Here is a 57,671-nt window from a genome sequence, read left to right on the forward strand (position 1 = left end):
AGTAGCCTCCGAAACCCATCGAGCTACTGTTGTCGCAGGTAATTTAGAAGATGGTAATACTGAACCATTACTGTTGTTTACTATTGTCTGAAAATCTTCATCGGAAACATAGAAATCAAAGTCATAACCATCATCTATAAAATACGTTTGAGAAGGATCATCCTTGTTTATGACAGTTGTGGCCTGTCCTGTTGATTGATAAACGGGAATTGTACCTGTTGGATCTGAAAAAGTTATAGGGCTATTGTATGAATAGTGGTATGGCGTAAAATCTTCTTGAACTTCAGCGAGAAGATCGATGTTCATCCACCGTCCCAGTGCAGGATCATAGTTCCTTGCAGTCACATCGTACCAGTCCAGACCCAGTTCCTGGTTGTACTCCTTGTCCCCGAACATATATCTTTTTGCAACGGAATTTCCGAGGGCGCTCACGCTGCCGTTATAACCTTTATGTTCCAACCCAAATGGATAATAGTTCGATTCCTTTACGATTTCGGTATTCGGGTCGATAGCCCCGTCGCTGTCGGCATCGGTGTAGGACAACCGCACGTTGCCCAAATGGTCACTGTACTGGTAAATATAATTATACCCTTGGCTTAGATCTTCCGTATTCCTAGGTTCTACATAACCCTCAGCGGTATTAAAAAATTGAAGGGAAGTAGCCGTATCATTACCCTCATAAACATACCCGGAAGCATATTCGGTAACCGTCTTTGGATTTTGCCCGGTTTCGGTCTTTATCTTTTTCAATTTAGACCCTGTTGCATCGTACACATAGCTTATGGTACCCCCATCTATAGCAACGGCCACGGGCAGGTTCAGATGGTTGTATTGTATATCGGTTATCCCTTTGTTGGCATCCGATGTCATGTTGCCATTGGTATCATATCCGTATTCCACGCCGTTACCGTTGGCGTCCCTGAACCCGCCTTGCCCAGCGGTCCCGTTGATGCCATCGGTTACCTTCAACAGCCTGTTCCCGCTATCGTACACATAATCCAGGTCGTCCATATCGCCAAAGGTCGTCGCGCCTGCATTGGTGTGTCCTTTTCTGTCAAGGCCGAGGATGTTCCCGTTCAGGTCATAACCGACATTGGATAGGTTATAATGTCCCGTATCGTCCGTAGCCGCTGTAATTCTGTTGAGCGCGTCGTAGGAATAGTTATAATATTTCAAAGAACTGTCATCCGTATTGGCCTTGCGCCACAGTACCGCGGAGATGTTTCCGTTGTAAAGGGACGGGGCCAGTTTTTCAGAGCTTGCCAAAAGTAACCATTCTAGTGTTGGACCGTATTCCTAACCGACATAGAACCAGTTTATGCCGATGCAGAAAATCGATGAAAAAGGAACGCTCCATGATATTCAAGATGATCGATTCTTTCCTGACCAAAAAGAAGTTCAAGGACTTTTTCAACAAGAACGTAGCTTCGCTCTAAAGCATAAAAACAACAACATCCCCCAAGTGGGCCTTGGTCGTAACGCTATAGCGCTTACCCGGAACGCCACTGGTCACAGACTAGCGGGAGCGGGGGGAAACTATAAAATTAAATGAATACTTACTTTCTCTCAACGATACCATTTTCTTTTGGTTTATGTTTGGAAAAGTCCAGGGTCCCTACAGTAAAGCAATTAGGCTGCCAATAATATTCAGGGTTGGCAATTCCCCTTTTATCCTTGAACCATTCGTCTCTGAACACATATTGGGTAGTATCTAATTTATTGTTGATTACCCTTGAGCCATTGTTGACCATCTCCCAACGATGGCCGTTCTTGTCCCAACAAATCCCAATTTCATCGCCTCCCTCCCTAATTCCGGATATATCGAGTAAAACATAGCCTTTCTCCGGCATTTCCGAGTGTTTTCCAATTGCTATGGCCCGTCCTCTCGCCGTATAATTACTGATAATGGTCACTACCTGTGATCTGTCAGCTGGGTACAAGTATATGATTTCGCTTTGTTTTTCAGAACATCCATAGGCTAGAACCAGTATAAGAACGGTTACCGCTTTTTTTAAAGTCATAACTTCCTTTCTTTTTATTCTCCGAATCTTTTGATACTACTGGGGGTTTTTCCTTTGGTACGCAGTGATTGTCGATATAGACTCTTTCCTACGGTATGACCGAGCTTCTGTGCTTTCTGTGTCGGAATCCCTTCTATCGAGGGATTAATACCCAGAAGATAGGAAGGATTGTCTAAATCTGACTTTTGGATAGTTTCCAAAGCGTCAAAAGCCAATCGTGCTGTGATCCATGGAATCCCCTTGCGTCCTGCAACGATTCCCGCGGCTCCGTTCCCATAGTCTCTGGCAGAACCGATTTTACCATTGCTCGCCTTACTTCCTCTATACTTATACTGCTCCTCTGTTCCACTAGTTCTATCTGCCATTCCGTCAGTCTTATGGTCATATTTTTCTCCACCAAGGGCATTGGGCATGTATTCGGCAAGACTGGGGTCCTCTTCGACTATAGTGTCGAGAAATTCCTGACCTTCGGTAGAATTAACATCGATGACCGCCCCCTCGACAGCGGTACCGTCATCGAAATAAAACGAATGGGATGTCAATGATTCCCCTATGACCTCTCCGGTCCTTTTTCCTTCTTCGTCCACTACATAGATATTATCGTCCCCGTCATCGGCATCGCCACCTTCAACAACTGTATATGTGCCATCTTCATTTTTTGAAACATTCGTAGAAAATGGTCCCACATCTCCCCCTATTATCACTCCGGTTCCATCTTCGTTCTGCTGCCCCCAAAAGACCATTGGGAACATCCCATCGGGATCGATGAAGTATACTGGATTATCGAATGCATAATTATAGGGCGAGTGCCTTGTCATCAATTCCGCCAAGGGATCGATATTCATCCAACGCCCAAGGGACGGGTCATAGTTCCTTGCCCCGAAGTCGTAGGTCTGTATTCCCAACGATTCGTCATATTCCATTCCGTTGTACTTCCACTTTTGGGCCACACTGTTCCCCAATGATGAAGTAACGTTGTTGTACCCCTTATGTTCCAGTCCGAAGGGATAGTAGTTCGATTCCTTTACGATTTCGGTATTCGGGTCGATAGACCCGTCATTATCTGCATCGGTATAGGATAGTCTGACGTTCCCCAAATGGTCACTGTACCGGTAAACGTAATCATATCCATCTGAACCGTTAGGGGATACATAACCTTCCGAATGGGGAAAGAACTGTAAGGTGTTGTTTTCATAAACGAACCCATTCGCATAATCCGTGATCGTACCCGTACTAACGGTCTTTTTCAATTTAGACCCTGTTGCATCGTACACATATCCAATAGTACCCCCATCTATAGCAACGGCCACGGGCAGGTTCAGATGGTTGTATTGTATATCGGTTATCCCTTTGTTGGCATCCGATGTCATGTTGCCATTGGTATCATATACGTATTCCACACCGCTACCATTGACGTCCTTGAACCCGAAGGTATCGCTGGCATCGTCGTCCGCTACATTGATGAGCTTGTTTCCGTTATCATAAGTATAGGTCAAATCGTCCATCGTGCCGAATCCGGTATTGTTGGACAATGATGGGCTTGCAATTGTCCAGCCTTCACGTTTGAGTCTCTCGATATTCCCGTTCTTGTCATAGCCGACATTGGATAGGTTATAATGTCCCGTATCGTCCGTAGCGTCAGTTATCCGGTTGAGCGCGTCATAGGTATAGCCATAAGATTTCAAAGAACTGTCGTCCGTATTGGCCGTGCGCCACCGTACCCCGGAGATGTTTCCGTTGTAAAGGGGCGTATTACCATTTTCGGACGTATTGTAATCCATACTAAAGTTAAACAATTTATCGGTACTTCCCACATCGTTGATGTCGGTAAGCCACCCCCTGACGTTATAGGCATAACCGATCTCCTGTAGGCCTGCGGAGGCCGAAAGGTCGCCCACATCTACAGCGCCGCCCACTTTTTTGCTGGCCAACTGCCCCAGATCGTCGTAAAGGGAGTAGGCGATCAACTGCGTTTCCCCACCGTTGCCGCTTGCCCCCGTACCAATGTTCAGCACGGCATCGGGCACCAAAACCGAATTGGTGACCACGATCTCGTTGCCCGCCGTTCGGGTATCGTCCACCGTTTCCCCGTCGATGAGCAGGTTCTGTACCGGGGTCCCCCCCCCGCCCTGGCCGCAACTTTCCAGACCGACGCCGCCCACACACTGGGTCTCTGCGAGCAACCTGCCCGATCGGTCGTAGGTGAAATTCGATACGGTCACTATGGTAGTACCCTCCCGGGTATGGGTGGCCCTGGTGCGCAACGGCCTTCCCGTAAAATCAAGTTCGGACTCCAGGATATCCACGGTACCCAGATATTCGTTGGTGGCATGGGTATAGATCGCCCTTCCCTTGGTATCGTAATAGTTTACGGAGGTGATCCACTCATCGTCCCCGGCCACGTCCAATACTTTTACACGGCTTACCGTTGGGAGGCCCCTGGCCGCGATGTCGGCCACTTGTACGGGGGAAGTCGTCCCCAAGGGGGTAAATGCCATCGGGGCACCGTTGCCATGGTCCACATAGTTATCGTAGTATGATACGGTAAGTACTTCACTTACCGAAACGCCGGCCGTCGAGCTCTGCGCGGGGTAGGCGCCATCGGTATAGAATACGGGGGCCTGCCCTATGGTATTCGCGGTTTCGCTCGCCGATACCCAGACCGCTCCCGACAGCCCGTCGGCCTCTTGCTGTATCACCGTCCGTCGGTCCCCTATCGGCGCAATGGCCTTGCCGGTATAGGCCACACGGCCGAATACGTCGTATTTGGTAAAGAGCCATTCCCCCTTTGCCCGCTGGTTGGCATCCTGGGTCATGATCGGCCGGTCGAGTTTGTCGTATACGATATGTTCCCATCCTTTGCCGGGCAATTTTTTCTCCACCAAACGGTTGCGCCGATCGTAACGGTATTGGTACCCCAAGGCGTCCAGATCGGTGGGGGCGCCCTCCATTTTGGGGGGCAGTACGTAACCGAGGTTCCCGTATATGTCATATACGTAATAAGTATCGTGCGCCACCTCCGATTCGCCGGCGTCCACGGTATCCCCGTCACCGTTCCGGTCCAGATCGGCATAGGTACGTTTGAGTACGGTACGCCCTTGGCGGTCGGTGAACTCCTCCATGCTATGGTTCTTGCCCGTGGTATGGTTTTCATCGTAGGTGACCCTGCGGTTCAGCTCCCCTGCACCATAGGTACCGTTATCGTCCAGATCGGGGGTGTATACGGAAAGGCCGTTCTCGACGGTCCTGGTAAGGGTCGCCTCAAAAAAGCGCACATTGTCCGCTTCGGTATTGGTACGGTACGCGTAGGCGATCTCGTGCCCCGAGCCTATGGCCCAATCCTTTCCGGGGGCCGCCTGTTGGGCCGGCCGGTTCAGGGGCGACGGTTCAAAAACGGTCTGCGAGAACGGATTGATATCCTCTACGGCACGGCCCTCAAAATCGGGACGGCCCCGGTAACGGTCTTCGTAATAGGCCTTGGTAGCGGTCTCCACATCCGTACGCAAACTGGCCAATGGATCTCCGGGGGCGAACAGGGGAAGCCATTCCTTGTGCTGTCGGCCATGGGTATCGTACCCGATATGGGACACCAGGTCCTTGGGATTTTCCCCTCCCGATCTTTCGATCGCCACCTGTTGTAGGGGGCGGCCCAGACCGTCGTAATAGGTAATGTCCTGGATCAGGGCCCCGTTACCGGTAAAAAAGGGGATTTCGGTATCCGCCGATATGCCCATTTCATCGGCACTCTGTTGATAGGTACGGCTATACACGTAGTTTTCCGGGGCGCCTCCGGTACCGGAAGCGCAGTCGTTGGTTTCCGAGCCCACATCGGGGCAAAGATCGGCATTGTTCAGTACGTAGCCGTCGGGACGGTCGCACTGGACGATATAAATGGCCGCATCGCCCAACCCGTCGCCATCGCTATCGTCATACCAGGTCAGATCACCGCTAATGGTGGCCCGTACCGCCCTACGGGGTACGGAAAAACAGCCGCCGGCGGCATTATAGCTTTCTATATACAGGGTAACGGTCGCGTCGATATCGGTGGTATAGCTCAACGTATTGGAGCTCACCCCTGCGCTCAAGGGGCTGCCCCCGGAAGCTTCGGTATACCAACGGATCTGGTCGGCCCCGCTGCCGGGAACGGCCGTTAGGGTCACCTGCCCCGCATCGCAGCGCGCGGTATTGCCCCCGGAAGGCTGCCCGGGCAGGGCGTTCACCGATGCGGTGATGGTACGCTTGGGGCCTTCGCAACCGTTCAGGCTTGCCGATACGCGATAATCGGTGGTCGCACCAAGTATCGGGGTAGTGAACTCGGGACCTTCTTCCAGGAACACCCCGTCCGCAGTATACCATAAAAACACCTGTCCGGGCCGTGGTACCGCCGTAAAGGTGACCTGGGCGTTTCCGCAAGATGCATTATCGGTCACCTCCGCCAAGGGCGGCGTCTCTTTTACCGTTACCGTAATCGCCTCGCGAGGGGTGATCGGAAAATCACAGCCCGAGCCGTTCTTCAATACGCCCCCCACATAATAGGTGGTCTGCCCCGGGCCGGTAACGGTAGGGGTATAGGTGGCACCGGTATGCACGGGGGAGCCCCCGCTGGCCGCGGTGTACCATTCGTAAATGCTGCCACTGCTACCGCCCCTTGCCAAAAGCCCGAACGTGGCAGGGGCGCAAAGCGGGCCATCGTTGTCGACAAGCTCCAGAACGGGCGCCGTGGTTCCCGAAAAAGTGGCCGCAACCCTTTTTCTTGCGCTTTCACAGCCATCTTGTACCACGCTTACCCAATATTCCGCAGGGCCGGATACCGTTATGGTGGTCCTAAGGACCGGACCGGACACGGTGGTGCCGGACACGTACGAACTCCCCCCCGCACTGGTATACCATCTGTGCGATACCCCGGGGGTACCGCTGGGAATACCGATGCTCTCGGCCGTCATGGTAGCGCTATTGGGCACGGAACAGCTATTTTGTCCATCGGTGACCGTAAGGGCCGGTGTATTGGCCTCTGCCGTTACGTTGACCGCGCTACTGAGGCAGTCCCCTATTTTGGCCCGTACCTGATAGGTGGTGCTGGTGCTGATCGTGGGCCGATAGGTGGTGGCAGTGGTTATAAAGGTACCCGAAGCGGTATACCAACGGTAACTGGCACCGGAGCCGCCGCCCGAAGCGGTCAGCGTGGCGCTCCCGCCGTTACAGGAGGGTACCATGGTCACCGTAGGGGCATTGGGATCGGTGGGCACGCTTACCGAGACCGAACCGAGTTCGTAGCTCCATTCCAGACTGTTATCGTCCCTGGCCCTGATGTAGTAGGTGCCGCTTCCCTCGTTTGCGACAAAACTGCTGCCGCTCCCCCTATCGGTGAGCTTTCCGCTACTGTTCTTTCCCTGCCAATACCACTTTACGCCGCTCGGGGGCGAACCGCTACGGCCCAGGGTAGATTCCCCACAGCCGTTGGAAGCTACCGTAGGGTCCGCGGGTCTGTTGGGGACCGTTTGGGCAACGCTTACCGGAAAGGTCAAAAAATAGTTGTTGAAAAAGGCATCGGTCATTTCTACGTACAATACGTCGTCGGTACCGCTTACGAAGGTAACACCGGTCTCGCTCAGGGTCCGCCGGGTAATCGGGTTGTTCCGGGCCGAGGTCCAGTATACATCGCTGATGTTGGAACTCGGGAATACGACATAGTTGTGGATATCGCCCTGATCAACGGACGCAGGGCCGTTGATACTGTATTGTGGCAGTACCGCCAAGGGAAACAATAGGACCAGTAAGGTCAGGGCCTTTCCTAGTTTGTTGTTCGGGAACATCATATTATCGTTTTTGGTGGTTTAGTTCTGTTTTACAAGGTGAAGTTCCGGATACAACAATTTTCCCTGATCGGGGACATCGATCTCAAGGCCCAATGTGGTCGTATCTACATATAGTAGTCGATATTGCTGTCGCTGCCCGTTGCCAAGGGTCAGCTCCAACATATTGCCATCGGCCAAAAATGTCCATTCGCCGTTTACCGTTTGCCCGCTCTGCAAGCTGATGGCAAAGGCGCCGTTCGCGGTAAAGTGGTATTGCCGTTGCGCATAGGAGGTTTCTTGTCGATCCCTTCTTTCTTGTGGCATTTCATCAAGATAGTTCCGTCCTTCGGAATGCATGTTCTGTTTGGTCCGTGCATAGTCCACCGACCAATTGCCCGGTAAAAGGGCGGCCGGAGAACCCTCTTGGGCCATGATCGCTCCCAGGGAGCATAATGCGAATAAAATTACCATACACCGGTATGGTGGTTTCAGGTGTTTCATGGACGTATGTTCAATCATTGCTGCGTTTGTAACCATATTCATAATCGGAAACGCGGTCGCCCGCGGCATCCCGCACTTCTTTTAACCGGTCGAAACCGTCATACCGGTAGGTATTGGTATACCCCCTGGGGTCGGTAATACTGGTGACCCCTACCAAAGGATCGTAGGTGTAGGTGGTGACCATCGCTTCCGGAAAAAGGGTCCTTAGGGTCTCGAGCCTTTGACGTAGGGTATTCTCACTGTTGGCGTCGGTATCGTTATCGGCCGCGTCGATCGCTTGTGCTATGGCATTTTCCTGTGCGGTACTCATTTGATCGTAACCCGCATTTTCAATTTTGGCGATCAAACGGTTGCTTTTGTATCCCCATACGTAGCTAACGGGACTGCCATCGGTACGTACGGCCTCCAGTAAATTTCCCTTGTCGTCGTACGCCACGAACTCCAAGCGTTCCTCCAGCGGGTCGATCCCTTTTTGGGTGCTGACGGTGGAGGTGACGATCGCGCCGTTGCCCCGTTGCTTAAATTGCTGTTGTCTTTTGCCCAATACCTCGAATCCGGTTGCGGCCGTTCCCTCGTATACGTTGGTCTGTACGGACTCGTACAGTCGGTTCCGGTCGGCCAGCTCCGCGATCAGGCCATCTTGCCCGGGATCGCGATCGGGATTGGAGAGGGCGTTGAAGGTGTAAAAATTTTCGGTCCGGCGATAGGCACCGTTGTCGACCTGCACCTCCGAATACAGCGGCATCATATAGGTAATGGCCCCATCGGCATCCTCGGGATAGGTATTGCGGCTTCGGGTCTCGATCACCGAACCTTCAAAATATTGTTTGGAAACCGTTTCGGCCAGTTGGATGTACCCGGAATGGATCTCGTTCTCTTTTATCGAACTCACCGTTTGCCCCAGGCTGGAGGGTACGATGTTGATCCCTTTTACCGTTAGGGACTTGTTGGCGGCAAACTGTTGGCCCGGTTCTTCGGGGTCATAGGACATCCATCGGTACACATTTTCGGTTTCCGAGACTTTTTCATAGGTATTTCCCGAAACCTCGTAATCGACCTGTTTCAATAATTTTCCCCTTAGATACTCCCTAGAGTTTTCGGTGACCACGGGATAGGTACGGATCCACCTTCCCTGAAACAGGAAGTCGTCCCGTTCGCCGTTATCCTGTATGTAGCCGATATATTTATCCGGAAAATCTGCCGGCGACGAAAAGTAATAATCGGTCTTTCCATTTCCGCCATCGCCGCTGGTCACCGATACCTTTCCATAGCCCACCGTATTGCCCGAGGTAAGTACCATGGGATAATGGGACGATACGCTCCTATTGGCCAAACTCAATGGAAATGGTGTTTGTGTACCTGCATAATAACTATAGTTCTGGAACCAATACCGGGGTGCGGAAACGATACTCCCCGAGGAAACGCCCTGATCGTTATCATAGTTATAGCTCCGGGAAACGGGGGTGCCCCGTACCGGCACATCGGTCACTTTTTTGATCCGTACCCCGCCCACATCCTTTTCGGGATCGTTCGATTCGTTCTGCCAGGTAAGGGATATCAGGTAATCAAAATTGGAAGGGTTACAGCTAGTGGCGTTCTCGGCCATATAAAACGATACATCGTAGTTTCCCGGGGCGATAATGTGCTCCATTGACCGACCGATATCCGAGGCATCGGCAAACTCAAAGGAAAATTCCCGTACGGCATCGGTAGCGGTATCCACCAACCGCACAATGGGGGTACATCCGTTAGGGTATTGGAGCGCCCGCATGGTCATCACCGTGGCCTCGGTAAAGCTCGAATACAGCTCCACGTCGATATTGGCCGTGTTATCGGGTACGGTAAGACTTTCGAAACCATTGCTGAGCGGTGCCTGTAGTTCCGTGCTGACCGCGGTGTTCCCTTCATATTCAAAATCGGTATGCCCGCCCGTTGGATACACCACCCGCTTCAAAATGCCCGCCTGCGCATGCTCGGCGCTGGGGTTGCGATCGGCACTGCCGATAAGGGTGGTCACCCATTCGCCGTCGATCCCGTTGTACCAAGTGGCCAGCTGCTCGGCCTGAAATTTGGTGTTATCGGTCCTACCGTTATAAAAGCCCCAATGGTCTTTGGCCTTGCTTGCCGTGGTCGGTAGAAAATGGTCGGTATCGTACTCGAACCTATAGGGCGGCTTCGTTTCCGTACCGGAACTTATTTCCTGCACCGATACCAAGGCCAGCCGATTCCCGTTCCCGAGCTGTAATGCCTCGGAATCGTTTTCCAGGGCGTTGGGGGTAAAGTATCGGTAACGGAACAAAAACTCTTTGACGATAACGCCCTGTCCGTTCTTGATCAAAATGCGCTCCAGGGCGCGGTTGTTCTCCAGGTCCTTGCGAAGGTTGGGCGCGGTAAGGAATTCTACGGACCCGTCCGAAAACGTAATCTTTTTGAGATTTTTCCCCAAAAAATAATCCTCTACATAGCCTTCTGTTTCGTTCGACCCGGAAACCGTTGCCGTAAGGCGGGTATTGGAATAAAAGAACGGTTCGTATTCAAGGCCGATCTCCCGGGTACCGTCGGCATTTTTCATCTTGGTCAAATGCCAACTGGTAGGGTAGCAGCTCTGATCGTAATAGCTACCGCCCAAATTTCGGGAATTACTGCGTTCCTTTTCTTCAAATTCATAAGCGGTGCCATATTCATCGGTAACAAAAAAGGCGTTCATGGTCCCGGCGGGGAAACAGTCCCTGAACCCGGCATCTTGATAGTTTCCACTGCCCGAACTGTAGCGAATGCCGACATCTTTGTAGGGTTTTTGAAAGATCGTAGCGTCATAATCGATAAAAAATGCCCCGGATCCGGTAGGGGTGCTGTACATGAACTTATCGGGTTCGCTGTCCTTTCTCCCCAAGGCAATGTCGTTCAAAAAATCGATGTTGGTAACGCTTCCCGAGGTGTTCCTTTTTTCTCGCGGTACTTCGGTATAGCTCAGAAAACCCCTTCCATCGGTTGCTTCATCGGCAACGCCACGTTTGGTGCGCGACACGGCGCCCCCGGCATTGAGCGTCCAACCGAGCCCTACCCAACTGGCCTGTTCTTCCAGTTTTATACCGTTCCCGCCGTTATAGGAAAGGCTGATCGGGAGTTCAAGATCGCCCTCCTTTATGGTAAAAATGGGGATGGATACATCTATTTTGCCCACATAAAAATTTACTGCACCATTGCCGTAGGTGTGCATGGCGATGGCATTGGGCGTAGGCGGTGCCAGGGTCGGAAATTCCGGTGCATCCGTCTGGGCAAAACTGCCCGCCCATAGCAACGAGGCACAAAAGGCGTATTTTAAACACGAACGATATTTCATATGATGATAGGGTATTGTTTTTAAAGCTATTCGTTGTAGGAAGTCCTTGATCGATAGTCCTATGATATGGGAACGGACGTGCTCCATATAGGTATCGATCTTTCTTCGGTAGGGGCGTACCGAAAAAATTCATGTACCGGTCACTTAAAATGCCGGAAAACTCGCGGCGGGTGCACGGGCGATACCTGAACGATATCCCGGTCTCCCGTTAACGGCGACCGCTTTCGTCGTCGGTACCGGTCGGTCCGTTAAGGCTTGCCAACCGCTCTTTTATGGAGGCGAGCTCCGCTTCCTGCTCGGTGCTCCTGCTTTCCAACTGGATCAGGTAAAGCGTAAGCTCCTCGATTTTTTCGAGCAGTTTTAGGTTCATCTGCTTGAGATAGACGCCGTTTTCCTCCATTTCGGCCGCGGAGGGGATGTTGGGCAAATGGCCGTGCTCGGCGATATGTTGTTCTACCTCGTCCAAGGAACGTAGGCGGTACCCTGCATCGAATACATAATCCGGCGCTACGGCACCGTTAAGGTTTACTCGTACCTCCTGGGCATGTATCTTTCCTTTTACCGTTAACTTTTCGTCGGGCGTTGTGGTGCCGATGCCCACGTTTCCCTTAAAGTAATTGGCATAACTGCCGCCGAACCATGCCGAGTTGTCCTTGGCACCGGTATACCCATCGTGTTCGGCAAAAAAGCGGATGGCCTGTCCCGAACTCCTTATCTGAAAAATGGGGTCGCCCTTGGCAGGGTTCTGCAGTACCCGATAGGCAAGTCCCGAGGCGCTCTGTGTTCCATTGCCGCGATGGTTGCCCGATGTGGGCGCTTCCATCTTTATGGGCCGGTCACCGGAATCAAGGGTGCTGGCGTTCAACGCTCCGGTAACCACCAGCCCTTCGAAGGTCGGCGTCAACCATTTCATGTTCTGGGTATCGAATATCACGGACCAGCCATCATCTTGATTATAAAGGCTGAGGCCGCCGCCGTTCGTACTGAGCTCGGGAAAATCGCCGTTGTAGTTCCGGTCGTAATAGAACAGGCCCTCCGTTTGGGAATGGTTGCCACGTTCGGTGTTCTTCAAGGTAAAGGAGTCTTGTACCTGTGCCAGAAGGCACAGCGGACAGAACAGCGACAGGGCAGTACTTAGGAATTGGTTCGTTTTGGTCATTTTATGGTCTGGTTTTGATGGTGGCACTGCCCATTTCGATAAATATAGCGCCGGAAAGGGCATGCTTTTGGTAATACTGAGGACAAAATTAACTTAATTTAACAATATTCCTACATCTTTTTCTTTCTTTTTAACAATAAAAACTATCGATAAGCAATAGAATTTTGACAAAAACTGTTATGGTTTTTTCGGATTCGATACAGGATTTTACCCAATCGTATTGGTAGTCGCGGCTGTCATCCGCAACAGTAAAAATCAAAATTAAGTGCCTTCACTGCAAAAAACTTGCAGGGAAGGCTAATTTTCTTTTAAAGTCAAATTGGTATGAAATGTAGACTTCATATCGTTCAGCGCAAAAGGCGTGCGCTTTTGTCGGGAAGTTTTCGGGTCTTTTACAACATCAAGCTAAATAATGTTATACCATTTCTGGTATTTGTTCGATTTAAAACACCCATATTTTATGCTGTGGAACATTTTCCCTTTTAGAAAGGCTAGTAGCGGAAAAGCGCTGAGATCCGCGCCAGAGGCCGCATAGTTGGCAGTAAGGTTTTGGGTCGGGGACTGAAAAAACCCTACGAAAAAATGTTTTTTTCCTTGATCCCGTTTCTTTTGGAGCAAGCAAAAGAAATGAACAGAAGGCCAAATGAAAGGGTAAGGAGTTTATTTATTCCCTTTATTTTATAATAAAGACCCTTTTTTAGGTAGAACCCATGTAAAATAATGTTTCGCCATGGTTAACACCAAAAGGACGCACCATTATTGAAAAACACCTTAAAGTCGCCATTAAATACCCCTTATTGTGGTGCTTGCATCAACCCCTCTATTTCCTCAACGGCAATGGGAATGTTTTGCATGAGGTTGAACGGGCTTCCGGTTTCTTGGATCACTACGTCGTCCTCCAAACGAATGCCCATTTTTTCTTCTGGCAAGTATATTCCCGGCTCCACGGTAAATACCATATTGGCTTTCATCGGCGTTTTTAGGGCTCCGTAATCGTGGGTATTGAGCCCGATATGGTGACTGGTGCCATGCATGAAGTATTTTTTATAGGCGGGCCGATCCGGGTGTTCGTTCTGGATGTCGGCCTTATCCAATACGCCCAGCCCCACAAGCTCCGAACTCATGATCTTGCCCACTTCCTTATGGTATTCCGCCCAAAGGGTTCCGGGCACCAACATTTCGGTGGCCGCGTCCTTTACGCGAAGTACCGCATTGTATACGGCTTTCTGGCGGGGAGTAAATCGGCCGTTAACGGGAACGGTTCTGGTAAGATCGCTGGAATAGTTGGCATACTCCGCCGCAACGTCCATTAGGATCAGTTCACCGTCCTTACATTGGTTGTTGTTCTCGATATAGTGTAATACGTTGGCATTATTGCCCGATGCTACTATAGGGGTGTAGGCAAATCCTTTGGATCGGTTGCGAACGAATTCGTGCAACAGCTCCGCTTCGATCTCATACTCCCAAACCCCCGGTCGTATGAACCCCAATAACCGCCGAAAACCCTTTTCGGTAATGGTACAGGCCTGTTGCATCAGTGCTATTTCCTCCGGCTCTTTTACCCCGCGGATTTGTTGTAAAATAGGATTGCTCTTTGCAGTGCAATGGGCAGGAAATTTGCGCTTACAGTCCAAAATAAAACGATCTTCCCGGGTTTGGGTCTCCACGGCTTGCCGATAGTGTTCGTTGGTATTAAAATAAATGGTTTCCGCTTCCGTCATCAGATCAAAGAAAACACGATCGAAGTCGGAAAGCCAATATATGGTCGCTATTCCGGATACTTCGGTAGCCTTTTCCTTTGTCAGTTTTTCACCTTCCCAAACGGCAATATGCGCATTGGTCTCCCGCACAAAAAGTACCTCTCTATGGGCTGCGTTCGATGCCTCGGGAAACAAAAGCAAAATGGTCTCCTCCTGATCGGCGCCGCTCAAATAGAAAATATCCCGATGCTGTTCAAAAGGATGTGTGGCATCGGCGCTTATCGGATAAAGATCGTTCGAATTAAATACCGCGATACTCTTCGGTTGCATGGCCGACATAAATTTCTTGCGGTTTTTGATGAACAAAGTGTTGGAAATCGGTGCGTATTTCATGAATGCCACAAATTTGTTGTCAGCGGTAGTCGGTTGCCTACGTTTGAATTTATAATTCGATAAAGTGTGGTCAAAAATAAGAAAAGTACCCGCTTCCAATCGTGTTTTGGATGTAGAAAAGATACCGGAAGAAATCGCGAAGCATCCAAATATCCCACCGCCTAGGCTCAGGATAGCCTTTACAAAAGAAAAGAGGCCCTTTGCAGAACCTCTTTTCAAAAATAAAGCTGGGGAATTTTACTGTTCACCCCTTGCTGGTTTGGCAACTTTTAGTACGGTACTGTCAAAAACATTACAAATACCGGCGCTAGCTACTCCACGAAGCGTCGCAACACGATGTTCCCGCTATCATTTGAATCGGAAATCTCCATGATTGTGGGTGGCACCATCGGCATGATGCCTTAGGGACCTAGTAATATTGATAACAGTTTCGAAACGAAAAGTTCGGTTTAATTATTACTTATAAATTTAGTTAAAAAAATGAAATAAACGTGCATTATTGTTATATTTTTTAAATAATTCATATTTAATTTGAATTTTTAACAGTATATCCATTTTTTAAAAGTCCAAATAAAAACCGGAACCCTTGCAGTTTATTTCATAAAACCCGTTGGCACCCCTGAAATCTACCTCTAAAGGCCTTGCAAAAAAACCCGGAAACCGTTTTTATAAAAAGGTTGACATCCCCTTTTGGTTTTCTTACCTTGACCTACCTAAAACAAATGAAACTGCGATGAAAAATGTGTTGCTTCTTAGCTTTTTATGTACCGCTATTTCCCTTTGGTGCCAAACCCCGGCAACGAAGGCCCTGGACATCCAAGAATCCCTGGAGCAAAAACGACAACTGACCGCCGGTTCCCTGCTAAAACATATTCCCTTGAAAAATATCGGTCCTACGGTAATGAGCGGCCGCGTGGTCGATATCGACGTGAACCCGAATAAGCCCACCGAATTTTATGTAGGCTACGCCTCGGGCGGTGTCTGGCATACCGTAAACAACGGCACCAGTTTTACGCCGATCCTAGACAGTTCCGACACCCAAAATGTGGGGGATATTGCAGTACATTGGCCTACCCGTACCATTTGGGTGGGCACTGGGGAAAACAACTCGTCCCGTTCCTCCTACGCCGGTATAGGCCTGTTAAAAAGTACCGATAACGGTGCTACTTGGAACCATATGGGGCTTCCGGACACACATCACATCGGGCGTATTTTAATCGACCCCGACAACCCGGAACATGTGGTAGTGGGCGTACTCGGGCATTTATACTCCCCGAACAAAGAACGTGGCGTATACCGTACCAAAGATGGCGGCATCACCTGGGAGCAAACCTTGTTCATCGATTCGGAAACCGGAATCGTGGATATCGCCGCGGTACCGGGGCAATTCAATACGCTATACGCCGCGGCATGGCAAAAAGACCGCAAAGCTTGGGACTTTCATGGAAACGGTACCGGCTCGGGCATTTATAAGAGTACCGATGGCGGTGGCACTTGGACTATAGTAAGTACACCGGAAAGCGGTTTTCCTTCTGGGGAAGGCGTAGGCCGGATCGGGTTGGCCGTTTTTGACGACAACACCGTTTATGCCGTGTTGGACAATCAGTTCCGTAGGGAAAAGGAGAAAAACACACCCAAAAAAAACGATGAACTTCGCAAGGAGGATTTTAAGACCATTTCTACCGCAGACTTTTTAAAGCTGGACGATAAAAAACTGGACGCGTTTTTAAAAACCAATGGTTTTCAGGAAAAATACCGCTCCGAGAACGTAAAGCAATTGGTGCGTTCGGGAACGGCAAAGCCCATAGACCTTGCCAAATATCTGGAAGATGCGAACGCCATGTTGTTCGATACCCCGGTAATCGGGGCCGAAGTGTACCGCAGTACCGATAGCGGGCAAACATGGACGTTACAGAACGATGACTATATCGATGACCTTTTTTACAGCTATGGGTATTACTTTGCCCAAATTAATGTAGATCCCAATAATGCGGACCATATTTATCTTGCAGGGGTACCCCTCATTACATCGGAAGATGGCGGAAAAACCTTTACCACCATCAGCACCGAGAACGTGCACTCCGACCACCACGCCCTTTGGATCGATCCCAACATGCCGGGGCACTTGATCAATGGAAACGATGGCGGGGTAAACATCACCTACGATAACGGCGAACATTGGATCAAAAACAACTCGCCCGAAGTGGGGCAGTTTTACGCCATCAACGTTGACAACCAAGAACCGTATCATGTGTACGGCGGGCTACAGGACAACGGTGTATGGGAAGGCCCCCACAATGCCAAGGAGAGTCCGCGCTGGCAGCAGACCGGACAGTATCCGTGGAAATCCATTATGGGCGGTGATGGTATGCAAATACAGATCGATGACCGAAACCATAATGTGGTGTACACCGGCTTTCAGTTCGGTAATTATTTCCGAATCCATAAGGAACGAAAAGAACGGAAGTATATTCAGCCAAAACACGAACTGGGAGAAACACCCTTCCGTTTCAATTGGCAGACGCCGATCCTCTTATCACCGCACAATCAGGATATCCTGTATTTGGGAAGCAACAAACTACACCGCTCCATGAATAAGGGCGACGACTGGGAAACCATATCACCCGACCTTACCAATGGCGGAAAAAAAGGGAATGTGGCCTATGGCACGTTAACCTCCATTTCGGAATCGCCCTTTAAATTCGGGCTGCTCTATACCGGTAGTGATGACGGACGGCTTCACCTTTCCCAAAACGGCGGGGGCAGCTGGACCAACATTTCGGAATCCCTGCCAAAAGGGCTATGGGTAAGTCGTGTATGCGCTTCTTCCCATAAAAAAGAACGCGTATATGCCACCTTGAACGGATATCGATGGGACGATTTTAGTACCTATATATATGTTAGCGAAGATTATGGCGCCACATGGAAAAATATTGGCGCTGGTATTCCAAAGTCCCCAGTGAACGTGATCATCGAAGATCCCGAAAACGAACAACTGCTTTTTGTCGGTACCGATAACGGGCTTTATGTTTCCCTGAACAGGGGAACATCATGGGAGAGTTTTCAAAACGGGCTGCCCAATGTTGCGGTACATGATCTGGTGATACAACCCGAGGCAAAACACCTGTTGGTAGGCACGCATGGCCGTAGTATTTATAAGGCCGACATTGCTCCCTTACAACAATTGACCCCTGAAACGCTGTCAAAACCGCTTCATGTATATGCGCTAGATACTATTGAGCACAGTGCCGATTGGGGCAGTCCACGTTATACATGGGCCGAGCCGGATACCCCGGGGCTCGATATTGTGTTTTACAGCACCAAAGCGGGCGAGTTTACCATCAGTACCAGCACCAACAATGGTATAACGGTAAGCAGCACCACAATCAATGCGGACAAGGGACTCAACATTGCATCCTACGACCTCGCATTTTCCAAAAAAGGAAAATCGGCCTATCTAAAGAAAAACAAAACGGCATTGAACGAAGCAAAAAACGGGAAAACCTATTTGCCCAAGGGCTCCTACACTATACAAATAGCGGGGAACGGGACAACGGAAAAAACCACTTTTGAAATCGAATAGCCGAACCAGCATGCATTTTAAATATATCTATCTATTGGAAGACAATAACGTTATTGTTCAACATTGCATCAGGTTGGTGGGGAACGGTTTGTAGTAAGCTGTTTTATGGGCCATAAAAATCGCTACCTGCCGACCGCGACCGAAGACGTATTGGAAATCTGTAGTCCGTGCCGAGCAATAGGGGGAAATCTTCCACTAAAACGCATCATACCAAGTAATGATCTTGACCCATGAAAACTGAACCGCGAATAGAAACAACACCGGAACAACAACTTATAGGCCTGTCGGTAACAATGTCGCTCACCGAAAACCGAACGGGCGACCTTTGGAAGACCTTTATGACGCAAATGATCCAAAAAAACGGACCGGTAAGCGCCCCTAAATATTCCATTCAGGTATACGAAGATGTCGGCTATTTCAATTCCTTTGACCCTGGCAAACGTTTTACAAAATGGGCCTGTATCGCAGCGGAAGATTGTGCGGTGGTCCCGGAAGGTTTTCAACCCTTTGTATTGAAGGGTGGAACCTATGCGGTATTCGACTATCAGGGAACGCCGGCCGACTTTCCAAAAATGGCGCAATGGATCTACGGACAATGGCTGCCCAGCTCCCCATATCAGCTCGACCATCGGCCCCATTTTGAGTTGTTGGGAAAAGCGTACAAAAAAGATAGCCCCGACTCCAAAGAAACCGTATGGATCCCCATAAAACCAAAAAGCAAAGAACAATAAACACCACCCTTTTTCCATGGAACTGAGCTTGAGCATACCCGCCCTACTTTTCCCGGCCATTTCACTGACCATGCTCGCCTATAATGCGAGATATTTGGCCATAGCCGCACTAATCCGCCAACTGCACCAAAAATACCAGGAAACCGCTTCCTCATCTACCGCCCTGCAAGTAGAAAAACTGCGCAAACGCCTTGGGATCATTAAAAACATGCAGGCCACGGCGATCGTCAGCTTTTTGCTTTCCGCCATAACCATGTTCCTAATTTATCTGGCCGAACCCTTTTGGGCCAACATCATATTCGGCATAAGCCTGGTATTTTTAATGCTATCCCTTTCCTTATCACTGCTAGAGGTGCAATTATCGACCAAAGCGCTTTCCATTCAGTTGGGCGATATGGAAAAACCAAAAGGGAACGCTTAGCGGCCCGACCACTGCTTTCAGGGGTATCTTTTTCCCTTAATTGGGCGGTTGGGCGACACTTAGGAAAGGTAATCTTTGACATCGGAAAAAAACCGAACACTTCAATAGCAATTTTTGCGTTTGTATGTAACGCATGACATTAAAAAAGCGCCCATGACCCTCCAAGAAGCACTACAGAAACGAGATTTTGAAATAGCAAAGGCCCTTCTCAAAAATGGGGAAACCTTGCCCGAAACCCTTCATGATTACCAACGTACCGGTATTTTTGATACCGTTATCAGGGAAAAGGCTTTTGAGATTATCGATCTTTTTATTGCTAACGATATCATAGAAACGGATATTTATGAGTACGATTCCTTCAAAAAAACTATTTTCGAAAGCATCGTCAAACAGCTTAAAAACGATTCCGATTCGGCCGATTTCTTATCGGGTTTTCTTACGAAGCTAGAAAGTATCAACGATGAACTGGAAGGGCAGACCTTTTTAAAAATGGCGGTCGAAGCAGAAATGGACCCGACCCTGATAAAAATAATGGTCGATGGCGGATGCGATATCAATACCATTGATCGGTCCGAAGAAAACCTCATCCATCAAATCGTTAAAAAGCATGCCCGTAATTATGATAAAGGCCTAGAATACCTGCAATTCTTTTATGAGGAAGGATTGGATATCGACAAACCAAACGCCGCCAAAAAAACACCGCTCCATATTGCGGTCGAATTTCATAAGAACGCCTACATGCAATGGCTGATGGAACAGGGCGCGGATGGCAATGCCCAAGACAAAGAGGGCAACTCTCCCTTCTTTCTTGCCGTTGCCCAAGGCGGTGGATCGGAGAAATACGAAATAATGCGTGCTTACGGCAGCCCGGATTTCGACCAACAAAACAATCGTGGCGAATCCTTGTTATATGAGGCCATACGGATGATGCAGACCGATAGTGCCGAGAATTTGGCACTTTTTAAGTTATTGCTGGAAGATGGTGCCGACCTGTACCAGAGCACTACCAACTATGGTAAAACGGTAGACGCTACCGATGTTTTGGCCGAAAAACCGGTCGCCTTCCTTCAATTGGCCATCGACTCGGGGCAGTTGAACGTCGACCACCAGGATGCAAACGGGAATACCATACTCCATAAGGTCTGCGCCCGGGAAACCCTAAGGGAGGAAAAACGTGCGAAAGCAGTATACAGGGCCGTTAAGCTATTGCTCAATGCCGGTGCCGATCCCACTGTGGTCAACAGTGCCGAAGAAACCCCGATGATGCTTGCTTCAAAAGACGATTTAAAAACCAAGACCGTAGCATTGCTCATTGCCCATAAATAATATAAACTACCGAACATGTCCATGTCATTTATTACCGCCTGCGAGGGCGGCAAACGAAAAATAGCCGAAATTCTTTTAAAAAATAAGGAAGTAGAGGTCGCCTATACCGACGAGAAAGGGCGTACCGCCCTGCACTACGCCGCACATCGCGGGTATCTCGATATCTGTAAAATTTTAATCGAACAAGGCGCAGCACTTGATTACGAGGACCATGCGGGTGAAACCCCTTTTTATTTCGCCTGCCTACAAAAACAAAAACAGACCGCGTTATACTTGCTAGAACAAGGGGCAAAAACGGACATTAGGGACTACAAGGGCAATAGCCTGTTGCATTTATGTGCCGTAAACGGACAGACCGAGGTCGCCGAAAAACTTCTTGAAAGCGGAATGGAGATCGACAATGAGAACAATCAGGCCGAAACGCCCCTGCTCATTGCCTCTGGAAATCGGAACAAAGCCATCATCTCCCTTTTGCTGGGCAATGGTGCCGATATTGGAACGACCGACAAACAGGGCAATACACCACTACTTTTTGCCGTTCGGACCAAAAACATTCCCGTTGTGAGCCTGTTGTTGGACCATGGTTCCGATATCAATTATGTGAACCATGCCGGAGAAACGGCATTGTTGATCGCCTGCCACAGCGGCCATAAAATGCTGATAAAACTATTGGCGGAAAAAGGGGCCGATATGCTGGTATCCAGCAAAAATGGACTCTCCCCGATATGGTATGCCTGTTCCGCGAACCAAAAAGATATCGTACAGCTTTTTCTCGACCATGGTGTAGATGTCAATTACGGCAAGCCCGTGAGCGGAAACGAAGGAAGTATGAGTTCTTATTTGGATTGGGTGGAAACGGCAAACGACATCTCCGTAAACGCCGGATACAGCCTCAACGTTTCCAACAACCTCGGAGGGGAAAGCCTTTTGCACGTTGCCACGAAAAGCGGACACATGAGCATGGTAAAATTGTTGTTGGAACAAGGTGCCGAAATCAATGTTCAGGATGAAAGCGGGAACACCCCGCTCCATTATGCCGCTGCGAACGGAAAAAAGGATGTGGTTAAATTTCTTTTGGACAAAGGGGCCGATATTTCGGTAGTCAACGCAAAAGAACAATTGGCCGTCGATTATTCCAACATTAAAGGTTTTAATGAAATTACGGAGATGATCGTAGCCATAAAAGGGGCGAGCATGCCTACACAGGAACCAAAGGCGGCGTCGACCGCAACGCAACCGGAAGCCGCACCCGTTGTGGATAAGAAAAAGGCATTGCTCGACCTAAAGGAGTTGTTGGACGCCGGTATTCTCACACAAGAGGAATTTAATGCCGAAAAAACCAAGATACTGAGCGCTTGACCGACCGGCATGGCAATTCATGGCCAGGGTTCCATCGGATTCTTTTTGAGCTAGAGAGATGCTCCCATAGAAAACATTACATTTTAACAGTCAATTTACTTACATAAAAAAATCCAAGATACACCCTATCTTTAGCACGGTTTCTGTATCGGAACTTCGTTAGGAGAGTCGAAAATGCAATAGGATCTGTTGATTTCCCGGTTTGGGCACAACCCCAATGCTTCGAGGCTACGGTCAGGCACAAAAAACATCGTGAAACCTTTGGTTTCGAAGCAATTTCGAGCCATAACAGATTTTCCAATACAGAAACCCGGATACCATTTTAACTTTAAAATGGCATTAAAGGAGCCAAACCAGAACTTTTTACCAAATGAAAAGCGTTAAAAGTCTTGACTTTTTCAAGAGTGTTAGGGAAGTGTGGGAATTTGAATTTGGAGTATTCCATTACTTTGATAGACTCGTTATCTCCGAAATGAACGAGGGGGTCGTTTTCAATTGGGAAATGGCCAAAAAAGCGATCAAAGTGGCGCATCAGATCAACGGCGATACCAATCCCATCGCCTACATTTCCAATAGGATCAACAACTACTACGTAGTACCGACGGACTGGGCCAAATTTTATAAAAACAGACAGCAATTGGCGCTTTATTCAGTAGTTGGAAGCACGCAGGGAAGTTTTGCGAGCCTGGTCATGGAACGCATGTTCTTTAAAAAGAATATTCGTCAGTTTACGGACCTTCAAGAGGCTATCGATTGGAGTGTTCAAAAAATGGAGTTACACGCTACTAACGAGGTTGGGTAATCCAGATCAGAAAAGCATCTTACCTTGAACAAAAAGCGACTTTCGATTGGCGTTCACCACCCGTGTTTTTGTTTTGTTCGTACCCTCTACTTTCAAGGTATGGAAAAACGACCAAAAAACTGTGCGGTCGGTTTTGCAAACGTCCGCTATACCGCAATATTGTAATTGGTAGGACCAACTGTCCATATTTTCGATAAAACGAATAGTTGACTTGTGAAAAGCATCGCCAATTCTTCAAAACCGACGCTGCGGTCTGTTTTTGCGGACGCGGACGCTACAGTTCTGCCATGTTTCCAGCGTTGATCTTAATGGTCAAAAACCATAGTAACGCGGCCCATAACCATAAAATCAAGCCGTAGACCACTCGCAATAGTATTTTAGAGGTAATCCTGGTTTTAAGGTAATGCCAAGCAAGACCGGCGAAGAGGAATCCGATGGGAAATGCCCAGCTTACCAAAAGCAAAGCGGGCCATACCCAATCGCCATGCCAAGTGTCAAAATGCGGATGATCTCCCAAGGCGAAAAAAACCAGAAAATACAATAGCGCACCCGTAATACCCATTCCCAAAAACCCTAATACGAACATGATGATACATGCTACTATAGAAAATCTGGTCGTGTAACTAAGGGCTTTCCATTTATCCAACATGCTTGTTTTTTTAACGATAACGTAAAAGAGCTACCTGAAGTAAGCCATTGTGCCGCTTAAGCTGCTAGCTCCCCGATAAGCCATCATCATTTACCGATATGAAATAGCGCATCGCCCTGATTGACGACCGCTTGGTGGTTGATACAGAACAAATGGCCGTCAAAAGGGGCCTTTATCGTTTTGCTCTTTTTGGCATAGGTGTCCGAAACGATACCCATTACCTGGCCCTTTTTCAATACACAACCATTGATTACTTTTGGAATGAACATCCCTGCCGTTGGGGCCCTAAGCCATTTTCGTTCCTGAAGCGAAACCGTAGTGTTCCGGTCGGTATATCCATCGTCCATTATGGGGGCCATGCCCAAATGTTGCATTATCCTTAGCGTACCTTTTATTCCTTCCAAAATTGCTCCATCATCAAAACGCATGCTTTCCCCGGCCTCGTATACCACAGTGGGCTTTCCCATCCGGAACGCCGCATTGCGAAAAGAACCCTTGATCAATTTTGACGGAAAAGAAAAGGGCGCGTTGAACACTTCGGCCATTTTCTTGCTTTCAACATCTTCCTGGGTATAGCGTATTTGGGGAAAATTATGCCGTTGTCCGCCACCGGTATGCAGATCGATTCCGTAGTCGATTTGATGCATGATCTCCGATAGATAATGGTATGCGATACGGCTGGCCATAGAACCCGATCGGGTTCCGGGAAAGCTTCGGTTGACGTCCTTCCCGTCCGGAACGTCCCTGGAAAAGTGGATAAACCCAAAAATATTTAAGATGGGTACGGCGATTACCGCGCCTGCCGACACCTGAAAACGTTTCTCGTCCAACATTCTACGAACGATTTCGATTCCATTGATCTCATCACCGTGCAATCCCGCCTGCACCAAAAGTGTCGGGCCCGGTTTTTTGGCATTAAACACGTAAACCGGTATATCGATCAAGGTTCCCGTAGGCAACCGATCGATACTGATCTTGAGTAGTTTGTTCTCTCCAGGCTGTACCGTTTCACCCCCTACGGTTATCACTGTGTTTTGCGTCATCTTATTTTCGTCTGCTTTTCCCGTTACGTTCTACATATTTTATTATTTCCTGAGCCACGTTCACACCTGTGGCCGCTTCAATACCTTGTAAACCGGGAGAGGCATTCACCTCAATTAACAAAGGCCCTTTTTTAGAGCGAATAAGGTCTACCCCGGCAACTCCCAAACCAATATGCTTAGTGGCATTTAAGGCAATAAACTGCTCTTTTGCCGACAACTTTACCTTCTCGGTTGCCCCACCCCGATGTACATTCGACCGAAACTCCCCCACTTCGCTCATTCGTTTCATACTTGCCACAATTTTATTGCCTACAACAAAAATTCGAATGTCTTCTCCATTGCTTTCTTCAATATATTTTTGAATGAGGATACTGGTATCCATCTTATAAAAAGTATCAATTATCGATTTGGCCGATTTTTTAGTTTCCGCAAGAATTACGCCTATCCCTTGAGTCCCCTCTTGAAGTTTGATAATCACGGGGGCACCGCCCAATATTTCTATTTGCTTTTTTATATTGTCAGGATTGATCGAAAACAGTGTTTCGGGTATAGGAATGCCCTTCCGGGCCATTATCTGTAACGTACGCACCTTGTTCCTTGCACGTAAAATACTAAGAGAGCGCGCTGTACTGAAGATACCGTTCATTTCGAACTGCTTTACAATTGCAGCACCATGCCTTGATACTTTTGCGCCAATTCGAGGAATAATCGCATCGAACTCGTTAGTGATATCTTCCTCCCCCAAGTATATTTGTGGTTTTCCCGCACCCAGCTTTACAGAGCATTTGGTATGGTCAATTCTTTCGACGTAATGGCCAGATTTCTCTGCCTCCTCGGCGATTCGCTTCGTAGAATACACATTCATGCTTACCGAAAGTAATCCGATATCCATTTTCAAATTTGGTTAGGCCTTTAAACCCTATGAAGTTCGGTCAAAAATGTAATCCATACAAGGAAAGTGGCCAATCGTATAAAAATTGTTTCTTTATTCGGTGAATCCAGACTATCTTGTTTCATCGGAAAAGCAGTTTTACAATGATCGTTGGTCTTCGGCACCAAGGGTTCATAGATAGTTCCCCAAACAAAATAATACTGTAATGAGGTTCCCCATATGGTTGGTACTTTTTATTTGCTGCCGTTTTCTTGGCTATGGACAACCAAAACCGCTTTCTTTCCAACCCATCAAAAATGGATTATCAAATGAATGGGTTTCGTGTATTACCCAAGATCAAAATGGCTTTATTTGGGTGGGCACCCAAGATGGGCTTCATAGGTATGACGGGTACCAATTCGAAGTACTTAGAAATTCTCCAGAAAACACAAATTCTATTGCCGCCAACTGGATCAGGGGCATTGCAGTTGACACCAATAAGAATTATTGGTTGGCCACGCTAGGAGGTGGGATTACCCGACTTTCCCCAAAAAACATGTCTTTTCATAATTTTTCTATAGAAAATCCTGAAAAAAATAAGGAAAAAATGGTCTCCCTTATCATGAGGGTCGATGAAAATTATATCGCAGCATCATCTGATGAAGGGTATACCATTTTCAATACAAAAACCAACGCCCATCAGAACTTGAATATCGGAACTTTTAGTGCCCCCATGGCTTTTCACGAAAAAAAGTTATGGTTGGTGGATACAAAAAATCAATTGCTTTCTTATGATTTGCAAACAAAAAAATCTAAACTACTACATCATTTTGAAGAGAATATACGCATACTCGAATACATCCCCGAGGTAGGGCTTTTGGTGGTATTTCCGAACAAAATATTAGTATTGCGCGACAATAAATTTCTAAAGCAAATTGCGGCTCCCAAAGTTTTTCAGGGCTTGACCAAAACAAATAATGGAAACTACTATTTATTCGATAGTTCAACTGTTTATTTGCTGGAGCCTCCCTCTTTGCAATTAAAAAAAGTACCCCTCGAAATGGACCTCTCTGCCACCCATATATCAGCACTCTTTGAAGACCGGCAAGGTACGTTGTGGGTAGGAACCAGTAAAGGGCTTTTTAAAGAAAAAAAGTATCAGGATGCATTTACGAACCAAATTCCCGGGGTACACGCAAGACGCATTTTGAAGCACAACAATACCTTGTATTTTGGAGGACAAAAAGGGTTGTTTAAAAAGCAAAAAGGTCAGTTCAGTCAGTTGCTTGAACAAAATCCAATACTAGGATTACATTCAGATACGGAGGCATTATATGTAAGCTCGGACGCACCTGAAATCTATAAAATTGTCGGTGACACCTTGAACAAGACCCTGACATTTCCGGGCAAAAGTGGTGTCTTGAGGGTTTCAGGGCTGGCCAAAGACCGTAAGGGCAGGTTGTGGGCGGGCACTTGGGAAGGGTTAACGGTATTTGATGAAAACGATGTTTATTTAAAGAGTATTCCGCTAGTGACGACGACGGAAATAAAAGAGTCAAAAATTATGGACATTCATATCGATTCGCTAGACCGTCTTTGGGTGATTACCGTGGGGTATGGTATCTATAGAATAGATGACATCTCTTCAAAAGCGGTAGCCCAAGTATCATCTCAGGTAAAAAACTACACCTTTGAAAAAGGCGATCCTTTTTCAATTACCAGCAATATTATTATGACCATGGAAGAAGATCCGTTGGGCAACTTGTGGTTTGGTTCCGAAATTGGCCTAGTGCGTTATAAAGAAGAGGCCAATGCTTTTGAACGCCTGCAATACCAAGGATCGTTGTTTGACAAAAAAATTATGTCGCTCAAAGCCGATAACAACCAAAATGTTTGGATTAGCACGATCAGTGATGGTATTTATGTACACAACACCCAAAATAGTACTATGCAGCATTTTACCGAAAGTGACGGTTTAATGTCCGATGCTTTCTTGTATGGCTCTGGTTTTTTTGATGCTACCAACGATACCCTCTATTTTGGTACGGATGAAGGCATTCAACAAATAAGTCTTCAAAACTATAGCCCCGAAATACCGATCTACGCTCCTCAAGTAACCGCATTTAATGTGCAAGATGATCAGGGCAGGCAGCTGTTCCAAACAGCCCAAGTACCCTTTTTGCAAAAGGTGCTGTTAGCCCCTGACCAAAACGATTTTTCGGTTCGATTTTCGGCGATGGATTTCATCAATCCTAATAAAATAAGGTATAGTTACAAACTGGATGAAGACCCTTGGAAAGTAACAGATTTGCAAACCGCCTATTTCACTAATGTTCCGCATGGCAACCACACTCTTACGATAAAACCGTTTTATGAAGGTTTATCGGAGAACAAGATAGTCTCCCATTTAGATATTTATATTGCCCCTTCATGGTATTTGACCTCCTTGGCCAAAACCATATATGTACTTCTATTCCTTGGTGTTTGCTTTGGGTTTTATCGCTATTTAAGATGGCGGTGGAACATGGAGCTCAATCTTAAATTAAAGGAGGAAGAAACAGAGCGTTTGCAAAACCTGAATGTGTTTAAATCAAAATTATACACCAACATTGCCCACGAATTCAAAACACCCCTCACCTTAATTTCGGGACCAATAGAAAAAGAGTTATCCAATATAACCAGTTTTGATAAGGATTATTCGAGTCTATCGATGATTAAAAGAAATACCCAACGTTTGATAGGCTTGGTAGACCAACTATTGCAGCTTTCAAAACTAGAAGAGGGAAAATTAGTGGTGCAGTTGCAAGAGGCAGAGCTTGGCCTTTTCATTCATAGCATTGCCAATTCTTTTGAGTATCAAGCCGACGAAAAGGGCCTATCATACAAAACAGCTATAGAACCGACGGGAGTACGACGGTATGATGAAGATATTGTGGAGAAAATAGTAACAAACCTTCTTTCCAATGCGTTTAAATATACAGGCCAAAAAGGATCTTGCAATATTCAGCTATCGGCGACAACAAGTAGCATTGCCCTCTTGGTTAAAAATACGGTACAGGGGCATTTTGAAATACAGCCGGAAAAATTATTCGACCGGTTTTACCAAGAAGACTCAGAGGCTGAAGGTATGGGTGTGGGACTCTCTTTGGTAAAAGAGTTGGTTACCTTATCCAAAGGAACTATCAATGCATATATGGAAAATGAAAACACTATTGTTTTTAAGGTAGAACTTCCAGCCGAATTGGTAGAGCAACCTTCGAGTGCGACCCAAAGGAACATTCACAAAAATCAGAAACCAAATGCCTATGAAAATGGCCCAAATGATGAAGAGCGACCTTTATTGCTGGTGGTAGAGGACCATCAGGAAATACGATCTTTTATTCGGCAATCGCTACAAGATACCTATGAAATTCTTGAAGCTCAAAATGGGAAAGTTGGTTCTGAAGTTGCTTTCGAAAAGGTTCCGGACATTATTGTTTCCGATGTTCGAATGCCCATCTTAGATGGTATTGCCATGTGTAACCTCTTAAAGGTTGATGAAAGAACATCTCATATTCCCATAATTCTACTTACGGGAGACGATACTTCAAAAATGGAATTAAAAGGGCTTACCTCAGGAGCGGATGATTTTGTAGGAAAACCTTTTAAAATTCGACTTTTGGAAAAAAGAATACAAAATCTAATCAGCACACGCAAAGCTTTACAACTAAGATACGGCCAAGAATTGATCTTAAAACCAAAAAACATTATTGTAAATGCGGCCGACGAAGTTTTCTTGAATAAAATACAGCAGATTTTAGACACTCATCTCTCAGAACCTACCTTTAATGCTGCTGAATTTAGTAAGAAAGCCCAAATGAGCCGTATGCAATTACATAGAAAACTCCTTGCTTTTACAGGCCTTTCCACCTCGGCCTTTTTGCGTTCTCAACGGTTAAAACAAGCACAACAACTGTTACAGGATTCAGATTCCACCATCAATGAGGTAGCCTATGCCGTTGGCTTCGGAACACCTTCCTACTTCATGAAAAGTTTTAAGGAATCCTTCGGCCAAACTCCTTCTGAATATGTTGCTTCACTCGATAAATAATAAGGTTTGCAAGTCAAAGTTACATTTGAACAGTACTTTGTTACATACCTACAGTAGGGCAAAATACCTACCCCGTAATTTTGAGTTTAAAAAATTCAAGGTTATGAACACGCACCATCATTCGAACGATGCTCTTGATGAAATTAGGGCCATTAGCTTTTTTTCAACATCGCTTTATCAAAAGGAATCTGTGGAGGAAGTACTTTGGGATATTACCAAAAACGTCATTCATCAATTGGGTTTTATAGATTGTGTCATCTATACCTTTAACAAAGAAAAAAAGTGTTTACAACAACGGTCGGCCTATGGACAAAAAAACCCGCATGGCGATATCATTTACAACCAAATTGAAATTTCGTTGGATGAAGGAATCGTAGGAAGTGTAGCAAGAAACAAAAAAGCCGAGCTCATTCCGCATACCTTGGAGGACCCTAGGTATATTGTGGATGATGAAAAACGGCTATCGGAAATATGTGTCCCCATCCTCGTCGATGATTCGCTCTACGGAGTGATCGACTCCGAACATCCTGAGAAACATTTTTTTAACGAAAAGCACTTACACCTCCTGACCATTATTGCTGCACTCTGTTCTCAAAAAATAAAAGAGCTAACAACACAAACGCGAAAACCGTTGACCACGGCGAACAAATACTTCAAGAAGTTGGAGCTTTTAATGCGCACTAACAAAATTTACCGTAATCCCAACCTCAGCCTAGCCTCTACTGCCGAGCTCTTAGGCATATCGGGGTGCTACTTATCGAGTATAATCAATTCAATCAACCAGATAAGTTTTATCGACTATATCAACCAATACCGTATTTCAGATGTGAAGAAAAACCTGCATTCACAGCATTACGCGCATTACACCATTGTATCTGTAGGCTTGGAAGCGGGCTTCAACTCCAAATCTGCCTTTTATACTGCATTCAAAAAGTGGACCGGTATCACTCCATCTCAATACCAACAGTCGCAATTGGTATTGTCCTGATTCTTTAAAAGCAAAACAATTGGGATTACTTCCTTTTGACCCAAAGTACCTTTGGATGTACTTCACTGAACATCTTACAAATATTTAAAAAGTTAGTAGATGATAATTTATGGTAGTAAAGCGGTTCATTTAAAATCCAAACAGTCAAAAACAACAACCTGTCCCAACTGCAGAACGATAGGTTCTGTGGTTTTAAGTGTATATAGAAGACACGCCCACATTTTTTGGATTCCGTTATTCCCCATAGGTAAAAAAGGAGTTTCTCAGTGCCAACATTGTAAAAATCTTCTTAAAATCAACGAGATGCCAGAACCCATCAAAAGAGAATACAACGCTTTAAAAAAAGAAACCAAGGGACCTATCTGGCAATTCACAGGGCCTGGTATACTTACAGCCTTGGTCGCTTGGGGTGTTTATGCAGAAGGGGAACGCAAAAAACGCGATATGGAATATATTTCGGCTCCTATGAAAGGGGATATTTACGAGTATAAGGTTGCATCAGGGAGCTATTCTACGTTAAAAGTAACGCGCCTTTCACATGACAGCGTATTTGTATCGCCGAATGACTACGAAATAAGTAAAAAGAGCGGTTTACATACGATTGATAAATCTGAAAATTATTCAGACTCGATTTATGGAATCTCAAAAAATGAGCTCCGAGAAATGTATGGTTCAGGAGTAATTTTTAATATCGGTAGATAACATCTTTTTATCACAATGACCGCAATTGGATAAGGCTAGGCAATTTATGATCATTGGGACTCGTTTTGGAAAGTTTCCCAAATCAAAAAGTGCTAATCGTTTACCCGTGTGCCGGCCAAGGCCGAATTCACTTGACTTACCCTAAACGATATTCAAGAAGAAAGCACCATAAGTGTGGTCCGGGTAAAATTTATGCACTATCCAATTCATATGTCATTCATGCGCTTCAAGTAGTTCCCCCATCAAGCAACGAAAAGGATGGTCACAAGGTTGTCCTAATTCTTTAAGATCAAAACATTCGGGACATCGTCTTAACGGGGTGCATATAAGTTTGTAGTGATAATCTTAAAAAGAAAAAATATGAATACTATAAAGAGAATTGGACAGGCGCTGTTCATGACCCTGTTATTGGTTGCATGTTCCCCTGAAGACGGTTCGGATGGTGCCATTGGGCCTCAAGGAGAACAAGGACCTGCCGGGCAGGGAGAGCAAAGGGAAATAGGCGCCGCCAATGTGATTTACTCCGATTGGATTCCAAGTGATTTCGCAGAAGGTGGTGGACTACTTCAAAAATTGTTTGTTCGTACCAGTACTGACGAAAGCAATAGTTTAAACATCAATTTAGATACCAGTACCGTAATGGTATATGCAAGAGGAGATGTGCCGCTTGTACTAGGTGACGAAACATTCCCACTCCCTTATATTACAGGAGCTGGGGACAGATATACCTTCACAATCAACGACGGGCAAATTGGGGCTGTGGTGTAACATCCAATGTTGCTAACAACGATTTTGACGTATTTGATGACTATAGGTACATAATCATTCCCGGGGCACAGTCAACTGGGGGCAAATCTTCGTCTATACACTACAACAAAATGATTTATCAAGAGATTATCGAGCACTTTACTATTCCAGAATAAATAGCATACAAACGCCTGAGAAATGGCAGCGTAGTATTCCCCCAAATACTAATAATTTAAAACAAAAAACGATGAAAAAAACGATGAAATTGACAAGGACATTTTTTAGTGCACTTTTTGTGGCAAGCTTACTATTTGCCTGCTCTCCAGAAGATGGTGAGGATGGTGCCATGGGGGTCCAAGGAGAACAGGGGCCGCAGGGAGCTGCCGGGGCCGACGGTGCCCAAGGGGAACAAGGGGAAGTAGGTTCGGCCAATGTAATCTACTCTGGCTGGATTCCATCAGAATTCGACAACAACATTATTGCCACCAGTGATTCCTTTTTAATAGATGCACCAGAAATGACCAATGACTTCATTGAGCAGGGCATTATTTTGGTATATGGGCGTTCTACGCCCAACCCTATTACCATTGATACCGACGTGTTTTCCCTTCCAATCGTATTTGGGGTGGCACGTCAACAATCCTACTACTTCAGAGTAGAACAAGCTGGGGAGCTGTATATCGCAATGGCCTCTACTGTTGAAGGACAAAGCGCAGGAGTCCCATTTTTTAGTGAATACCGGTATATTTTAATTCCTGGAGGGCAAACTACAAGTGGTAAGGCTACCCCCTTGGATTACACCAAAATGACCTACCAAGAGCTTACCGAACACTTCGGAATCGAAGAATAAGAAAATGGTTAGTGTTTCCCCCAACAATACGGTAACATGCCGGGTTGGGGGAAATTATGTTCTTATACCCTTTCCCAAATTTTCCACTCTTATAAAACTAAAATTCTTTACAAATGAAAACAACAAATAAACTTGTTTGCCAAAGTGCTCTTTTGCTCCTATTCGCATGTGGAAAAGAGGAAGTAACTGATAATACCTCTTTAGGATCCAATAACCTAGGAGGTCTCACAACCAAACCCTGATCGGTAGCTGCGGCATTAATTGAAAAAGAAGTGGTCTTTGAAGGCCGCACCTTTCATACCTCTTTGGTCTATAACAAAAAAAGTGGGGCATGGCGGGTTATACCGGAAATACAAAGTTCTTAAATGACATATGGCGTAGTAGTGATGGCGTTACCTCGGACAAGGTAAGTTTTGATTCCAACTTCAAAACTCGAGTCGAACATACGTCTGTCGTATTTGACGATCGCTTTTGGGCTATTACTGGGTATCCGTTAATCTCGTAGCCCACAAAAACGGGTGTTTATACCGAAGGCCGCTACTCAGATGTTTGGTCTTGTGGAAAGTAAACCCGTTGCAACGACCTGGAACGTGACTAACAAAAAATGAAAAAAAATGAAATTACGGATAAGACTATTTGCTCTATTACTGACCCTGTTCTCTTGTAATCTAAGAGCACAAGAACAACCCAATACCATAAAGGTAAGTGCCCGTGCGATTCATTTAGATGCTACACCGCTATTTAAGGCCACCGTATCGCTCAGTGGCACCTACTCGAGCCTCCCCCCCGAAATGGTAACGCTTGAAAAGTTAAAAAAGCAATACAAAGATGCTCTTGAAGCCAAAAATATTGCATGGAACGATTTAAAGGAAAATCCAAACGTTTTTGGGTATGAAACCCTTCGATATGAAAAAGAAGGTACGCTCTATGAATTCCGAACCGAATCGGTAGACAAAATGAAAAAATTTCTTCAGGTAAAATCATTGGGAGTACAGGTTTTAAACTACGATGCAATTGTTACCGTTGATGACGACGAAATTACCCAACTCAGTAAAAAAGCCTTGAGCAATGCTACAGAAAGAGCAACTGCCATTGCCCAGGCTATGGGCAAACAACTGGGCGAAGTAAAAGAGGTCGAAGATTTGAACAACCGTTGGGGCGAAGAAATCGTGAGTACTATCTACTATGACCGCGATCCGGGAGAATATATCTATATAATCAATGTAATTTTTACGGTAAAATAATACTAGTTATGAAACGCACCATGCCGATTTTAGCCCTTCTTTTTCTCGTAATTGCCTGTAGCAAAAACGATAGCCCTCCATCGGGTACCATACGATTCGAGTATGCGGAAGAAGAAATCAATACCACTTTCAGAACAGTTGGCAGTATTGCTCCGAGTATCATTCAATGGAACGGGGAAGTTGGCACTTATAGCATCACTTCTTCCTCGGAAATACTACAGCGTAACCACATCGTATTCGATAGTCTCACCGGTCTGCTGTCATGGGGCAAGGACTTTCCTTTGGGCACCTACGATTTTGTCATTACGGCCGAGAGTGAGGGAAGAACCCAAACAGTGGAAATTCTATTAATCAATACGCTAACCAAGGCCTTCTTTAGCGGTGGCTTGCAAATGGTAGACCCGGACGCGGAAGATTTAAATTATTCAGAGATTCCTCCGGACTACAGTCTTTCACTAAATGAAGACGGTACTATTTACATGGAACGCTATAGCAACCCGGCCTTTGAGGCTTCCGGCACATGGGCTGCCGTTTCAGGAGGATCCCTGCTGATAGAATTCACAACAAATCTTTCCGGAGGAGACGTCACGTATATGAGAGGATTTTTATCAAATTCCTTAAATACACCAAGTTTTTTAGGCACCTACGGATCAGGCATCGACGAAAATCAGGAAATCGTAAACCGAATCGGAATATTCCGATTTGAATGGGACTAAAACAATCTTAGTATGAAACATATTCTCAAAATACTCCTGTTTCTCTTTCTATTTACGGCTTGTAAAAAAAACGATGACGACAATGAACAGATAAATACGGCTCCCGAGGCCTTTGCCTTGCTTACCATTAAAAACGAAGCGGAGAATACTTCGTTGAACCCTACATTCACATGGCAACCTGCAACCGATGTTGATGGTGACTTGGTAGTCTATGACCTTTATTTGGAGATACTAAACGGCACTGGGCCGCTAATTGTGTTGGGCGAAAATCAGCCACTACCCGACCCGACCATTATTCTAGCACAAGGCCTTACCGTCCCCAGTTATACCGTACCCGACTCACTGCCATTAAATAGTGGATTTACCTGGAAGGTAGTGGCTCGCGACAATCAGGGAGGTATTGTTGAAAGTGACATCTTTCGCTTTTCCACAAGGCTCTTAAATTTACGGGAAGAAGCGCTTACACCCAATGGCTCCTTTGATGTTCGTGAAGGTCATGGCAGCATATTCTTCAAAGATAAGTTTTGGATCATTGGAGGAGTAGCCAACATCGAAGACCTTAATAATGACGTATGGTCGAGTAGCGATGGGGAAAATTGGGTGTTGGAAACTGCCGATGCCGGGTTTAGCGGCAGAGCACAATTTGGAATCACCATTTTCAACGACCGAATCTTTGTAGTCGGTGGTTTCACGAGTGGTAGTCTCTTGAACGATGTCTGGAGTTCGACCAATGGTATTGACTGGGTGCAGGAAACCGCCAATGCCAATTTTACCCCAAGAGCACAAACAAAACTCTTAGCATATAAAGATAAGCTATACGCATTGGGAGGCTTGGAAAACTTTTTTGATGCGACTACGGGAAGTACCAAGGAAGTCTGGAGCTCAACAAATGGTATTGATTGGGAACAAGAAACCAATGCCGCTCCGTACTTCGCAAGGTATGGTTTTGAGGCAACTGTATTTGATGATAAGATGTTCGTTATCGGCGGTGCGCTTGCGGACACAAACGAAGAAACTTCAGATGTTTGGTTTTCAACCGATGGTGAGAATTGGAATGAGATACAACAAACCGGAAACCGTTTTTCGGAGCGTGTTTTTTTTAATAGTACCGTCTTTAAAGATAAAATTTGGCTTACCGGTGGGTCTGTTGAAAATGCAATGGAAGCTACCAACTATACCGATTTCTGGTCGAGCAGCGATGGAATAACTTGGAAGAGAGAGGCTCAGGACGCAGGTTATGGCACTCGTTTTTTTCCAACGCTGGTGTCCAATACAGATTATATGCTCCTAATAGGAGGGGGAGAAATTTCTACCAACAACAAATTCAACGACGTATGGAAATTCGACTAATGTTTCATTGGATAAAAAAATTGACCTTGTTGCTACTATGTACAGCGTTCTTTGTAGGCTGCAGCAATGATGCATCGGACAACCCGGCAATTCCACCCGAGGAACCGGCACCGGAGCCTGCACCTGAAGAAGAATCAACGAACCAAGCACCTGATTCGTTCGATCTGATTTCAATAGAAAATGAAACGGTAGATGCTACTCGCATCCCCACATTTCAATGGCAGGTCGCCACCGATCCCGACAACGACCCAGTAACCTATGACCTATTCATCGGCACACAAGACCCCCCAACCGTACTTTACAAAGAAAATTTAAGCACTACCAGTATTGAAATTGAATCACCCTTGGCGCTTTTGAAAGATTATTTCTGGAAAGTGACGGCCAAAGACGACAAAAATGCAACCACCGAAAGTGCTGTTTTTAACTTTACGACCCGAAATTTAGATATACCAGAAAACCCAACGGTTACGGAGGGGCCTTTCTCAGAACGGCGACAACCGGCAAGTACCATTTTTATCAACAAAATGTGGCTGATTGGAGGGTTTGATACCAATTCAAATTTCCTAAATGATATATGGCAAAGTGAAAACGGAACCGACTGGGAATTAGTGACCGATAACCCGGCGTTCAATGGCCGCTGGGATCATACCCTTACCGCATTCGATGGAAAACTTTGGCTTATTGGTGGTTATGACGGTGACGATTATCTCGAAGATGTTTGGTATAGCGAAGACGGTACTGAATGGCAAGAAGCAGATGTAAGCAGCTCATTTCCTGAAAGAGGAAGGCATACGACCCTTGTATATGACAATAAGCTTTGGGTTATTGGCGGGTATAATGGTGGTTCCCTAAGTGATGTTTGGTATAGTGAAAATGGCACGGAATGGCTTCAAGCAACCGGTGAAGCAGCCTTTGGCAAAAGATCCATGCACGCCTCAGTAGTATTCGATGAAAAACTTTGGGTCATCGCCGGATCCGACGGCACTCGTAGAAATGACAGTTGGTATAGTGAAAATGGCGCGGATTGGGTACTTGCCAACAATAGCAGCGGCTTTAGTCCAAGAATTCGTCATACAGCACTGGTTTATGACAATAAAATCTGGGTAATGGGCGGCGCTAACCCAGGTACCATAGGAGATATCTGGTACAGTGAGAACGGCATCGACTGGTCAGCGGTACAAGATGAACATCCCTTTCCAGAAAGAAGCGACCATACAAGTCTGGCATTCGATGCCAAGATTTGGGTGCTATGTGGGTACGACGGCACTTCAAATAATGAGGTATGGTCCTTTGATTGACACCTCTAATGTGAAGGCTCAGAATCTAACAATTGGACTGAAAACTTTAAAGGTCTGCCCGAGTTCGTAACAAGTCTGGACCCACACGTTATAGATGATATCACATTTCAACAGAGCTTGCTGTCGATAATTATAAAGGTTTTAAAAGTGGTTACAATCAATAACCGCTTTTTTGTTTAACGATATTAGTCTGTATAGCCCCTTTTGCGAATCTTCGTTGAACGCAATGAAAATCTTTCTTAGAATGTTTCCTAATAAGATACTAAAGCCTTACAAAGTTTGTTAATAACTTGGTTCTACTGTATTTTTGTAAAGCTAAATTGTCAACTAATGAGCGGATTGATAAAATCTTCAATTGCCCGAAAAATAGTGATGGCCCTCTCGGGACTTTTCCTAGTATTTTTCTTGGCGCAACACTTTACCATTAATATTACTTCTGTAATTGACCCGGAAACCTTCAACACCTGGTCGCATTTTATGGGATATAACCCTTTGGTGCAGTATCTTTTGCAGCCGATTTTGATCGCTGGGGTAATCATACATTTTGTAATGGGTTTCATTTTGGAAATACAGAACAACAAAGCAAGGGGAACCAATTACGTAAAATATAAGGGAAGCGCGAACGCCTCATGGCTATCCCGCAACATGATCATCTCCGGTGCGGTCGTATTGGCGTTTCTCGGCTTGCATTTTTATGACTTTTGGTTTCCGGAAATGGCCTATAAATACATCGAGAGCAATCCCGAGGACGCTACCCGTTACCACGAGGAGACCGTTCACAAATTTGAACCCTTCTGGAGAACCATACTGTACATCGTTTCCTTTGGTCTGTTGGCGCTGCATTTATTGCATGGCTTCGCAAGTTCGTTCCAGACCATGGGCGTCAACAACAAATACTCGGCGGGCATTAAACTATTCACAAAGGTATTTGCAGTAGCCATACCATTAGGATTTGCCTTTATTGCGATATACCATCACCTTAACCCGATAACACATTAATTATGGGCATATTGGATTCAAAAATACCTAAGGGACCATTAGCGGACAAATGGACCAACCATAAGAACCACATCGAACTGGTGAACCCGGCCAACAAGCGCAATATCGATGTGATTGTCGTCGGTACGGGACTTGCCGGAGGTTCGGCAGCGGCCACATTGGCCGAGTTGGGTTACAATGTTAAGACCTTTTGTTATCAGGATTCCCCTAGAAGGGCCCACTCCATCGCCGCACAGGGCGGAGTGAACGCCGCTAAAAACTACCAAGGCGACGGGGATAGCGTATACCGACTTTTCTATGATACCGTAAAGGGGGGCGATTATCGCTCGCGTGAGGCCAACGTGTATCGTTTGGCACAGGTATCAACAAATATTATCGATCAATGTGTGGCCCAGGGCGTTCCCTTTGCAAGGGAGTACGGCGGACTTTTGGATAACCGTTCTTTTGGAGGGGTTTTGGTCAGTAGAACGTTTTACGCCAAAGGACAGACCGGGCAACAACTGTTACTGGGAGCCTATGCCGCAATGAACCGACAGATCCAAAGAGGCAAGATCAAATCGCATACCCGGCACGAAATGTTGGATATCGTTTTGGTGGATGGTAAGGCACGGGGCATCATCGCAAGAAATTTGGTTACGGGAGAAATCGAGCGCCACTCGGCACATGCCGTTGTTTTGGCGACCGGCGGTTACGGTAACCTCTTTTTTCTTTCCACCTATTGTATGGGGGCCAATGTAATGGCGGCATGGAAAGCACATAAACGGGGCGCATTTTTTGCCAACCCCTGTTTTACACAAATACACCCGACCTGTATCCCCGTATCGGGAGACCATCAATCAAAACTGACTTTGATGTCGGAATCGCTCAGGAACGATGGGCGTATCTGGGTTCCAAAACGACTCGAAGATGCCAAGGCCATTCAGGAAGGAAAACTAAAACCGACCCAATTAAAAGAAGAAGATCGCGATTACTATCTGGAACGGCGCTATCCCGCCTTTGGTAACCTTGTACCACGTGATGTGGCCTCCAGAGCGGCAAAAGAACGTTGCGATGCCGGTTTCGGCGTCAATAAGACCGGAGAAGCGGTTTACCTCGATTTTGATTCCGCCATCATGCGATACGGTAGGGAAAAAGCGTTGACCTCCGGTATTAAAGACCCGGACAATAAAACGGTACGCGAATTGGGAGAAAAAGTAGTAGAGGCCAAGTATGGCAACCTTTTTCAGATGTATGAGAAAATCGTAGATCAAAACCCGTACAAAACACCGATGATGATCTACCCTGCGGTGCATTACACCATGGGCGGTCTATGGGTCGACTACAACTTGCAAACTTCCATCCCAGGTTGTTACGCCGCGGGAGAGGCCAATTTTAGTGATCACGGCGCAAACCGATTGGGTGCCTCGGCACTGATGCAGGGGCTGGCCGACGGCTATTTTGTGCTTCCCTATACCATTGGGGACTACCTCTCCAAAGATATCAGGACCGGGGAAATTTCTACCGATCTGCCCGAATTTGAGGCAGCGGAGACCCATGTTAAAGAGCGGATTACCAAATTGATGTCCGGAAACGGCACCCATTCGGTAGACTACTACCATAAAAAATTGGGGAAAATCATGTGGAACAAATGCGGTATGAGCAGAAATGCAAAGGAACTGCAGGAGGCCATAGACGAAATTGCGGCCTTACGGGCCGATTTCTGGGAAAATGTGAAAGTTCCGGGAACTGCCGATAACAAAAACCAAGAGTTGGAAAAAGCAGGGCGTGTTGCCGACTTTTTGGAACTAGGGGAACTTTTTGCAAAAGATGCCTTGACCCGTAACGAATCGTGTGGGGGACATTTCCGAGAAGAGTATCAAACACCCGAAGGAGAGGCGTTAAGGGACGACGAGAACTTTAAGTTCGTTTCCGCTTGGGAATACAAAGGAGAACCCAAAGACGCCGTATTGCACAAGGAAGAATTGGTGTATGAAAATATAGAGTTGAAAACACGCTCGTACAAATAGACAGATTGCAAGTATTCCGAACTATCATATAGCGGTACTGCGGTGAATTCAAATAGTGATTCAAAAAAAATTGACATGAAACTAAACTTAAAAATATGGCGTCAGAAAAACGCCGATACGAAGGGAGAAATGGTCAGCTATCCCCTGAACGGGATAGAAGAAGACATGTCTTTTTTAGAGATGTTGGATGTTTTGAACGAACAATTGATCAACAAAGGGGAGGAACCCGTGGAATTCGATCATGATTGTAGGGAAGGTATTTGTGGTACCTGTTCCCTAATGATTAACGGAAGGGCCCATGGACCCGATACCCGTATCACGGCCTGCCAATTACACATGCGCAGTTTTAAGGATGGTGACGAAATTGTTATCGAACCCTGGCGCGCAAAGGCGTTCCCGGTAGTAAAAGATTTAATCGTGGACCGTTCTGCCTTTGATAGGATACAACAGGCCGGTGGATACATTTCGGTCAATACTTCGGGTAGGCCCGTAGACGCCAATGCAATCCCAATAGAAAAAGAAATGGCCGACAAAGCTTTTAATGCAGCCACCTGTATCGGTTGCGGAGCCTGTGTAGCCGCTTGCAAAAATGCAAGTGCGATGCTCTTTACGTCGGCAAAAGTATCACAGTTCGCCCTATTGCCCCAAGGGCAGGTAGAGGCCACTGAGCGGGTGCAGAACATGGTACGCCAAATGGATCTTGAAGGTTTTGGGAATTGTACCAATACCGGTGCTTGCGAAGTGGAATGCCCCAAAGGGATTTCGCTAGAAAATATAGCACGAATGAACCGTGAATACCTTGGCGCTTCCGTGAAAGGCTAATTTCCGTAGCAGACATGCTGAAAACGTTTCGTCAGACCCGTGGTATCGTTCAAATACTTCGGGTCTGACTATCTTTATATATGTCCAAAAAATATCAGGAACAACCGATAAAAGTACCTCGCTTTAACGAAGCGGCCGGCTTTTACACCACTCCCCAAAGGTCAAAGATCATGGGCAAGATCCGGGGCAAGAATACCAAACCCGAACTGGCCTTTAGAAGGGCCCTATACGCCGCGGGCTATCGCTATCGTATCGATTACAAAAAGTTGATCGGAAAACCCGATATCGCACTTAAGAAGTACAAGACGGTGGTTTTTATCGATGGGGAATATTGGCATGGGTACGATTGGGAACGGCGCAAACCCAAGATCAAGACCAATCGGAAGTTCTGGATCGCCAAAATAGAACGGAACATGCAACGGGACCGCGAGGTAAATGCCGAGCTAAAACGGCTGGGATATACCGTATTTCGGTTTTGGGAACGTGAAATAAAACAGAATTTGGAGGCCTGTGTCCAACAGGTGACCACCCATTTGCAAAACACCGCAACGGCAAGCTAGACCGGAACTTCTTTTCTGCAAAGGGCAAAAATCTGGGACACCTCATCCAACGCCAAAGTAAAATCGGCATACTCGGGAGAGTCGTTAAAACTGTGACAAGTGAGGGTACCGGTACGTTCGTCCCAGCCGACAACCTCTTTGCACAATACGCCTTCGGCATAAACCATAATAAAGATCCCTCCTTTGTCCAAAAACCGACCTACATTCTTTTTGGGCACCAATTCGCCCAGCACCACGGAATGGATGGGAATTCCATTGGCCAGACCGTTTTCCATGGCCCTGCTATCCATTTCAAAGGCAACGTACGTTTTGGCCCTACCTTCTTCCAGCATAAAGCTTGTCCGCGGACATTTCAACATAAAATCGTCGTCACTAAAACGATCGGCATAGGTCTTTTGTTGGACAGTACTTAGAAAAGGAGCCGTAACCAGGTATTTGCCCTCCCCTAATGGCCTAAACTCGTTGTTGCCGTAAAACTGATTGCCGTCCAAACCATAACCCCCTCCATTTTCGGCCAGTTCGAGGCGATACAGTTCGGAGAGACTGACCTCAAAATATTGCGCAATCTTTGTAAGATTTTTTATAGGGATATTGGCGTCTTTCTTCTCATACAACTGTATTGTACGTAAACTCACACCGATGACGTTGGCCAAATCGGTCTGATTTATATTTTTTTTACGTCGGAGTTGCTTTAATATGAACATAAAATCATAGTTTTGTGTAATAATCTTACACATATGAAATTATTTACCTCAAATAACTACACATGTCTGTAATTCAATTACAGACAAATATAGGGAAATATGCCATTTTCCCCTCGTATTTAGGCCGCTGCCGGACACATAACACGTATTCCATAACCTAAACAACATATTATGATGATTTTTGACGAAAAAGACTTCGGAAAACCACTAGACGAAAGGCTATCCATTACCCTTAGGCGAAACACCAGCAAAGACGATTACGCCAACGTAGCGGGCCGTACCAGCATCAGTTTTTCCACCATTCGCGACGTGATCTACCGCACAAATAGTTTGACCAAAGCCAACTCTAAGGCCATACGTGCACTGGTCCGCATCGCTTTTGACAATTCCCTTGCCAAACAGTTGCAGGCAGAGGGCGATAAAAAGTACTTGGATCGCCTGTTAGAGCCATATTCCAGACAGCTATAGCACGTTTTCTTTTTCATTATCGCTATTTTTGGGTATTACGGAATACGTATGGAAACCTCAAAACACGAATTGCGTTCCAAACTCCCCAATGTCGCCACAACCATATTTACACGAATAGGTAACTTGGCCCGTGAACACAATGCATTGGACCTCTCGCAAGGGTTTCCAAATTTTGAAATGGATCCGGAACTGATTGCCCTGACCACGGAAGCGATGAAAAAGGGATTCAACCAATATGCCCCGATGCAGGGTTATTTTGGCCTAAGAACCGCCATCGCCGATAAAATACAACGGTTACATGGGCGCACCTATGACCCCGACACCGAAATAACGGTTACCGTAGGGGCCACCCAGGCTATTTTCACCGCGATTACGGCCTTTGTACACCCTGGAGACGAAGTAATCGTATTAAAGCCGGCATACGACTGCTATGAACCGGCTATTGTCCTTAACGGTGGCATACCCATACCGGTGCAGCTGAACAATACCGACTTTAAGGTGGACTGGGCGCTCTTAAAAAGCAAGATTACCGCGAAGACCAGAATGCTGATCATCAACACCCCGCACAATCCTAGCGGTCGGGTTTTCTCGGAGAACGATATGCTCCAGCTTCAGGAGATACTGAAACCCACCAACATTATTTTGATTAGTGACGAAGCCTACGAACACCTCGTCTTCGATGAAAGGGTTCATTGGAGTGCCGCTCGTTTTACCGATTTGGCATCGCGGACCTTTGTGTGCGCTTCATTTGGAAAAACGTTTTATATCACCGGTTGGAAAATGGGATATTGTGCCGCCCCAAAAGCGTTGATGACGGCCTTTTTAAAAATTCACCAATTTGCGGTGTTTTCGATACACCACCCCGTACAACGGGCAATGGCCGTATACTTGCAGAACGCCGACCGTTATTTGGGTCTTCCTGCATTTTATCAGCAAAAAAGAGATTTTTTTCTTGGGCAGCTGGACCGTTCCAAGTTTACGTTTACCCCTACCGAAGGCACCTACTTTCAGCTACTGGATTTTTCCGAATGGAGTAACGACAGCGACGAGGCCATTGCGGAACGGCTCATAGTAGCGCACAAACTGGCCTGTATTCCCATATCCTCCTTTAATGAAGGGCGGCTAGACCATAGATTGCTTCGTTTTTGCTTTGCAAAAACCGAGGAAACACTTGAACAGGCAGCTGCCATTTTAAACCGCCTTTGAAAATGGTATTAATCTATGGGTACTACCCGAACTACCTTATAGTTCGGTACGTAATGCGCTCCCTTCACTATTTTCTCCATATCGGCTTCCAAAGAACCCAACGGGGACTCCACAATGCGATTTACCTCTTTACCGTCCTTTAAAAAGATGAAAGTCGGTACTTTCCGGATATCCATTCCCTTTTCCTCGCCGCCGGGGCTCTTTTTGTACATCGGTTTTTCATAATCGACCGCAACGGCCGTCAATTGCTCTTTAGGAAACTCGAGCACATCCAAAATTTTATAGAATCGGGGTACCTCTCTTCTACTATCGCCACACCAGGTACCCATGAACAAGAGGATCTCAAAATCCGGTAAGTGCCGTTTTAAAACCGTTGTTCGCGTACTATCAACAGTGTAGTTGTCGTACTCCGGTACAAACCATTCCCCATATGATTTTGACCGTAGCCCTTCCCCATCGATTTTTCCCAGCAGTTTTGCAGTGCCATCTTTCCCGATATTCTCACGGTTCAAGTTCGGAGATTGCGCCCATGATTGTATTGCGAAACAAAAAAATAGGATACCTAACGTTGTACTTCTCATCTTAGATTGGATTTTTAAGTTTCGTACAAGCTAATGACCGCTACTCCTTAAACCCAACCACATTGCCCTAAGACAACAATAACGGTCCCAACGGTCGTGATACCGGTTTCACCGACGTACAAATCGTAATTGGTCGTTGGTATCGACAAAAGTGCGGTACGCATATCAACTTTTACCGGTCGCTACTTTTTATGTATTTTACCGTATGGGTCTGTTCAATTATCGTATTTATGAAGTATTGGTGCACCTGTTGTTTTGGTCGCTATTCATTTTTGTATCGCTGTTCCTGTTTTCGAACTACTATTGGAGCGAAAATCCGTTTTTGCAGTATTTTTTCATCCTTTTCGGTATTGTTTATGTAAACAATGGGCTATTACTGCCGTATTTTATTCGAAAACACTATTACTTTGCCTATGCCTTGATTATTGGTGCCATTGCTTTTTTAGGCACACAGCTCTATTGCAACTACTTTGCGGAATGCGGTTGTAGCTTTATGAAATGCCTCTCCGATTACTTGTGGCAAACCTTGGTCCCCATCATCTTTTTTTCCTTTCTATGGATGCTGTACGACCATCATAAAAATCAGGAAAACCTCAAAATCATACAAAAGGAGCATACCGAAATGGAACTCCGTTATTTAAAGTCGCAGATCAATCCCCACGTACTCTTGAACAACCTCAATACTATTTATTCCTATGCCTTGGAGCAACCCCGGGAAGTGCCCGAGATGATCCTGATGTTATCGGACAATCTTAAGCATGTATTGTACGACAGTAATGCCCATAAAATTGCGCTTGAGAAAGAGCTCGACTATATCGCCAATTATATCGCCTTTCAAAAAATACGGACCGAAAACCTAAAGCACATCGATTATAAGCTGACGGTAGACGACACAAAACATACCATCGCCCCTTTATTATTGATCACATTGATCGAAAACGCCTTTAAACACAGTGCCGCGAAAAGCACTGTTCACATCCATATTTCCGTAGCGAATGGAATCTTGAGCTGCAAATGCATCAATAAGATAGGTCTTGTACAAGAGGAGCGGACGGGGGACAAAATCGGCCTAAAAAACCTTAAGAAAAGGCTACAACTCCTATACCGGGACAGCCATTCGCTCCACATTTCGGAAAACGATCGGTATACGGTACGGCTGCAACTACAACTTAACGAAGGCCAAACATTATGAATACACCCTTACAGTGCATCATCATCGAGGACGAGCTGCCCGCCCAGCGCATTTTAAAAAATTACTTGGGCAAACTGCCCGACATGGAGCTAAAGGGCAGTTTTCAATCGGCCTTGGAAGCGAACGAAATGCTACGGAACAACAGCATCGATGCGGTATTTTTAGACATCAACCTACCGGACATTTCCGGTCTGCATTATATAAAAACCTTAAGTCGCGCACCCGCCATTGTTATGACGACCGCCTACCCGGAACATGCCGTAGAAAGTTTTGAACTGGATACGATCTGTGATTATCTGGTAAAACCTTTTTCGTTTGAACGCTTCTTAAAGGCCGTTCACAAAATTCGCAATAGAACGCCCATCGTCGTAGAGGCATCTCGACCAAAAGCCTTGGGCCATGTTTTTATCAATGTGGACAAGACGCTACATAAAGTCGCTTTAGGGTCTATTTTATACATCGAATCGGACAGAAACTATGTAACGGTAGTTACCGAGAGCGGAAAACTCAGTTACTTGGAATCCTTGAAAAATTGGCTAAAACGCGTTCCCAAAACCCAGTTCCTTCAAGTGCACAAGTCCTATATCGTCAATTGTGCGCACATCGATAAAATAACCGGCAATACCCTTTACATCAACGGAAATAAAATACCAATTGGTAGAATGTTCAAAAGCAACCTGAGAACAACGCTTTCGACTATGGAAAGGGAACACCGCCACCCTTGACCAAGGTACGCCGAGGAACTTATGCCCTTTTAACTTTGAAATGGTATTATACTCGGCAATTTGACCCCGTTTTGTTCCTTTAAAGGACCAACATGGCGGAAAACACTAAAAAGATGGTACTTTAGATTTGGGCATCGTATTTGCAACTACAAGATAAAGCTACCCCTGTGATTAAAAAATATTCATTTTTGGTACTCTTTTTACTCCTGGCCCTGTTTCAGGCCATGGCGCAAAAATCCGTGGCCGCATTGGAAATGGATTTTAACCGGGTGTATACTGCCAAAGAACGTTTACAAATGCTGAACCGCTCCCTGAACAACCAATCGGAGGATCGCAATGGGGCCGGGCACTACTATATGGCCTATACCTTAGAAGGCGTAATACAGGCGTGGCAGGCTACCGGGAGGGAGGATTTTTTAAAGGACGTTCAATTGGTCTTCGATAACCTTATCGCCTCGGCCAAGGAGCTCCCGGCGCCGGCAAAGGGGTTTCAAGGATGGGCGGTTACCGCCCAGGACGCCCCCATCGGGCAACCCCTTTATGAATCCTATACCTGGCGGCACCTCTGTAGTTTTCTACGTATTATGCACCAAAGCCCCCGTCTTAAAAAACAACATGAAGCGTGGTTTCAAAAACGGTTGGCATGGACCGAAAAAAATATTTGGGACAAATGGGCCTCCCTGGGACAGGACCGTTACCAATATCGTGTAAACACTTATATGACCTCCCACTGGGCCCGTATCGCCATGGAACTGTATTTGATCACTGAAAAAGACGCCTATTTACAATTCTTCGAAAATGTTTCTTTTAAAGGGCATCCCGCTATAAAAAACAACCACCTCCGAAATCGACTGTATGACAATGTTACCGTGAACCCTCCTGCATTTAACATGTATTCGAATTGGGAAACCCCAAGTTCACCACCCGATGCCTCCCATTTTGCCGATTTGGTGTCGTTTTGGACCACTGCCGCGGAAAACAATATGTATTGGAACCAACCTCCCTTTGATGATGATATGCAGAAACTGATCAGCACTTATTTTAAGGTGGTACATCTCCCTGAAAAAGATCTGACCCAAAAAAGCATGATGGGCGCAGGCTTTATCGATGGCACCAGCGATCAGAACGGCATCGGCCCTTACGATAAGGCTTCGGTAAGCTTGGGAACGCATATTAATCTTGGCCGTTTTGATGAAGCCGCCCAAACGATCATAGAGACCTATTTTACACCGACCGCCAACATTTTTAACAAGCCCATGTTGATGGGAATTTCACTCAATAACAGAAAAATTTTAACTGACGGGAAACCCGTATATCCAGAAAACTACTCAGGTACAGGGAAATAACGCTATCGAAGTAGGTGCATAAACCCGCTAGTCAGGGTCTTTTAGAATACGCCGCATCAGCCAATCGGTCTGTTTATCGTTACCGATGTAATAGGGATGCGTGCCGAATTTGACAAATCCATTTTGCCGATAAAACCTAATAGCTCCCGGATTCTTTTCCCATACGCCCAACCACAAGAACATTTTGCCATTTGCAAGCGCTTGCGCCGTTACCTGCTCCAAGATCCATTGCCCCAGCCCTTGCCCTTGATAGGCTTGTAACACATAAATACGTTCCAATTCCATACTATCGGACCGCTTTACGTCGGTTTGTGCCGTTTCCACATTGGTTTTAAAATACCCTACTACCGTATTTCGTAAATAAACAAGATAAAACGCGGTATAGGGATCGGCAAGTTCTTTTTGCAGCTGTTGCGGATCGAAGGCCGTATTGATATAGGTTTCGAAATCGTGTGGATCGTTGCTATCCTTAAAAGCGTCGACAAAGGTTTTTCGAGAGAGTTCGGCCAACAAGCCCAGCGAAGTTTCAGTACATTTTTGGAGCATCGGCTTCATGGTGTACAAAAATAATGAAATACCATTTCAAAGTTAAAATGGTATAACGCATAAAAAAAGGAGCGTCCTTTGGGGATGGCGCTCCTAAATTTTATAACCGTTGTTGTCAGTTCTATAGCATAAACAATTTTCGCATCAACATAATAAAACCACTGAAGTAGTCATTTTTGTAAACTTGAATTTCGTTTTGTGCAGGTGTGTGGTTCATTTGGGCTTCCATAGGATATACGTTCAATATTTACTGTAGGTTTTAAAGGGATTTAAAGATAGCCAAAGACTAGTGGTAAAACCTAACTATTGTTGTGAAGTGCGCCCAAAGTGTTGTGAACCGTACGCAAATCGATTTTTGGAAAGAACGACACCCTGATGGCCGCTACCGAACGTGGAGCCTACGGCCATGTGGACTGGTACTATTGTGTCCCCTATTCGTTACAGTTGCATTTCAGGAACATCTCCTTCAACGATGAGCGTACCCGCGGTAGCTTCCTTTATTTCCGCTACGCTGATTCCCGTAGCCCTTTCCAAAAGCTTAAAGGCCCCGTTGGAAACTTCCAGTACCGCCAAATTGGTCACGATCTTGGTTACACAACCGACGCCGGTAAGCGGTAGGGTACATTTCTTTAACAACTTTGAATGCCCAGCGCGATTGGTGTGCATCATGGCCACGATTATGTTCTCGGCAGAGGCCACCAAATCCATGGCACCGCCCATTCCCTTCACCATTTTTCCTGGAATTTTCCAGTTGGCAATATCCCCATTTTCGGCAACTTCCATTGCACCAAGGATGGTAAGATCCACATGTTTGCCGCGGATCATACCAAAACTGGTCGCCGAATCAAAAAAGGAGGCGCCGGGCAGGGTGGTAATCGTTTGCTTTCCGGCGTTGATAATATCGGCATCTTCTTCACCGGGATATGGAAAAGGGCCCATGCCCAGTACCCCGTTCTCACTTTGGAATTCTACCGCAATATCGTCTTGCACGAAGTTGGCGACCAAGGTCGGGATACCGATGCCCAAATTCACATAATAACCGTCTTTAACCTCTTTTGCGATACGTTTTGCAATTCCGTTTTTGTCTAGCATAATCTTATTTTCTTATGGCATAACGATTAAAATGGCCTACTTTACCATTCTCATGGTTCCAAACGAGCATCGGTAATGAAAGTGTAACACTTGCAACAACACCGACATAATTCCACAACAAAACCGTGGCAATTAATCCGAGAACAAACCCCACCGCAATAATTCTTGCGTCTACTACCGCACTAATCTTATTGAGGTGCTTTTTTTCGGTCTTTCCGCACTTTTGACAGTTTACCTTGACCATATCCCCATATTGCATCTGCAATGCTGCTCGAGACGGATGTTTGGGAAGAAAGTACTGTTGTGCCTTACATGCGGTACAAGAGTAGGTCAATCTCATGTAGACGACCTTTCCCTTAGCGTCAATTGCTCGATGCGCTTCTCATAATTTTCCCCCTGAAAAATACGTTGTACAAAAATTCCAGGCACATGGATCGCGTTGGGGTCCAACGTTCCCGCGGGCACCAACTCTTCTACCTCGGCAACGGTAACCGTTGCGGCACCGCACATACAGGGGTTAAAGTTTCTTGCGGTCCCTTTAAATATCAAGTTTCCCGCAGTATCGCCTTTCCAAGCCTTTACAAAGGAAAAATCGGCATGGAACGCTTCCTCCAACACATACATTTTACCATTGAATTCCCTTGTTTCCTTTCCTATGGCCACTTCCGTACCAAAACCAGCAGGGGTATAAAACGCGGGGAATCCTGACTTTGCCGCTCTGCATTTTTCCGCTAAGGTACCTTGTGGGGTAAGCTCCACTTCCAATTCGCCGCTAAGCATTTGCCGTTCAAATTCGGCATTCTCCCCAACATAGGAGGATATCATCTTTTTTACTTGGCGTTCTTGTAACAAAAGGCCCAATCCAAAATCATCTACGCCCGCATTATTGGAAATACAACTAAGGTCCTTCACCCCCAAACGCACCAGCTCCGAAATTGCATTCTCCGGTATTCCGCACAACCCAAAACCGCCCAACATTAGGGTCATTCCGTTTTCCACCCCTTGAAGGGCCTCAGAAGCGTTCGCTACAGTCTTTCGTATCATCTTTGGTCGCTTAGTTGCTTAAGTACACGTTTGTTCCGTTTTTATATGCCCAAATCGTCCAGGTCGTCCTCGGGATCGGATTGCCGTATTTCGTCCCTTACCTTTTTACAGTCTACCTTAATGGACATGTTTTTAGGTTTTACAAAATCCCTTTTAGAGATTCCAAGGTCTTCGTTCTCATAATTGCGTTTCATGTACAATCCCCATATCGGTAGGGCCATGGCGGCTCCTTGTCCATAAGTGATGGATTTAAAACGCACCGAGCGCTCCTCACCACCTACCCATACCCCGGTAACCAGGTTCGGTACCATACCCATGAACCACCCATCGCTTTGGTTTTGGGTAGTGCCCGTTTTACCTGCTATTGGGTTGGAAAGTTCATACGGGTATCCGGTAATGATCTCTTTATAAACACGATTGTTTTTTTGATAGGCATGCCGTAATCGGGTGCCGGACCCCCCTTCGGTAACGCCCTTCATCAGGTCGACCATGGCATAGGCGACCTCTTTGCTCAATACATCCTTGGTTTTGGGCACGTACTCGTACAAAACCGTGCCATTTTTGTCTTCGATACGGGTTACCATCACCGGCTCCACGAACACGCCCTGGTTAGCAAAAGTACCGTAGGCCCCTACCATTTCATAAAGGTTGGAATCGGGCGTTCCTAGTGCAATGGAAGGTACTTCAAGAATTTCTCCCTTTAATCCAAGGTTTCGGACTATGGAAACCACCGATTTGGGCCCTACTTGATCTATAAGCTGGGCAGTCACCGTATTTACTGAATTGGCCAGCGCCTTTTTAAGGGTATAATTTTTTCCGGAATACTTTCCGTCGGAGTTTTTGGGGCACCAAGGCTCTACATTTCCGTGTTTTTCCGCTTCGATGCAATATTGGGTATCCGGAAGCGAGTCGCAGGGAGATCTACGCAACTGATCGATAGCAGCGGCATAAACAAAGGGCTTAAAGGTCGACCCCGCTTGCCGTCTTCCTTGATATACATTATCATACTGAAAATGTTTGTAATCGATTCCTCCGACCCACGCCTTTACATGACCGGTCTGTGGTTCCATGGACAACATGGCGGATCGGAGAAAGGTTTTGTAGTACCGAATGGAATCCATTGGGGTCATTACGGTGTCTTTTTCTTGGGTTTCACTGGTCCAATCGAAAACGGTCATTTGGGTCTTTTCGTTGAACGATGCCTCGATTTCCGATTCCGACTTCCCCGCACGCTCCATGGCCCGCCAACGATCGGAACTTTTCATGGCCCGCTTCATAATACTCTGAATCTGGTTTTGTTTCAAATCCAGAAAAGGTGCCGTTTTATTCCGGTCCGGGGTGTTTTGATGGAAAAACTCCGCTTGCAGGTTTTTCATATGATCGGTCACCGCCGACTCCGCATTCCGCTGCATTCTGGAATCGATTGTGGTGTAGATCTTTAAGCCATCCAGATAAATGTTCCATTTGTCCCGTTCTCCTTCAAGGGCCGGTTTCGGGTTTTCCTTGATCCAATCGTTCATAAACCCTTGAACGTACATTCTAAAATAGGTCGCCAATCCGTCTTTATGGGATTCCGGATTAAAACGGATTACCATTTCCAATGCTTGCAAGGAGTCCTTTTGCTTTTCGGTGATAAAATCGGCAACATGCATTTGGGAAAGCACCAAGTTTCTCCGTTTTTTCACCAATTCCTTTCTCCGTATGGGGTTGTAGAGCGATGAGTTGTTCAACATGCCCACCAACACTGCCGATTCCTCCACTTTTAAATACGAGGGTTCTTTTCCAAAATATATTTTGGCAGCGGAACGAATACCGTCCGCCGCATAGCCAAAATCGTATTGGTTGAGGTACATGGCCAATATTTCCTCCTTGGTGTACTGCCGTTCCAAACGGGTGGCAATCACCCATTCCTTAATTTTTTGTTTGACACGTTCCACTTTGTTGGACGACGCCCTTTCCGTAAAAAGCAATTTTGAAAGCTGTTGGGTAATGGTACTTGCCCCTCCTTTTCCACCAAGGGAAACCAAGGCCCGTAAGGTACCCCTGGCATCGATACCGGAGTGGGAATAGTAGCGAATGTCCTCGGTCGCCACCAAAGCTTCTATAAAATTCTTTGGAATGCTATCGAACGGAATGGGGGTACGGTTATCGTTCAAATAAAACTTGCCCAAGGTTTGCCCATCGGACGAAATGATCTGGGTGGCCAAATTCGTCTGCGGATTTTCCAAACGCTCAAAAGTCGGCATCTCTCCGAACCACCCTTGCGCCGCAACAAAAAACAGCAAAACCACGGAAAGAATGCCTACGCCAAATAGGATCCAAAACCATTTAATGAATTTTCCAAAGCTTGGGGCCGCTTTCTTTTTCACCGCTTTTGCCATAACTATTGCTTACTTATTACGATTTCGTATCCCACGTCGGTTATCCCTTCCAAACGTTCGATACCTTCTACATTTCCATTTTTTCGCATAGCGTGGGTAAATCGGAGGGTATACGCCCCTCCTGCCGGAAAAATGATGTTTTCCTTATACCATAACCTGTTTTCCTTTATACTTCCATACCCTTTGCCCAGCCAGCTACCATCGGCATTGGCCATTTCATATTCCAAGGTATCCTTCTGGATCGTTCCTTCTGGCGATGCCAGTTCGGCGATAAGGAATAAATTATTGTACGCAAAGCTATTGTCGTTCCTTACATTGATATACACATCGTATCGGGTAGTGGAATCCAATTCCGAGATCGTAAACTCCACCACCTCGTCCTTTTCCCAAACCGCCCCGTTCAACGCTTTAAAACTCGACTTCACAATTGTGGTATCGCAGGCGTTCAAAAGCGTGAACAACCCGACAATCACTATAACTCTACGCATTTTTCGGTTGTCTATTTTTAGCGTTGTTCCTAGAATTTTTTTGGTTCCGTTTTTTTCCCTGACCACTTTTGTTGCCTTGTTTACCCCTATTTCCTTGGGTATTTTTTTTATTTTGGCCTCCTTTTTGGTTTCGGTTGCGGTTTCGGTTGCGATTTTTATTCTTGCTTTTGTTTCGACTGTGTTTCGGCCGATCAAAACGGGTAAGGCTGTCTTGGCCCACAACGTTTTCGAATACTACCTTTTCATCGATAACGATATTATCGACGGCATATTCTTCCAAGCTCGCTACTTTTTCCTTCTTCTTATTTTTGGCCACGATTTCCTGCACCTGCTCTTTGGACAGGGTGTGCCAATTTGCAGGATCGTCCTTATATGAAAACCAAAGGGTCGCTTTAAAAATATCCGTTTTTTGACAAAAAGCGATTCCTTTTTCGGTAAACAATTTGGTGTCCTGTGAAGGGAAATCTTTCAGCGCTTCCAAATAAGTGTCCAATTCATAATTCAAACAGCATTTTAGCTTGCCACATTGTCCCGCCAGTTTTTGTGGGTTCAGGGAAAGCTGCTGGTAGCGGGCCGCAGAAGTACTCACCGATCTAAAATCGGACAACCAGGTGGAACAACAAAGTTCCCGACCGCAGGATCCGATACCGCCCAATCGTTGCGCTTCCTGTCGGTAACCGATCTGGCGCATTTCTATTCGAATGGAAAAGGCCTTCGCCATATCCTTGATCAGCTGCCTAAAATCGACACGATCCTCGGCGGTGTAATAAAAAGTGGCTTTGGAGCCGTCTCCCTGAAATTCGACATCTGAAATCTTCATTTGAAGTTTTAACAGAATGGCCATTTCCCGTGCCCTTTTTTTGATTTCCTCTTCGCGATTACGGCATTTTTGCCACTTGTCGATATCTTTTTGCGACGCTTTTCGATATACCTTCGGAAGTGTTTCTTCCTTAAAGTCCACCTTTTTGCGTTTCATCTGCACTTTCACCAATTCCCCGGAAAGGGTAACCATGCCGATGTCATGGCCCGACTGTGCTTGGGTGGCGACGATATCGCCTATGGAAAGGGAAAGGTTTTCGGAATTCCTAAAAAATTCTTTACGACTGTTTTTAAACCGCACTTCCACACAATCGAAAGGTTTTTCGCCGGAAGGAAGCGACATATTGGAAAGCCAATCAAAAACGGTCAGTTTATTACAACCATCGGTGCCACAAGTACCATTGTTCTTGCATCCACGTGGTTGCCCGTCCGTACCGGTCGAACAACTGCTACAACCCATATTTTATATGTTGGTTCGATCAAGACAATACCTTTGAAATTTGGACTTCAAAAACGGTTTTGATCGAAGAAGGTTCATACTATTCTTAAAGGTAAAGGTAACATAATTTCGTATGGAAAGAAAGTCGGCCTACCGCTTTGGGGGCAAGCGAACAGCTATGGTTTGGCAATACGCTCTACTTTTTAAATTTTAGGACGGGAGACCTCCCTTTTTTAAAGATTTTATTGCTGGCACCTTTTCCTTTTCGCAGCGCTTTTTGTTCCTCGTAGGGCAATGCATGTACCGTTTTACAATCGTCGGAACAGCAATTGTCCATTTCTGCGGCACATGCCGCGCATTGCAAAAACAATAAATGGCAGGCTTCGTTGGCACAGTTAACATGGGTATCACAAGGTTTTCCACATTGATGGCAATGGGAAATTACGACATCGGAAATACGTTCGCCCCTGCGATGGTCGAACACAAAATTTTTCCCTAGAAACTTGTTTTCCAACGCTTGCTCTTCTACCTGTCTGGCATATTCGATAATACCGCCCTCTAACTGGTACACCTGTTTAAAACCTTTGTGTTTGTAGTAGGCACTGGCTTTTTCGCAACGGATACCGCCTGTACAGTACATGACCAACTTTTTGTCTTTCTTATGTTCGGAAAGGTCTTCTTCTATAATGTCCAACGAATCCCTGAACGTATCGACGTCCGGGGTAATGGCGTTCTTAAAATGGCCGATTTCGCTTTCGTAATGGTTGCGCATGTCTACCAACACCGTATCGGGATCCTCGATCAGTTCGTTAAACTGTTCTGCCCCTACATGAATGCCTTTATCGGTAACGTCGAACGTGGCATCGTTGAGGCCGTCGGCCACAATTTTATGCCGCACTTTTACCTTTAATTTCAAAAAGGATTTATTATCGTGCTCAATGGCGATGTTCAGTCGTACGTTTTCCAAAAACGAAATGCTGTCCAAATGCTGTTTGAAGCCGTCAAAATTTTCGGCAGGGACCGAAAGTTGGGCATTGATGCCCTCTTTGGCCACGTAAATGCGTCCAAGAACGTCCAGTTCGTTCCAACGGATAAAAAGATGGTTTCTAAAAATCGACGTATTGCCGATATGTGCATATTTGTAGAAAGAGATGGTCAGGCGTTCCTTGCCCGCCGCTTCAATGAGCGCTGCCCGTTCCTTTGCACTTAACGTATTGTACAGTTGCATGCTATACCAATGTTAACGTTTCAAAAAAATAATCATACAAAGATACTGTAGATTCCGAAATTTCCTAGCCTAGGCAAGGACCGCTTTTAAATGCATTGCGGAATATCGTGGCCCATATAACCGTAAAATAAAAAGCCCCAGCTTTTGCCGGGGCTTTTTGTGGTCACATCAATCTTGATTTTCATAGCAATTTTTGAAAAGTTGAAAGAAAATGACCATCGTTTCCCATAGTGCAACACTATGGTTTTTTCGTTTTCAACACGCTTTCTCAAGGAGAAGATGTATAATTCATAAAAAGGTTGCGTGGGAATGCCCGGTAGTTTGACAATATTTGAATTATGCCAAAAGAAACACTAATTTAGCCATCCTAAAAATCATACTAATGAGTTCTGAAAAAGAAGCGAAACTAAAAGCCCTAAAACTGACCCTTGATAAACTGGACAAAACCTATGGTAAAGGGGCCGTTATGAAAATGGGGGACTCCGTTGTAGAAGATGTAGAGGTTATTCCTTCGGGTTCATTGGGACTGGATGTTGCGCTTGGCGTGGGAGGGTATCCCCGTGGAAGGATCGTTGAAATATACGGCCCGGAATCATCAGGGAAAACCACCCTTACCATACATGCCATTGCCGAGGCACAAAAAAATGGCGGTATCGCTGCTTTTATCGACGCGGAACATGCTTTTGACCGTTTTTATGCCGAAAAACTGGGTGTCGATATCGATAACCTTATCATCTCCCAACCCGACAATGGGGAACAGGCATTGGAAATCGCCGATAATTTGATCCGTTCCGGGGCCATTGATATCGTTGTTATCGATTCTGTTGCCGCACTTACCCCAAAAAGTGAGATCGAAGGGGAGATGGGCGATTCAAAAATGGGACTTCATGCCCGTTTGATGTCGCAGGCGCTCCGAAAACTCACGGGCTCGATCAGCAAAACACATTGTACCGTAATGTTCATTAACCAGTTGCGGGAAAAAATCGGTGTCATGTTCGGTAATCCCGAAACGACCACCGGTGGTAACGCCTTAAAATTTTACGCTTCGGTTCGTTTGGATATTCGACGTTCCACCCAGATCAAAGATACCGACGGTGGCGTAAGAGGAAACAAGACCCGCGTAAAAGTGGTAAAAAACAAAGTAGCACCACCCTTCCGCACCACCGAGTTCGATATTATGTATGGCGAAGGTATTTCCAAGGTCGGTGAGATCATCGATTTGGGCGTACAATACGAAATCATAAAGAAAAGTGGTTCTTGGTTCAGCTATGGCGACACCAAACTTGGTCAAGGACGCGATGCGGTAAAAGCACTTTTACTGGATAATCCTGAACTTTTTGAAG

46 protein-coding genes (1 of these 46 running past the window's edge) are annotated in these 57,671 nt (G+C 46.1%); 26 read left to right on the forward strand and 20 right to left on the reverse strand.

The annotated features are described in order from the left end of the window. Positions 1–1,266 (reverse strand): RHS repeat domain-containing protein (locus ACRD7P_RS15350; RefSeq protein WP_430908520.1); only part of this gene is annotated, 1,266 nt, incomplete at its 3' end. Positions 1,267–1,318: 52 nt separating this feature from the next. Between ACRD7P_RS15350 and ACRD7P_RS15355 the strand changes: the two genes are divergently transcribed. Beyond that, positions 1,319–1,552, forward strand: a complete 234-nt coding sequence (locus ACRD7P_RS15355) for a hypothetical protein (RefSeq protein ID WP_430908521.1) — start codon at positions 1,319–1,321, stop codon at positions 1,550–1,552. A 4-nt stretch (positions 1,553–1,556) separates the two neighbouring features. Here the strand turns inward: ACRD7P_RS15355 and ACRD7P_RS15360 are convergent, their stop codons facing one another. The 6 genes from ACRD7P_RS15360 to ACRD7P_RS15385 all read right to left on the reverse strand — a co-directional run bounded on the left by ACRD7P_RS15360 (position 1,557) and on the right by ACRD7P_RS15385 (position 14,912). After that, the gene (locus ACRD7P_RS15360; protein WP_430908522.1) at positions 1,557–2,021 is read right to left on the reverse strand and encodes a hypothetical protein; all 465 of its coding nucleotides are present in this window, start codon (positions 2,019–2,021) and stop codon (positions 1,557–1,559) included. 14 nt (positions 2,022–2,035) lie between these two features. Beyond that, positions 2,036–7,837, reverse strand: coding sequence for a DUF6443 domain-containing protein (locus tag ACRD7P_RS15365; RefSeq protein WP_430908523.1), 5,802 nt, complete (start codon positions 7,835–7,837; stop codon positions 2,036–2,038). Between the two features lie 18 nt (positions 7,838–7,855). After that, on the reverse strand, positions 7,856–8,287 hold the full coding sequence (locus ACRD7P_RS15370; RefSeq protein ID WP_430908524.1) for a hypothetical protein: 432 nt from the start codon (positions 8,285–8,287) through the stop codon (positions 7,856–7,858). Between the two features lie 40 nt (positions 8,288–8,327). Then, positions 8,328–11,747, reverse strand: a complete 3,420-nt coding sequence (locus ACRD7P_RS15375) for a hypothetical protein (protein WP_430908525.1) — start codon at positions 11,745–11,747, stop codon at positions 8,328–8,330. A gap of 121 nt (positions 11,748–11,868) precedes the next feature. Next, positions 11,869–12,819, reverse strand: a complete 951-nt coding sequence (locus ACRD7P_RS15380; RefSeq protein ID WP_430908526.1) for a hypothetical protein — start codon at positions 12,817–12,819, stop codon at positions 11,869–11,871. Between the two features lie 794 nt (positions 12,820–13,613). Further along, positions 13,614–14,912, reverse strand: coding sequence for an aminopeptidase P N-terminal domain-containing protein (locus ACRD7P_RS15385; protein ID WP_430908527.1), 1,299 nt, complete (start codon positions 14,910–14,912; stop codon positions 13,614–13,616). A 733-nt stretch (positions 14,913–15,645) separates the two neighbouring features. On the opposite strand from ACRD7P_RS15385, the gene ACRD7P_RS15390 reads away from it, so the two are divergent. From ACRD7P_RS15390 to ACRD7P_RS15415, 6 genes are all read left to right on the forward strand, one after another. Further along, positions 15,646–18,495 (forward strand): WD40/YVTN/BNR-like repeat-containing protein, encoded by a 2,850-nt coding sequence (locus ACRD7P_RS15390; protein WP_430908528.1) that lies wholly within the window; start codon positions 15,646–15,648, stop codon positions 18,493–18,495. A gap of 230 nt (positions 18,496–18,725) precedes the next feature. Continuing rightward, a complete protein-coding gene (locus ACRD7P_RS15395; RefSeq protein ID WP_430908529.1) occupies positions 18,726–19,226 on the forward strand; it encodes a GyrI-like domain-containing protein in 501 nt (166 codons plus the stop codon). A 16-nt stretch (positions 19,227–19,242) separates the two neighbouring features. Beyond that, positions 19,243–19,647 (forward strand): DUF2721 domain-containing protein, encoded by a 405-nt coding sequence (locus ACRD7P_RS15400; RefSeq protein ID WP_430908530.1) that lies wholly within the window; start codon positions 19,243–19,245, stop codon positions 19,645–19,647. 153 nt (positions 19,648–19,800) lie between these two features. Continuing rightward, the gene (locus ACRD7P_RS15405; RefSeq protein WP_430908531.1) at positions 19,801–20,973 is read left to right on the forward strand and encodes an ankyrin repeat domain-containing protein; all 1,173 of its coding nucleotides are present in this window, start codon (positions 19,801–19,803) and stop codon (positions 20,971–20,973) included. Between the two features lie 15 nt (positions 20,974–20,988). Continuing rightward, positions 20,989–22,332 carry an ankyrin repeat domain-containing protein gene (locus ACRD7P_RS15410; RefSeq protein WP_430908532.1) on the forward strand — a complete coding sequence of 448 codons (1,344 nt, stop codon included), beginning with the start codon at positions 20,989–20,991 and terminating at the stop codon, positions 22,330–22,332. Positions 22,333–22,702: 370 nt separating this feature from the next. Further along, the gene (locus ACRD7P_RS15415) at positions 22,703–23,134 is read left to right on the forward strand and encodes a hypothetical protein (protein ID WP_430908533.1); all 432 of its coding nucleotides are present in this window, start codon (positions 22,703–22,705) and stop codon (positions 23,132–23,134) included. Positions 23,135–23,408: 274 nt separating this feature from the next. Here the strand turns inward: ACRD7P_RS15415 and ACRD7P_RS15420 are convergent, their stop codons facing one another. The 3 genes from ACRD7P_RS15420 to ACRD7P_RS15430 all read right to left on the reverse strand — a co-directional run bounded on the left by ACRD7P_RS15420 (position 23,409) and on the right by ACRD7P_RS15430 (position 25,718). Further along, positions 23,409–23,783 (reverse strand): hypothetical protein, encoded by a 375-nt coding sequence (locus ACRD7P_RS15420; RefSeq protein ID WP_430908534.1) that lies wholly within the window; start codon positions 23,781–23,783, stop codon positions 23,409–23,411. A gap of 86 nt (positions 23,784–23,869) precedes the next feature. After that, entirely contained in the window at positions 23,870–24,826 is a 957-nt protein-coding gene (locus ACRD7P_RS15425) for a succinylglutamate desuccinylase/aspartoacylase family protein (RefSeq protein ID WP_430908535.1), read from the reverse strand. A 1-nt stretch (position 24,827) separates the two neighbouring features. Then, complete coding sequence (locus ACRD7P_RS15430; RefSeq protein ID WP_430908536.1) at positions 24,828–25,718, reverse strand: RimK family alpha-L-glutamate ligase; 891 nt, start codon at positions 25,716–25,718, stop codon at positions 24,828–24,830. A gap of 205 nt (positions 25,719–25,923) precedes the next feature. Here ACRD7P_RS15430 and ACRD7P_RS15435 point away from each other — a divergent pair, with 205 nt between their 5' ends. The 13 genes from ACRD7P_RS15435 to ACRD7P_RS15495 all read left to right on the forward strand — a co-directional run bounded on the left by ACRD7P_RS15435 (position 25,924) and on the right by ACRD7P_RS15495 (position 42,069). Then, the gene (locus ACRD7P_RS15435; protein ID WP_430908537.1) at positions 25,924–29,787 is read left to right on the forward strand and encodes a two-component regulator propeller domain-containing protein; all 3,864 of its coding nucleotides are present in this window, start codon (positions 25,924–25,926) and stop codon (positions 29,785–29,787) included. Positions 29,788–29,890: 103 nt separating this feature from the next. After that, on the forward strand, positions 29,891–30,775 hold the full coding sequence (locus ACRD7P_RS15440; RefSeq protein ID WP_430908538.1) for a helix-turn-helix domain-containing protein: 885 nt from the start codon (positions 29,891–29,893) through the stop codon (positions 30,773–30,775). 99 nt (positions 30,776–30,874) lie between these two features. Next, complete coding sequence (locus ACRD7P_RS15445) at positions 30,875–31,477, forward strand: zinc-ribbon domain-containing protein (RefSeq protein WP_430908539.1); 603 nt, start codon at positions 30,875–30,877, stop codon at positions 31,475–31,477. A gap of 360 nt (positions 31,478–31,837) precedes the next feature. Then, positions 31,838–32,245, forward strand: coding sequence for a hypothetical protein (locus ACRD7P_RS15450; protein ID WP_430908541.1), 408 nt, complete (start codon positions 31,838–31,840; stop codon positions 32,243–32,245). Positions 32,246–32,471: 226 nt separating this feature from the next. After that, positions 32,472–33,074: a hypothetical protein gene (locus ACRD7P_RS15455; RefSeq protein ID WP_430908542.1), complete on the forward strand. Its 603-nt coding sequence runs from the start codon at positions 32,472–32,474 to the stop codon at positions 33,072–33,074. A gap of 614 nt (positions 33,075–33,688) precedes the next feature. After that, positions 33,689–34,318 carry an SIMPL domain-containing protein gene (locus ACRD7P_RS15460; protein ID WP_430908543.1) on the forward strand — a complete coding sequence of 210 codons (630 nt, stop codon included), beginning with the start codon at positions 33,689–33,691 and terminating at the stop codon, positions 34,316–34,318. Between the two features lie 8 nt (positions 34,319–34,326). Next, on the forward strand, positions 34,327–35,034 hold the full coding sequence (locus tag ACRD7P_RS15465; RefSeq protein WP_430908544.1) for a hypothetical protein: 708 nt from the start codon (positions 34,327–34,329) through the stop codon (positions 35,032–35,034). Positions 35,035–35,046: 12 nt separating this feature from the next. Next, positions 35,047–36,384 carry a Kelch repeat-containing protein gene (locus tag ACRD7P_RS15470; RefSeq protein WP_430908545.1) on the forward strand — a complete coding sequence of 446 codons (1,338 nt, stop codon included), beginning with the start codon at positions 35,047–35,049 and terminating at the stop codon, positions 36,382–36,384. Further along, the gene (locus ACRD7P_RS15475; RefSeq protein ID WP_430908546.1) at positions 36,369–37,682 is read left to right on the forward strand and encodes a Kelch repeat-containing protein; all 1,314 of its coding nucleotides are present in this window, start codon (positions 36,369–36,371) and stop codon (positions 37,680–37,682) included. The genes ACRD7P_RS15470 and ACRD7P_RS15475 overlap by 16 nt, the downstream gene beginning before the upstream one ends. Before the next feature lie 330 nt (positions 37,683–38,012). Beyond that, positions 38,013–38,681, forward strand: coding sequence for a succinate dehydrogenase cytochrome b subunit (locus ACRD7P_RS15480; protein WP_430908547.1), 669 nt, complete (start codon positions 38,013–38,015; stop codon positions 38,679–38,681). Between the two features lie 2 nt (positions 38,682–38,683). Beyond that, a complete protein-coding gene (locus tag ACRD7P_RS15485) occupies positions 38,684–40,687 on the forward strand; it encodes a fumarate reductase/succinate dehydrogenase flavoprotein subunit (RefSeq protein WP_430908548.1) in 2,004 nt (667 codons plus the stop codon). A gap of 75 nt (positions 40,688–40,762) precedes the next feature. Beyond that, entirely contained in the window at positions 40,763–41,509 is a 747-nt protein-coding gene (locus tag ACRD7P_RS15490) for a succinate dehydrogenase/fumarate reductase iron-sulfur subunit (protein ID WP_430908549.1), read from the forward strand. Positions 41,510–41,589: 80 nt separating this feature from the next. After that, positions 41,590–42,069 carry a very short patch repair endonuclease gene (locus tag ACRD7P_RS15495; RefSeq protein WP_430908550.1) on the forward strand — a complete coding sequence of 160 codons (480 nt, stop codon included), beginning with the start codon at positions 41,590–41,592 and terminating at the stop codon, positions 42,067–42,069. On the opposite strand, the gene ACRD7P_RS15500 is transcribed toward ACRD7P_RS15495, so the two are convergent. Further along, the gene (locus ACRD7P_RS15500) at positions 42,066–42,806 is read right to left on the reverse strand and encodes a helix-turn-helix transcriptional regulator (RefSeq protein WP_430908551.1); all 741 of its coding nucleotides are present in this window, start codon (positions 42,804–42,806) and stop codon (positions 42,066–42,068) included. The genes ACRD7P_RS15495 and ACRD7P_RS15500 overlap by 4 nt on opposite strands. Before the next feature lie 138 nt (positions 42,807–42,944). Here ACRD7P_RS15500 and ACRD7P_RS15505 point away from each other — a divergent pair, with 138 nt between their 5' ends. Further along, a complete protein-coding gene (locus tag ACRD7P_RS15505) occupies positions 42,945–43,241 on the forward strand; it encodes a hypothetical protein (protein ID WP_430908552.1) in 297 nt (98 codons plus the stop codon). A gap of 48 nt (positions 43,242–43,289) precedes the next feature. Then, positions 43,290–44,447, forward strand: coding sequence for a methionine aminotransferase (locus tag ACRD7P_RS15510; protein ID WP_430908553.1), 1,158 nt, complete (start codon positions 43,290–43,292; stop codon positions 44,445–44,447). An 8-nt stretch (positions 44,448–44,455) separates the two neighbouring features. Here ACRD7P_RS15510 and ACRD7P_RS15515 read toward each other — a convergent pair whose 3' ends face one another. Then, complete coding sequence (locus tag ACRD7P_RS15515) at positions 44,456–45,028, reverse strand: thioredoxin family protein (protein ID WP_430908554.1); 573 nt, start codon at positions 45,026–45,028, stop codon at positions 44,456–44,458. A gap of 136 nt (positions 45,029–45,164) precedes the next feature. On the opposite strand from ACRD7P_RS15515, the gene ACRD7P_RS15520 reads away from it, so the two are divergent. From ACRD7P_RS15520 to ACRD7P_RS15530, 3 genes are all read left to right on the forward strand, one after another. After that, positions 45,165–46,220: a sensor histidine kinase gene (locus tag ACRD7P_RS15520; protein WP_430908555.1), complete on the forward strand. Its 1,056-nt coding sequence runs from the start codon at positions 45,165–45,167 to the stop codon at positions 46,218–46,220. After that, positions 46,217–46,945: a LytR/AlgR family response regulator transcription factor gene (locus tag ACRD7P_RS15525; RefSeq protein WP_430908556.1), complete on the forward strand. Its 729-nt coding sequence runs from the start codon at positions 46,217–46,219 to the stop codon at positions 46,943–46,945. Before ACRD7P_RS15520 ends, ACRD7P_RS15525 begins: the two co-directional genes overlap by 4 nt. Positions 46,946–47,112: 167 nt before the next feature. Continuing rightward, the gene (locus ACRD7P_RS15530; protein ID WP_430908557.1) at positions 47,113–48,291 is read left to right on the forward strand and encodes a hypothetical protein; all 1,179 of its coding nucleotides are present in this window, start codon (positions 47,113–47,115) and stop codon (positions 48,289–48,291) included. A 27-nt stretch (positions 48,292–48,318) separates the two neighbouring features. Here the strand turns inward: ACRD7P_RS15530 and ACRD7P_RS15535 are convergent, their stop codons facing one another. The 8 genes from ACRD7P_RS15535 to ACRD7P_RS15570 all read right to left on the reverse strand — a co-directional run bounded on the left by ACRD7P_RS15535 (position 48,319) and on the right by ACRD7P_RS15570 (position 56,328). Next, entirely contained in the window at positions 48,319–48,837 is a 519-nt protein-coding gene (locus tag ACRD7P_RS15535) for a GNAT family N-acetyltransferase (protein WP_430908558.1), read from the reverse strand. A 438-nt stretch (positions 48,838–49,275) separates the two neighbouring features. Continuing rightward, positions 49,276–49,929, reverse strand: a complete 654-nt coding sequence (locus ACRD7P_RS15540) for a 3-oxoacid CoA-transferase subunit B (RefSeq protein WP_430908559.1) — start codon at positions 49,927–49,929, stop codon at positions 49,276–49,278. 4 nt (positions 49,930–49,933) lie between these two features. Beyond that, the gene (locus ACRD7P_RS15545) at positions 49,934–50,269 is read right to left on the reverse strand and encodes a hypothetical protein (protein ID WP_430908560.1); all 336 of its coding nucleotides are present in this window, start codon (positions 50,267–50,269) and stop codon (positions 49,934–49,936) included. Beyond that, positions 50,266–50,973 (reverse strand): CoA transferase subunit A, encoded by a 708-nt coding sequence (locus ACRD7P_RS15550; RefSeq protein ID WP_430908561.1) that lies wholly within the window; start codon positions 50,971–50,973, stop codon positions 50,266–50,268. Before ACRD7P_RS15550 ends, ACRD7P_RS15545 begins: the two co-directional genes overlap by 4 nt. 41 nt (positions 50,974–51,014) lie before the next feature. Further along, on the reverse strand, positions 51,015–53,354 hold the full coding sequence (locus tag ACRD7P_RS15555) for a penicillin-binding protein 1A (protein WP_430908562.1): 2,340 nt from the start codon (positions 53,352–53,354) through the stop codon (positions 51,015–51,017). Between the two features lie 2 nt (positions 53,355–53,356). After that, on the reverse strand, positions 53,357–53,842 hold the full coding sequence (locus ACRD7P_RS15560; protein WP_430908563.1) for a gliding motility lipoprotein GldH: 486 nt from the start codon (positions 53,840–53,842) through the stop codon (positions 53,357–53,359). Beyond that, positions 53,835–55,121 carry a PSP1 domain-containing protein gene (locus ACRD7P_RS15565; protein WP_430908564.1) on the reverse strand — a complete coding sequence of 429 codons (1,287 nt, stop codon included), beginning with the start codon at positions 55,119–55,121 and terminating at the stop codon, positions 53,835–53,837. Before ACRD7P_RS15565 ends, ACRD7P_RS15560 begins: the two co-directional genes overlap by 8 nt. A 175-nt stretch (positions 55,122–55,296) precedes the next feature. Next, the gene (locus ACRD7P_RS15570; protein WP_430908565.1) at positions 55,297–56,328 is read right to left on the reverse strand and encodes a rhodanese-related sulfurtransferase; all 1,032 of its coding nucleotides are present in this window, start codon (positions 56,326–56,328) and stop codon (positions 55,297–55,299) included. Between the two features lie 382 nt (positions 56,329–56,710). On the opposite strand from ACRD7P_RS15570, the gene recA reads away from it, so the two are divergent. Beyond that, positions 56,711–57,671: the 5' portion of a recombinase RecA gene (recA, locus tag ACRD7P_RS15575; protein WP_430908566.1), read on the forward strand. 44 nt of this gene lie beyond the right edge of the window; the window shows 961 of its 1,005 coding nt (coding positions 1–961); the start codon lies at positions 56,711–56,713; its stop codon lies beyond the right edge, outside the window.

The sequence above is a fragment of the Maribacter sp. 2-571 genome (assembly GCF_050589625.1).
In the GTDB taxonomy this organism is placed as follows: Bacteria; Bacteroidota; Bacteroidia; order Flavobacteriales; family Flavobacteriaceae; genus Pelagihabitans.

What these genes read in the sequence shown, in the direction of transcription:
- ACRD7P_RS15515 (WP_430908554.1), bottom strand. Translation starts at nt 45,028, where the DNA reads ATGAGAAGTACAACGTTAGGTATCCTATTTTTTTGTTTCGCAATACAA.
- ACRD7P_RS15490 (WP_430908549.1), top strand. Translation starts at nt 40,763, where the DNA reads ATGAAACTAAACTTAAAAATATGGCGTCAGAAAAACGCCGATACGAAG.
- ACRD7P_RS15570 (WP_430908565.1), bottom strand. Translation starts at nt 56,328, where the DNA reads ATGCAACTGTACAATACGTTAAGTGCAAAGGAACGGGCAGCGCTCATT.
- ACRD7P_RS15440 (WP_430908538.1), top strand. Translation starts at nt 29,891, where the DNA reads ATGAACACGCACCATCATTCGAACGATGCTCTTGATGAAATTAGGGCC.
- ACRD7P_RS15375 (WP_430908525.1), bottom strand. Translation starts at nt 11,747, where the DNA reads ATGGAGCACGTCCGTTCCCATATCATAGGACTATCGATCAAGGACTTC.
- ACRD7P_RS15410 (WP_430908532.1), top strand. Translation starts at nt 20,989, where the DNA reads ATGTCCATGTCATTTATTACCGCCTGCGAGGGCGGCAAACGAAAAATA.
- ACRD7P_RS15485 (WP_430908548.1), top strand. Translation starts at nt 38,684, where the DNA reads ATGGGCATATTGGATTCAAAAATACCTAAGGGACCATTAGCGGACAAA.
- ACRD7P_RS15510 (WP_430908553.1), top strand. Translation starts at nt 43,290, where the DNA reads ATGGAAACCTCAAAACACGAATTGCGTTCCAAACTCCCCAATGTCGCC.
- ACRD7P_RS15395 (WP_430908529.1), top strand. Translation starts at nt 18,726, where the DNA reads ATGAAAACTGAACCGCGAATAGAAACAACACCGGAACAACAACTTATA.
- ACRD7P_RS15430 (WP_430908536.1), bottom strand. Translation starts at nt 25,718, where the DNA reads ATGGATATCGGATTACTTTCGGTAAGCATGAATGTGTATTCTACGAAG.
- ACRD7P_RS15390 (WP_430908528.1), top strand. Translation starts at nt 15,646, where the DNA reads ATGAAAAATGTGTTGCTTCTTAGCTTTTTATGTACCGCTATTTCCCTT.
- ACRD7P_RS15565 (WP_430908564.1), bottom strand. Translation starts at nt 55,121, where the DNA reads ATGGGTTGTAGCAGTTGTTCGACCGGTACGGACGGGCAACCACGTGGA.
- ACRD7P_RS15555 (WP_430908562.1), bottom strand. Translation starts at nt 53,354, where the DNA reads ATGGCAAAAGCGGTGAAAAAGAAAGCGGCCCCAAGCTTTGGAAAATTC.
- ACRD7P_RS15400 (WP_430908530.1), top strand. Translation starts at nt 19,243, where the DNA reads ATGGAACTGAGCTTGAGCATACCCGCCCTACTTTTCCCGGCCATTTCA.
- ACRD7P_RS15455 (WP_430908542.1), top strand. Translation starts at nt 32,472, where the DNA reads ATGAAAAAAACGATGAAATTGACAAGGACATTTTTTAGTGCACTTTTT.
- ACRD7P_RS15385 (WP_430908527.1), bottom strand. Translation starts at nt 14,912, where the DNA reads ATGAAATACGCACCGATTTCCAACACTTTGTTCATCAAAAACCGCAAG.
- ACRD7P_RS15560 (WP_430908563.1), bottom strand. Translation starts at nt 53,842, where the DNA reads ATGCGTAGAGTTATAGTGATTGTCGGGTTGTTCACGCTTTTGAACGCC.
- ACRD7P_RS15445 (WP_430908539.1), top strand. Translation starts at nt 30,875, where the DNA reads ATGATAATTTATGGTAGTAAAGCGGTTCATTTAAAATCCAAACAGTCA.
- ACRD7P_RS15405 (WP_430908531.1), top strand. Translation starts at nt 19,801, where the DNA reads ATGACCCTCCAAGAAGCACTACAGAAACGAGATTTTGAAATAGCAAAG.
- ACRD7P_RS15525 (WP_430908556.1), top strand. Translation starts at nt 46,217, where the DNA reads ATGAATACACCCTTACAGTGCATCATCATCGAGGACGAGCTGCCCGCC.
- ACRD7P_RS15480 (WP_430908547.1), top strand. Translation starts at nt 38,013, where the DNA reads ATGAGCGGATTGATAAAATCTTCAATTGCCCGAAAAATAGTGATGGCC.
- ACRD7P_RS15460 (WP_430908543.1), top strand. Translation starts at nt 33,689, where the DNA reads ATGAAATTACGGATAAGACTATTTGCTCTATTACTGACCCTGTTCTCT.
- ACRD7P_RS15540 (WP_430908559.1), bottom strand. Translation starts at nt 49,929, where the DNA reads ATGCTAGACAAAAACGGAATTGCAAAACGTATCGCAAAAGAGGTTAAA.
- ACRD7P_RS15425 (WP_430908535.1), bottom strand. Translation starts at nt 24,826, where the DNA reads ATGACGCAAAACACAGTGATAACCGTAGGGGGTGAAACGGTACAGCCT.
- ACRD7P_RS15475 (WP_430908546.1), top strand. Translation starts at nt 36,369, where the DNA reads ATGGAAATTCGACTAATGTTTCATTGGATAAAAAAATTGACCTTGTTG.
- ACRD7P_RS15450 (WP_430908541.1), top strand. Translation starts at nt 31,838, where the DNA reads ATGAATACTATAAAGAGAATTGGACAGGCGCTGTTCATGACCCTGTTA.
- ACRD7P_RS15380 (WP_430908526.1), bottom strand. Translation starts at nt 12,819, where the DNA reads ATGACCAAAACGAACCAATTCCTAAGTACTGCCCTGTCGCTGTTCTGT.
- ACRD7P_RS15355 (WP_430908521.1), top strand. Translation starts at nt 1,319, where the DNA reads ATGCCGATGCAGAAAATCGATGAAAAAGGAACGCTCCATGATATTCAA.
- ACRD7P_RS15535 (WP_430908558.1), bottom strand. Translation starts at nt 48,837, where the DNA reads ATGCTCCAAAAATGTACTGAAACTTCGCTGGGCTTGTTGGCCGAACTC.
- ACRD7P_RS15415 (WP_430908533.1), top strand. Translation starts at nt 22,703, where the DNA reads ATGAAAAGCGTTAAAAGTCTTGACTTTTTCAAGAGTGTTAGGGAAGTG.
- ACRD7P_RS15370 (WP_430908524.1), bottom strand. Translation starts at nt 8,287, where the DNA reads ATGGTAATTTTATTCGCATTATGCTCCCTGGGAGCGATCATGGCCCAA.
- ACRD7P_RS15465 (WP_430908544.1), top strand. Translation starts at nt 34,327, where the DNA reads ATGAAACGCACCATGCCGATTTTAGCCCTTCTTTTTCTCGTAATTGCC.
- ACRD7P_RS15435 (WP_430908537.1), top strand. Translation starts at nt 25,924, where the DNA reads ATGAGGTTCCCCATATGGTTGGTACTTTTTATTTGCTGCCGTTTTCTT.
- ACRD7P_RS15500 (WP_430908551.1), bottom strand. Translation starts at nt 42,806, where the DNA reads ATGTGTAAGATTATTACACAAAACTATGATTTTATGTTCATATTAAAG.
- ACRD7P_RS15545 (WP_430908560.1), bottom strand. Translation starts at nt 50,269, where the DNA reads ATGAGATTGACCTACTCTTGTACCGCATGTAAGGCACAACAGTACTTT.
- ACRD7P_RS15495 (WP_430908550.1), top strand. Translation starts at nt 41,590, where the DNA reads ATGTCCAAAAAATATCAGGAACAACCGATAAAAGTACCTCGCTTTAAC.
- ACRD7P_RS15550 (WP_430908561.1), bottom strand. Translation starts at nt 50,973, where the DNA reads ATGATACGAAAGACTGTAGCGAACGCTTCTGAGGCCCTTCAAGGGGTG.
- ACRD7P_RS15420 (WP_430908534.1), bottom strand. Translation starts at nt 23,783, where the DNA reads ATGTTGGATAAATGGAAAGCCCTTAGTTACACGACCAGATTTTCTATA.
- ACRD7P_RS15360 (WP_430908522.1), bottom strand. Translation starts at nt 2,021, where the DNA reads ATGACTTTAAAAAAAGCGGTAACCGTTCTTATACTGGTTCTAGCCTAT.
- ACRD7P_RS15365 (WP_430908523.1), bottom strand. Translation starts at nt 7,837, where the DNA reads ATGATGTTCCCGAACAACAAACTAGGAAAGGCCCTGACCTTACTGGTC.
- ACRD7P_RS15505 (WP_430908552.1), top strand. Translation starts at nt 42,945, where the DNA reads ATGATGATTTTTGACGAAAAAGACTTCGGAAAACCACTAGACGAAAGG.
- ACRD7P_RS15470 (WP_430908545.1), top strand. Translation starts at nt 35,047, where the DNA reads ATGAAACATATTCTCAAAATACTCCTGTTTCTCTTTCTATTTACGGCT.